The sequence below is a fragment of the Lentzea sp. NPDC102401 genome (assembly GCF_044765805.1).
Lineage (GTDB): Bacteria > Actinomycetota > Actinomycetes > Mycobacteriales > Pseudonocardiaceae > Lentzea > Lentzea sokolovensis.
In genome coordinates this window covers 434,838-492,303 of record NZ_JBIWKS010000006.1, presented here as the reverse complement: position 1 = coordinate 492,303, position 57,466 = coordinate 434,838, and the positions used below count along the sequence as shown (strand labels likewise).

Here is a 57,466-nt window from a genome sequence, read left to right as displayed (position 1 = left end):
CTGGCGAACCTGGGTCTGCTCAAGGGCTGGATCGAGGGGGCCGGGCGGTGAACGGTGCCGACTGCGGCGACGGCTTCGTCGAGGTGATCGCGCGCGAGGTGGACGCCGACCCCGGGAATCTGGCGCTGCGTGAGGACTTCGTCACGCTGCTGCTGGAGCAGGACCTGGGACGCGCGGCCACCGAACTGAAGAAGTTCGAGGCCATCGGCGGTGATCCGGCACGGGTCCGGCTGCTGCGCGCCCGGCTGATGGCAGCGCGGCTGCGAGCGTCGAACCCGCCGCCTGCGGCACCGACCGGGGGAGGCGGGCGGACGCCGGTCCCGTCCCCGTCCGATGAGGACCGTCGGGACGGCAGCGACGGTCAGACGTCGTTGTGGGACAACGAACGCCCGGCGGTGACGCTGGCCGACGTCGCGGGGCTCGCCGAGGTCAAACGGCACCTGGACACCACGTTCCTGGCGCCGCTGCGCAATCCCGAGCTGGCGGCGGCGTTCGGGCAGAAGCCGGGCGGGTCGCTGTTGATGTACGGCCCACCCGGATGCGGCAAGACGTTCATCGCCAGGGCGATCGCGGGTGATCTCGGGGCGTCCTTCATCCACGTGACCCTCGCGGACCTGCTCAGCAAGTGGATCGGGGAGAGCGAGAAGGCGATCCAGAGCGTGTTCCGCAACGCCCGCGCGGCGGCGCCGTGCGTGATCTTCTTCGACGAGTTCGACGCCCTCGGCGGCCGGCGCACCTCCGGCGGCGGCGGGTCGCAGTCGATGCGGATGCTCGTCACCCAGTTGCTGGAGGAGCTCGACGGCGTGGCGAGCGCCAACGACGGGGTCTACTTCCTGGCCGCGACGAACCGGCCGTGGGACATCGACCCCGCGCTGCGCCGACCGGGCCGGATCGACAGGACGGTGCTGGTGCTGCCACCGGACGCGGCCGCCAGGGCGTCGATCGTCCGGGGCGCGCTGGAGGGCAAGCCGGCCGGCGATGTCGACGTCGCCGCCGTCTCGGCGGCGACCGAAGGGTTCTCCGGTGCCGACCTCAGCCACCTGACGACCACCGTCCTGCAGCAGGCGATGGTCGAGTCGATGAGCAGGGGTGAGCTGGTGCCGGTCACCACCGGCGCGATGCTGGCCGCGGTCGGCGGCATCACTCCGTCCACGACGTCGTGGTTCGACCAGGTGGCGCCGGTGCTCGAGTACGGCGTCGACGACGGCACCTTCGACCAACTCCGGGCGTACCGGGTCAGGCGAGGCATGCGATGAGGGACTTCGGCCGCACGGCCTCCGGCGGCGACGACGCCGTCGAACGAAACCTGGACCTGGCCTGGGAGCTCTTCGCGGTACAGCCGGCGCATCCCAGGATCGCCGAGCTGGCCTCACAGGTCCTCGCGTCCCAGCCGGAGAGGAGCAGCGCGGCGCTGTTGCTCGGCAATCGCCGTGAGGTGTGCGGCGATGCCGGCGAGGCGCGGCGCCTCTACCTCCAGGTGGCCGGTCGCCGCGACGGCCAGTTCGTCAACGCGGCTCGTGCCCTCCGGCACCTGGCGCTGGCCGAGCACGATCATGCCGAGGCCCTGCGGTGGGCGCGCACGGTGGTGAGCGAGGACCACGAGGAGTGGGACGACTGGATGGAGCTCGGCTTCGCCCAGGCACTCTGCGGGGACCACGAGGACGGGTGGCGCCAGCTCGACGACGCGGTGGCACTGTGCTCCCGGACGGCGCCGGACGGACTCCCCGGCGCGCTGGGGAAACGCGCGGCGTACCTGCTGGGGACCTTCGCACCACCCGGCCGCTTCGCCGTCACGGCCGAGGAGGCCGTCCGGGCCGACGCGGCGAACTCCTGGGTCGCTCTGATGCTCGGCTGGGCCTACCTCGTGCAGTACCGGTTCGCCGATGCCGAACAACTCGGTCTGCGGCTGCTGCGCGAGAACCCGACCGAAGACATGCTGCACAACCTGGTGGGGACCGCCCGCACGTTGCGGCAGATCGTGGAGAACGCCCACGCCCAGAACATATCGCTGGAGGACATCCGCAACGCCGGGGTGATCGAGATGGGGTGGCGGCAGCTCCGCGACCAGATGCTCGGCACCGACCTGGCGTCCGCGCTGGCGGCGCTGGACGACGTGATGCCCGCCGGCCTGCGCGCCACCCTGCGACCGGGTACCTCGATCTCCGACGAGTCTCTGAGGGACGCGCTCGGCTCCATGGCCGCGGAGGACCTGGTGGCCTGGCACGACGGCCAGCAGCCCGGTTCCGGTGGCGTCTGGGGGCTCGCCGAGCCGTTCCGCCTGATGTCGGCAGCCGAGATCATCGCCCTGAGCACCGAGATCGAGGCCGACCCGCGAGCGCACCCGGACTGGCCCGAGAACGAGGTCTGGGAACAGGTGATGACCGACGACGCCGGGGCGTACCTGGTCGTCGTCGCGTTCGGGGAACTGGTCAAGCGCCGCCCGGGACACCCCGACGAGCCCGTGGCCGCGTCCGTGGCCGACTGGATCTGGGACCGGGTAGCAGGCTTCGGCGGTCAGGACCCGCGACCGGCACCCCGGAAGAACGAAGTGCTTCCCGCCGACCTGCCCGCTGTCCCCGGCACGTCGCTGACCGGCACCATCGCCACGATGTACGCCGCTCTGGGCACGTCCGAGAGATCTGCGCCCTGCGAGGAACTGCGTGGGCTCTTCCCCGGCGCGACCGTCCGGCAGAGTGCGCTGGGCCCCGCGGTCCCAGGTCCCGACGGCGTCGACATCGCGCTCCTCGACGGCCTGGTGAAGAAGGTCACCGTCGACGTCGCGCTGTGCCCGAGCGCCGACCGCGTGATCTCCGGGCTCGACCTCGGCGGGCAACGCGAACCAGTCGACGCCTACCTGCGCGCGCACGGCGCCCTCGTGCACAACAGCTGGGAGAATCGCGCCTCCGGTGAGGTCACCGTCAACTACGATCTCGCCCAGCATCGACTCGGCCTGCAGTGGCAGACCGGGAAACTCGCCCGGATCTTCGTGGCCGCCGTCCAGCCGGTAAACGACTGAACAGGGGATGTCGCTTTCTGTAGCGGGGCGCTCACCAGCAGAGATGTGACCATGAACACTTGCCTGTGATGTTGTCGTGTTCATTTCGTAATGTGGCGCGCTGTGTGAGCATGCCCCGTCCCCAACGCAAGGTGTTCCCGAATGTCGGGCCGACATAGAACGCAGCAGACAGCCAGCCGGAAACTGCCCATCGCGGTCGCCGTCACCCTCACCGTGGGCCTGGGCGTGACCTTCTGGGTCGTCCGGGGTTCCGACCAGCCGGTCGATCCAACTGGAGCCGCCGCCCTTCTGGCTGCCCCGCAGACGTCCGTCAGCCAGGACCTGCGGCCTGCCACGACCTCTACCGCGCCGTCGTCCTCGGAACCCCCGGTGACCACCACGCCGCCCCCGGTGACCACGACGACCCCCGAGGCCCCGCCTCCGCCGCCCCCGCCCTGTCCGACCACCCTGGACGGCGTCAAGCCGCACGTGGCGCAGGTGGGCCACCACATCGCGGGCAAGTTCGGTGTCACGGACATCGGCGGCGCCGCCGGCCGCGGCGGCTCCGGCGAGCATCCCCAGGGTCTGGCGCTGGACTTCATGGTCGACACCGCCACCGGCAACGCCCTGGCCGACTACGTGCTGGCCAACCGCAAGGCGTTCGGCGTGACCTACGTGATCTGGCGCCAGCGCTACAACGACGGCAGCGGCTTCTCGCCGATGGAGGACCGTGGCAGCCCCACGGCCAACCACATGGACCACGTGCACGTGTCGTTCCAGGCGGCCGCGACCGTCAACGTCACCTGCTGATCTCTTCGGACGGGATGCGCCGCTCCAGCGGCAACGGCCGGTCGACTCTCGCACCTGACAGACGCCTTCGGCACCGGCGTTCCGCCCGATGAGCGGTGGTCGGGTCAACGGCGTTGCCTGGTCGTTGCGGCTGGACGTGCGCACGCGGCTCGGTCAGGTCTCGAGTCCGGGCCTTGCGGGGTCGGTGCGCAGCCGCGACACCGGTCAGCAGCCGAATGCTCCGAACGCTGCGGGCACGGGGCCGATCAGCCGGATGCGGCACTGGCGCGATCGAGTCGGGCTCGTGCGAAAAGCGGACAGGATCTTCGGCGGACGTGTTCCGTGGGAGCGTTTCCATGGTGCACTGCAGTCCGGCGCCGGTCAGGTCCGGCTGCCGGGAAGGGTGCACGGAATGAGTCTCCGGCGGCGGATCGCTCGTGTCCTCGTGGCCTTGATGACGGTGTGCGGCGTGGTCACCGGTGCCTCACCGGCAACCGCGGCCACCCCGCCGTCCCTGACCTTCACGAACCAGCACAGCCAAGCGCTGTACGGCGCCGCTTACGTTGCCGCGCTGGACAATCTGCTGCGCGTCAACACGGTGGGCTACGACGCGCACTACAACAAGAGCGGTCTGATGGACCCGGCCACCGGCATGGTTCGCGCCGGTGGTGGATACGCCCAGCCGTGGACGCGCGACGCGTCGATCAACAGCTGGAACGCGGCCAGCCTGCTGTCGCCGGCCCTGGCGAGGAACACGCTCTGGGCCGTTGTCGACAAGGACTCCGCCGGCGCCCTGCGGGTGCAGCAGGACGACCAGCAGTGGGACCAGGTCATCTGGCTCACCGCCGCGTGGCACCACTACCTCGTCACCGGAGACCAGGAGTTCCTCGGCAACGCCTACCGTGCCGCCAGGAACACCCTGACCATCCGCGAACGCGCCGGTACGGCCGGCTTCAACCCCACCTACGGGCTGTTCACCGGCGCGTCGTTCTTCAACGACGGCATCGCCGGCTATCCCGCGCCACCTGCCGACGCGACCGAGTCGGTCAGCACCGGCAGCATGCCGTGGCCGGGCGTCGCGAGCGGGATGTACCTGAGCACCAACGAGGTCTACTACGCCGCCTACGTCAACGCGGCGAACATGGCGGAGCGGCTGGGGCAACCGCAGGAGGCCGCCGGTCACCGCGCGAAGGCCGCCGCGCTCAAGGCCGCGATCAACCGGCACTTCTGGAACCCGGCGACGGGCCTGTACAACTACCAGCTGCTCGCGGACGGGACACCCGGCGCCCACCAGGAGGGCACCGGGCTCGCGTTCGCGATCCTCTTCGGCGTCGCGAACCAGGCTCAGGCGCGGTCGATCCTCGCGAAGGCCCGCGTGATGACCTGGGGCATGCCCGACACCTACCCGCACTGGGACCGCTACTCCGAGGCGCGGCCCGGCCGGCACAACGCGATCGTCTGGCCGCTCGTGCAGGGCCTGTGGGCCAAGGCCCAGGCGCTGCAGGGCGATCAGAGCGGTGTCGCCGCGGAGACCGCGAGGCTGGCGAAGCTCGCGAACGACAACAGCGGGTTCTGGGAGATCTACAACGGCACCACCGGCGTCGTCGACGGCGGCTACCAGCGGCTGGGCGACACGGTGAAGTTCCACTGGGGCTCCGAACCCGACCAGACCTGGTCCGCCACGGCGTTCCTCGACATGGTCCACAGTGGACTGTTCGGCCTGAGGTACACCAGCGCGGGTCTGGCCTTCGCGCCGACCCTGCCCGCGGGCTGGGGTGATGTCACCCTTCGCGACCTGCGCTACCGCGACGCCGACCTGACGATCACGCTGCGCGGCGCGGGCACGACGATCCGCTCGGTCACGGTCGACGGCCGGCCGTCACGCGCAGAAATCCCTGCCACGCTCAAGGGTGCGCACACCGTCGAGATCACCCTGACCGGAGCTGCCGGCGGTGACCGGGACGGCGACGGCGTGCCCGACGCGGGGGACCGCTGCGCCGACACCGCGGGCACCGTCTCCGGCTGCCCGGCACCTGCTCACCTGGAGGCCGAGGACGCGCACAACACCGGTGGCGTCAAGACGAACGTCAACCACACGGGCTATTCCGGCAGGGCGTTCATCGACGGCCTCTGGGCGCAGGGCGCCGCGTCGTCGTTCACGCTGCACCGCACGTCGGCTGCACAGGGCTCCGGCGCGATCACCGTGCGGTACGCGAACGCCAACAGCGACGCCCGCACGATGACGCTGTCGGTGGACGGACGCGCCGTGCGTCAGGTGGGCTTCCCGAAGGTCTCCGGCAGCTGGGACGCCTGGGGCACGGTCACCTTCGACGACGTCCCGCTGAACGGCCGCGACCCGGTGGTGACGCTGTCCTACGGCCAGAACGACACCGGTTCGATCAACCTCGACTGGCTCGGCTACCGCGGACCGTGATCTGCCGGTGCGGTGAGCAAGGCCAGGACCGCGACGTCGGCGTCCGCGGCCTGCTGTGCCGCCGACAGCACCATGTCGAGCGGATGGCCGTCCTGCTGGGCGAACAGCTGCCGGGTCATCGCGGCCGAGGCGGTCAGCCATCGATGACGTTGTTCGGACTCCTGATGGAGCCGGACGTCGTTGCTGCTCGCGCGCTCGACAGCCTCACAGCAGACATGATCGTGACCTCTCTCGTGCGTCATACCCCGAGCGTTCGCGGTGACCGTCGGGGCGGACGCAGACATCGGTCCCGGCCCGGCAGGGACGTCACGCCCTGTGCGACAGCCGGTCCCGGAAGAGCAGGCGTTGGCCGGCTCACCGGGAGGGGAGCGGTGCGGTGGACTCGCGGACGACCAGCCTGCACGGCTGGCGGATCACACCGGAGCGGGTCTGCCCGTCCAGCGCGGCAAACAGGTGGGTGGCCGCCGTCGTGCCCAGCTGCTCCAGGTTGAGGTCCACAGTGGTCAGTGGGAGCCTGCAGTCCGCGGCGAAGATCTCCCAGTTGTCGTAGCCGACGACGGCGACGTCGTCGGGGATGGTCCGGCCCAGGTCGGTGAGCGTGTCGGCCACGCCGGTCGCGATCTGGTCGTTCCCGCAGAAGATCGCGTCGACCTCCGGGCTGCCGGCCAGGAGCATCCGGGCGGCCTGTCTGCCCCAGCGCTGGGACCACTCGCCGTACAGCGGTGCGCCGCCCGCGAGGGTGAGGCCGTGTTCGGTCAGCACGTCGGTCAGGCCGGTGACCCGATCGCGCGCGGCCCGGTAGGACTCGGGTCCCGTGATGTGGGCGATGTGCTTGCGCCGCAACGACACCAGGTGCGCGGCGGCCAGTCGTGCGCCGCCCTCGTCATCGGCCAGCACGGAGAAGTCGCCGGGGTCGGTGGATTCGCAGTAGACGTAGACGACCGGTACCGGGATGTCACGGGTGAGCGAGGGGCGGATGTCGTTGCTGTCGCCCAGGATGATGAACCCGTCGACCTGACGGGCGAGCAGGGTGCGGATGTAGTGCTGGCGGCGGATGGCGTCGCCGCGGGCGTCGCAGAGCAGCACCGACATCTGCTCGTTCGCCAGCGCGTTCTCCGCACCGAGCAGGATCGGGATGGAGAACCGTCCGGCGAGCTCGTCGGTGAGCAGCCCGATGGTGCGGGTGCGCCCGGAGATCAGCCCCCTGGCGAGCGCGTTGGGCTGGAACGAGAGTTCGGCCGCCGAGCGCAGCACGCGTTCGCGGGTGGCCGGGGCGACCTCGGCGCGCGCGTTGAGCGCCTTGGAGGCGGTGGAGATCGAGACGCCCGCCAGCTTGGCCACGTCGCCGAGGGTCACCACGTCGGATCGTCTCTTGGTCACCGAAAGCCTTTCGAACGATTTCGACTGCTGATTCGACTGTAGTCACACCTCACAGCCTGTGTAGAGAGCGCGGCGGGTGACATTCCCGTAACACGAATGGCAGATTGCCGAAAACGATTTCGGTCGCCATCGTGGCTGCAGCACGACGGTTGGGAACGTTCCCAGTTCGAGGCGGCAGGAGGACCCGGATGACTGTGACGTCGCGGAATGCCGATCTCGTCGGTGGTCGCCCGGTCGTGCCGTCCCGCGGGGCTCTGCGCCCGCTGGGGCTCGGCGAGGTGCGGATCACCGGAGGTTTCTGGGCCGCGCGCCAGCAGGTCAACGGCGACGCCACCCTGCGCCACGCCCGGTCGTGGATGGACCGGCTCGGGTGGATCGGCCACTTCACCACCGGTGGTCTCGGATCACCCGACCGGCGGGGGCGGGAGTTCTCCGACTCCGAGGTCTACAAGCTGGTCGAGGCCATGGCCTGGGAGGTCGCCCGCACCGGCGATCGCGACATGGTCTCCGGCATCGAGGAGCTGACCGCCGCCATCGCTTCGGCGCAGTCGCCGGACGGCTACCTCCACACGGCGTTCGGCCGCGAAGGCCAGCGGCCCCGCTACAGCGACCTGGCGTCGGGGCACGAGCTGTACTGCACCGGCCACCTGCTCCAGGCGGCCGTGGCCGCGGCGAGGACCGGCGTCGCGGCTCCGTTGCTCGACGTCGCCCGTCGCGCCGCCGACCACGTGTGCCGGACGTTCGGGCCGGACGGGGTGTGGGGGCTGTGCGGGCACCCGGAGATCGAGGTCGCGCTGGTGGAACTGGCGCGGCTGACCGGTGAGCAGCGCTACCTCGACCAGGCCGCGCTCTTCCTCGAACGGCGCGGTCACCGGACCCTGCCACCACACCACTTCGGCTGGGCCTACGCCAACGACGACGTCCCCGTGCTGACCGCGACCGTCCTTCGTGGACACTCGGTGCGGTCGCTGTACCTGGCGTGCGGTGCCGTCGACGTCGCGGTCGAGAACGGCGACGACGAACTGCTGGCCGCCGTCGCCGAGCAGTTCGACCGCACCCTCGCCCGGCGCACCTACCTGACCGGCGGGATGGGGTCGCGGCACGAGGACGAGGCGTTCGGCGACGACTTCGTCCTGCCCGCCGACCGCGCCTACTCCGAGACCTGCGCCGGGGTGGCCGCGGTCATGCTCGCCTGGCGACTCCTGCTGGCGACCGGCGAGGGACGCTACGGCGACTTCGTCGAGCGCGTCCTCTACAACGTCGTCGCCACGGCCATCGGCGACGACGGCCGCTCTTTCTTCTACGCCAACACGTTGCACCAGCGCGTCCCCACCGCGACGCTGCCCGGCGACGAGGAGCAGCTCGGGTTCGGCGGTGGCCCCAGGGCCCCGTGGTTCGAGGTGTCCTGCTGCCTGCCCAACATCGCCCGCCTCCTGGCGAGCCTGTCGACCTACCTGGTCACCGCCGACGACGACGGCCTGCGCGTGCACCAGTACGCCGACGCCGAGATCGACACGGCCCTCGCGGACGGCCGCCGGGTGGCGCTGACGATGCGCACGGACTACCCCGACAACGGCGCCGTGACCGTGCGGATCACCCGGACCGACGGCGGGTCGTGGCCGTTGACCCTGCGGGTGCCGCAATGGGCAGACGGCGCGGTGCTCGTGACAGTGGACGGACGACGCACCGTCCCGGTCGGCGACCTGGTGGTGCGCCGCGACTTCACGGTGGGGGAGGAGATCCGCCTCGAACTGCCGATGCGGCCCCGCTTCACCCGTCCCGACCCGCGCATCGACGCGGTGCGGGGCTGCGTCGCCGTCGAACGGGGGCCGATCGTGTTCTGCGCGGAGTCGGTCGGCGGCGAGAGCGGTGACCTCGACGCCCTGCAGGTCGAGGTCACCGCCCAGCCCGCCGACGCAGGCGGGGAGGTCGCGGTGCGCGCGCGGTTCGGCGTCCCCGCCGAGTCACCGTGGCCGTACGGGGCGGGCGAACCGGCGTTGAGCACCGACACGGCGTTGCTGCACCTCGTGCCTTACCACCGCTGGGCCCGCAGAGGTCCGTCGACCATGCGCGTGTGGCTGCCGGCCACCTGACCCATCCGCCAACGCAAGAGGAGACACCCGGTGAACCTGAGAGGTCTTCGACTGGCCGCCGTCGTGACGGCAGGCCTGCTTGCCGTGACGGCCTGCGGCAACGGCACCGCGACGGACTCCACCGCCGCGAGCGCCGACGACGGGGCGACCCTGACCCTGTGGACCCGCGCCGCGACCGAGTCGGTGTCGAAGGCCATGGCCGACGCCTACAACGCGACGCACCGCAACAAGGTCGAGGTGACCGCGTACCCGAACGAGGAGTACCCGGCGAAGCTCGCCTCCGCCGCGGGCGCGAAAGCCCTGCCGGACCTGTTCGCCGCCGACGTGGTGTTCGCCGCCCAGTACGCCTCCCAGGGCCTGTGGGCCGACGTGACGGAACGGTTCGCGGCCTTCCCCGCCAAGGACAGCGTGGCGCCCTCGCACGTGAAGGCGGCCACCTGGGACGGACGCAACTTCGCGGTGCCGCACACCATCGACATGTCGGTGATGCTCTACGACAAGGACCTGTACGCGAAGGCGGGCCTCGACCCGGAGAAGCCGCCTGCCACGCTGCGGGAGTTCGCCGACCACGCGCGCAAGATCGACCAACTCGGCGGCGAGGTCAGCGGCACGTACTTCGGTGGCAACTGCGGCGGCTGCGTCGAGTTCACCCTGTGGCCGTCGGTGTGGGCGGCCGGCGGCGAGGTCCTCGACGCGGACGGCAGGCACGCGAAGGTCGACTCGACCGAGATGGCCGAGGTGTTCGCGCTCTACCGCTCGCTGTACGAGGACGGGGTGGCGGCACCGGCCTCGAAGGACGAGGCGGGTCCGACCTGGCTGGGCGCGCTGCAGGGCGGGAAGGTCGGCATCGCCCCCGGTCCGTCCGTCTGGCTCGGGGCGATGGAGGCCAAGGGCGTGAAGGTCGGCGTCGCACCGATCACGGGGCTCACCGGTGGTGAGTCGACGTTCGTCGGAGGCGACACGATCGGTATCGGCGCCACGAGCGGGAAAGCCGCGCAGGCGTGGGACTTCCTGGCCTGGACGATGTCGGACGAGGCGCAGGTCGAGGTCGTCGCGAAGAACAAGGGCGTACCCACCCGCACGGACCTGGCGTCCAACAGGTACTCCTCGCTCGACCCGCGGCTCGTGACGATCAACAGCCTGGTGGCGAAGGGCAGGACGCCGTACGCGCAGAACTTCAACGCCTCGTTCAACGACGCGCAGAGCCCGTGGCTCAAAACCGTCCGGGGTGCGCTGTTCGGCGACGCGGACAAGGCGCTCAGCGAAGGCAACTCCGCCATCACCAAGTCGCTTCAGCAGGGCTGAGACCCATGGCCGTGACGACGACGTCACCTCCGCGGGAGCGGGTGGAGCCAGAGCACCGGTCCGCACCTCGCACGACCCGCCGCCCGAACAGCGGCAGGCGGTGGCGCGCGCTGGCCGGCGCCGCGTACGCCGCGCCGACAGCGGTGATGGTGGGCCTGTTCTTCCTGGTCCCACTCGGGCTCGTCGGCTGGATGTCGTTGCACCGCTGGCCGTTGCTGGGCAGGCCGACGCTCAACGCCCCGGACAACTACGCGGGCGTCGCCGACAACGAACTGGTCGTGTCGGCGGCCTGGTTCACCCTCAAGTACACCGCGATCATGACCGTGCTGCTGTTCGTGGTCGCGTTCGGACTGGCCCTGCTGGTCCAGCACCGCCGGCCCGGCGTCGGGTTCCTGCGGGCGGCGTTCTTCCTGCCGATGGCCGTCGGCTTCGCCAGCGCGTCGCTGCTGTTCCTCGGCCTGCTCAGCGACGAGATCGGCCCGGTCAACGACCTGCTGTCCTGGCTCGGCGTCGTCGACGGCTACGTCTCGTGGACCAGCGGCAGCGCCGGGTCCGCGCTCGGCTCGGCGGTCGTGCTGGTGCTGTGGCGGTTCGCGGGGTTCAACATGCTGATCCTGCTGACCGGTCTGCAGGCCATCCCGGTGGACGTCTACGAGGCCGCGCGCATCGACGGGGCGTCGCGCTGGCAGACGTTCCGGCGGATCACCCTGCCGTTGATGCGGCCGACGATCGCCCTGGTCCTCACGCTGATGTCGACCGGGTCGCTGCTCGCGTTCGACCAGTTCTGGATCCTCACCCGTGGCGGCCCGGACAACAGCACCACGTCGCTGGTGATGGTGATCTACCGGGAGGCGTTCATCCGCCTCGACCTCGGTTCGGCCGCGGGCATCTCGGTGGTGCTGCTGGCCGTGCTCCTCGTGTTCAACGCAGTCCAGTTCGGCGTGCTGCGCCGTCGCTCCGAGTGAGAGGCCCCGAAGCCATGCCCGGAACCAGCACCGGCTCGCGGTGGGGCTACTACGTCACCGGCGCGGCACTCGCGATCCTGTTCCTGTTCCCGCTGCTGTGGAGCGGGTGGGCGTCGGTGCGCACGGACACCGGGTTCGGGCTGGAGAACTACGACCGGCTCTTCACCTCCGGCAACGGCATCCGGCCGTACCACGTGCTCAACAGCCTCGCGGTCAGCGCGTTGACCGTCGGCGGCACGTTGTTCGTCGCGACGCTGGGCGGCTACGCGTTCGGCCGGTTCCGGTTTCCCGGCCGTGACGCGTTGTTCCTGCTCACGCTGGCGATCCTGATGGTCCCGTACGCGACGATCCTGATCGCGCTGTACGTACTGCTGGGCTGGCTCGGGCTGGAGGACTCGCTGGTCGGGCTGAGCCTGGTGCTGATCATGTTCCAGCTGCCGTTCTCTATCTTCATGATGCGCAACTCCTTCGAGGCCGTCCCACTGGAACTGGAGGAGGCCGCGCGGGTCGACGGCTGCACCACCTTCGGCACGCTGGTGCGGATCATGCTGCCCGCCGTGCGGCCGGGACTGATCACGGTGGGGCTCTTCGCGTTCCTGACGTCGTGGAGCGAGTTCTTCGCACCGCTGATCCTGCTCAACTCCACCGACAAGTTCACCACCACGCTCGCCGTGGTCAACCTGCGCACCGCGAGTCACGGTTCCATCGACTACGCCGCCCTGGAAGCCGGCGTCGTCTTCATGGCCGTGCCTTGTCTCGTGCTGTTCGCCTTCATGCAGCGCAGCTACGTGCGCGGGTTCACCTCCGGTGCACTGAAAGGCTGAATCCCTGCTATTGCAAGGAGTATCGACGGTGATACGACTGTGCAGACAACTTCTCCTCGCCTGCCTCGCCGGGGCCCTCGTGGCGAGTGGCGCGGGCGTGGCTCAAGCCGGTCCCGCCCCGATCACGGCGGCGGACACCTGGAACCCGCCTGCGAACCTGGTCACCCCGCTCAACCAGGTGTGGTCGCACCAGGAAAGCACCTACGGCAACCTGTACGGCTTCCGCAACTACGGCTGGGACCAGGTCTTCGCCAACGGCGGCTACCTGAACTTCTGCGTGCGGTGGGACTCGCCCGCCAGTGTCTCCGCCGCCCAGCGCGACCAGATCCACGCCCAGCTCGCCCGTCAGTACAAGAAGTGGATGGACGTCATGGCGGGCCACGACAACTGGCCCTACGCCACCGTGCCGATCAAGGTCGTCGGCTGGGCGGTGCGCGACCGCGCGCAGCTGCAGTGGACGGACAACTCGGTCGACATCTACGTCAACAACATCCGGGAGAACGCGCCGCAGTGCGCCGAGCCGTGCGGCCGGTTCTTCGTCCGCGACGGCGTCTACCGCAACTGCCCCGGCGGAGTGGCCCGCCACTACGACCAGTCGCTCTGGCTCACCTCCGGGTTCGGCGGGGGAGCGGGAGGTGACTGGGGCCAGCGGATGGGCAGCGAGTACTTCCTGAACAACCTCAACGCCGACAGCGTGACGATCTTCCTGCACGAGGTCGGCCACACGTTCGGGCTGGACGACTTCTACGACTGGACGCCCTCCGGTGTCAGCAACTTCATCATGAAGGCGGGCAGTTCCGCCACCATCACCGAGTTCGACAGGTGGATGCTGCGCGACTGGTGGCGCCACCTGAAGAACCGCTACGGCCTCTGATCTCCCCGCGTGACCGTCCCGTGATCCCTGCCGCGTCACGGGACGGTGGCCTCGCCCTGCCCGTTCTCGTGTCATCCCCCTGAAAGGTGACGCGCATGTCCCTGCCCACCCCCAGCCGTCGTTCCGTCCTGCGGGCCGGGGTGCTCGTCGCCGCAACGGCCGCGGGCACGTTCCCCGTCGTTCCCGCCGTGGCTTCCGGCGCCGCCGCCCGCCAGGACGCCGGCGTGTCGGCGGAGCCCTTCCCGCTCGGCGCGGTGACCCTGCTCGCGGGCCCGTTCCAGACCAGCACCGCCCGCACCCACGCCTACCTGAAGTTCCTCGACCCCGACCGGCTGTTGCACACCTTCCGGCTCAACGTCGGACTGTCCTCTTCGGCCGTCCCCTGTGGAGGGTGGGAGTCGCCCACCACCGAACTGCGCGGGCATTCCACCGGCCATGTGCTCACGGCGCTGGCGCAGGCGTACGCGAGCACCGGCGACACGGCGTTCTCCAGCAAGGCGAACTACCTCGTCGCCCAGCTCGGGACCTGCCAGGACCGGGCCCAGACCGCGGGTTTCACCGCCGGCTACCTGTCCGCGTTCCCCGAGAGCTTCATCGCCCGCGTGGAGGCCCGCGAACCGGTGTGGGCGCCCTACTACACGTTGCACAAGATCATGGCCGGCCTGCTGGACGTCCACCTGCTCGTCGGCAACGCCCAGGCCCTCACCGTGCTCACCCGCATGGCGGGCTGGGTGCGGACCCGCAACAGCGCCCTGACCTACGCGCAGCGGCAGGCGATGCTGAAGACGGAGTTCGGCGGCATGAACGAGGTCCTGACCAACCTGTACCAGGTCACCGGTGACCCGAACCACCTCACGAGCGCCCAGTACTTCGACCACGCCGAGATCTTCGACCCCCTCGCGGCGAACACCGACGCGCTCAACGGGTACCACGCCAACACCCAGATCCCCAAGGCGATCGGTGCCATCCGCGAGTACCACGCCACCGGCACCACCCGATACCGCGACATCGCCGCGAACTTCTGGACCATCGTCACGAGCGGACACACCTACGCCATCGGCGGCAACTCCAACGGCGAGTACTTCAAAGCCTCCGGCAGGATCGCGTCGGAGCTGTCGGACAGCACCTGCGAGTGCTGCAACTCCTACAACATGCTCAAGCTGACCCGGCAGCTCTTCCGCACCGACCCCGGCCGCGCGGACCTCTTCGACTTCCACGAGAAGGCGCTGTACAACCACCTGCTCGGCGGCCAGAACCCGAACTCCGAGCACGGGCACCACAGCTACTACGTGCCGCTGCGACCGGGCGGCATCCGCACCTACAGCAACGACTACAACGACTTCACCTGCTGCCACGGCACCGGGATGGAGACCAACACCAAGCACGCCGACAGCATCTACCTCCAGGCCGGCAACACGCTTTACGTCAACCTCTTCATCCCGTCGGTGCTGACCTGGCCGGGCCGCGGCATCACCGTCCGGCAGGACACCACGTTCCCCGACACCGCGTCCACGAAGCTGACCATCACCGGCTCGGGCGCGATCGACCTGCGCGTCCGCATCCCCTCGTGGGCAACGGGAGCCCAACTCCGCGTCAACGGCGTGGCTCAGGCCGCCACCACACCCGGCACCTACGCGCGGATCAACCGGACGTGGGCGAGCGGGGACGTCGTCGACCTGACCCTGCCGATGACGCTCACCAGGGAGAGCGCCCCCGACAACCCGTCCGTGCAGGTGGTCAGGCACGGTCCGATCGTGCTCGCGGGCGCGTACGGCACCACCAACCTCACGACCATGCCCACCCTCCAGGCGTCGACGCTCCGGGCGACCCAGACCCCGTTGCAGTACACGGCCACCGCGAGCACCGGCCCGGTCACGCTCTCGCCGTTCCACCGGCTGCACGGCCAGCGGTACACCGTCTACTGGAACGTCGGCGACGCACCGCAACTGCCGCCGTTCGTGGCGCACTATCCGTTCGACGCGGGATCGGGCACCACCGCCGCGGACGCCACGGGCAACGGACGCACCGCAACCCTGGCAGGCGGCGCCGGGTGGACCACGGGACGTTCCGGGGGCGCGGTCGACCTCACCGGTTCCGGTGCGCACGTGGTGCTCCCGTCAGGGCTGCTGGCGTCCGCGACCGCCTTCAGCGTGACGGCGTGGGTGAGGCTCGACGCGGTCACCACGTGGGCGCGGGTGTTCGACTTCGGCGCGGGTACCGGCGCGTACCTGTTCCTCACCCCGCGCAGTTCCGCCGGTGGCGCCAGATTCGCCATCACCGCCACCGGCGCCGCGGGGGAGCAGCAGATCAACGCGGCCTCCCCGCTGCCGGCCGGGGTGTGGACGCACGTGGCGGTGACGCAGCAAGGAGATCTGGGCGTCCTGCACGTGAACGGCACCGAGGTCGCGCGCAACTCCGCGATGACGGTGCGCCCGGCAACGCTCGGTGGCACGGGCCAGAACTGGATCGGGCGCTCGCAGTACGCGGGCGACCCCTACCTCGACGGCGCGGTGGACGGCTTCCGCGTGTACAGCCGCGCCCTGTCCGCGGCCGAGGTCGCGGACCTGCACGCGACCGGCCAGTAGCTCGTCCCGCACCCCTGAAGGAGAAGTCATGCCGTTCCGGCACAGGGCGGTGAGGCTGGGCGCCGCGATCGCACTCGTGACCAGTGCGCTCGTCACGCCTGCCGCACACGCGTCGAACCCGATCGTCACCTCCTACTACACCGCGGACCCGGCGCCACTCGTCGTCGGCAACACCATGTACGTCTACGCGGGCAGGGACGAAGCCGCCGCGGGAGGCAACAACTTCCTCATGCGCGAGTGGCGGGTGCTGTCCTCGACCGACGCCGCCTCGAGGACCGATCACGGCGCCAAGGCGAACATCGGCACGTTCAAGTGGGCCGGCGCGGACGCGTGGGCCAGCGAGGTGGAACCCCGCAACGGCAAGTACTACTGGTACACCTCGGTCAACGGCAACGGCGCCGGGTGGATGGACATCGGCGTGGCCGTCGGAGACAGTCCACTCGGGCCGTTCACCGACGCCAAGGGCAGCCCGCTCGTCAGCGACAGCACCCCGAACTCGTCGGGCCTCAACATCGATCCCACGGTGTTCACCGACGACGACGGCCAGGCCTACCTGTACTGGGGCGGCTACTGGGGTGTCCGCGCGGCGAAGCTCAAGCCGAACATGATCGAACTGGACGGCCCGGTCGTCACGCCCACGGGACTGACGGACTACTGGGAAGCGCCGTGGATGTTCAAGCGCAACGGCCTCTACTACATGATCTACGCCGCCAACGACACCAACGGCTGCGTGACGTCGTCGAGCTACGCGTGCCAGCGATACGCCACCGCGACCAGCCCTCTCGGCCCGTGGACGCACCGCGGCGTCGTGCTCGGCCAGGTCTCCTCGACCACCAACCACGCGGGCGTCGTCCAGTTCAACGGGCAGTGGTACATGGTCTACCACAACGCCAACGCGCCCGGCGGCGGCAACTTCCGCCGGTCCGTCGCGGTGGACCTGCTGAACTTCAACGCCGACGGCACCATGCAGCGGGTCACCCAGACCACCGCCGGGCCACCGCCCAACCCCGGCGCGGGAACCGGGCCAGGGACCAACATCGCGCCGTCGGCGACCCGGTCCACCTCGTTCGTCTCGGCGTGGGAGAACTTGGCGGCGATCAACAACGGCGGCGTGCCCGCGAACTCGGCGGACCGGGGCAACCTCGCGTACGGCAACTGGCCGGAGCGGGGCACGCAGTGGGTCGAGTACACGTGGCCTTCCAGCCGGTCGATCGACAAGGTCTCCACCTACTGGTTCGACGACGACCAGGGCATCGACCTGCCCGCCTCCTGCCAGGTCCAGTACTGGAACGGCAGCGCCTACGTGCCGGTGCCCGGCCAGTCGGCCTGCGGGGTCGCGGGCAACACCTTCAACACCACCACGTTCACCGCCGTCAGCACCACCCGGCTGAGGCTGAGCATCACCTCCGCGCCGGACCACTCCACCGGAGTCCTGGAATGGCAAGCGTTCCAGGCCTGACCGCTCACTCTCGGAGGTGTACGACATGATCCTCATCAGACGCGCCAAGCGGTCGAGGTGGACGGTGCTGCCTGCCGCGATCCTCGTCCTGGCGGGCGTCACGGTCGCCACGAAGACCGCACACGCGGCCCAGACCATCGGCTATCCCACGTTCTCCGGGCCCGCCATCCCCGCCGCCCCGGTCGGCTACAGCACCGGTAGCACCATGAAAGCCATCTACGACGCGGAAAGCGCCGGAACCGACTTCTGGATGGACCGGCTGCTCGCCAGGCCCGGCAACGACCCGGCGGGCACGTGGCTGATGACCCGCGGCCGCGGCCTGTACATGAACACCCACAACCCCGGCGTCATCGGCTTCGGCGGCAATGCGGCCTACTGGGACAACATCAGCAGCCAGAACGCCTACGCCGTCACGATCTCGCCGGGGACGTTCGCCGAGCAGATCAGCGGCCGCGTCCAGACGCCCAGCCACTGGAAGGGCGTGTTCACCAGCGGATCGCTGCGGGTCGACATGGCGAAGTTCATCACCCACAACAACGTCGCCGTCACGAACCTGACGATCACCAACAACGGCAGCGCGTCCTCCACGCTGCAACTGCGGGCGACCTCACCCTACGCGACCACCGCCTCCGGTTCAGAGCTGACCGGCAGCAGGCTCGTGAAGAACAACCTGACCACCATCCGCCCACGCCTGTCCGGTGACGGGTTCGCCGTCGCGGGCGGCGGCCTCGACCGTTCGATCACCGTCGCCGCGGGGCAGACCGCGACGACCAAGGTCGTGATGGGCTTTCTCACCGACGAGATCCCCGAGTCGGCGACGGAGTACAACGCCTACCGCGGCTACACCCCCGCGACCGCGTTCGCGACCCACGTGCGGGCCTACAACCGTTGGTGGGCCGACAACATCCCCTACATCGACGTGCCGGACCCCGCCATCAAGAAGAACATCTACTACCGCTGGTGGCTGATGCGGTACAACTACCTCGACGTCGACATCCCCGGCCAGGACTACCAGTTCCCGGTGTCGATCGAGGGCGTCACCGGCTACAACAACGCGATCGCGTTGACGCAACCGATGCACATCGACGACCTGAAGTACCTGCGTGACCCGGTCTACTCCTACGGTCCGTGGCTGTCGGCGGGCCAGACGTCCAGGGGCGGCCGGTTCATGGACAACCCGGGCGATCCGGAGAACTGGTCCAACTCCTACACCCAGTACATCTCCGAGGCCGCGTGGCGCAGCTACCAGGTCCACGGCGGCCAGCCCGTGATCGCCGGCACCCTGGCCAGGTACGCCGAAGGCGATGCCAAGGGCCAACTGTCCTACTACGACTCCAACAACAACGGCGTCATCGAGTACGACTGGGGCGCCCTGACCGGCAACGACGCGGACGCGGTCTCCTTCGACTGGCGCGCGGGCAAACTCGACCGCGCCGAGACCGCGTACGTCTGGAGCGGCGCGATGGCCGCGCAACAGGCCTACGCGACCGTCGGCAACACGGCCAAGGCCACCGAGATGCAGGCGCTGGCCGACCGCATCCGCAACGGCGTGATCACCACGCTGTGGAACCCCGGCCGGAGGCTGCTGGAGCACAAGCACGTCGCCACCAACACCCACGTGCCGTGGAAGGAGATCAACAACTACTACCCGTACTCGGTGGGCCTGATGCCGAACACCGAGCAGTACCGCGAGGCCCTGCGGCTGTTCGACGACCCGGCCGAGTACCCGGTCTACCCGTTCTACACCGCGAACCAGCGCGACAAGGCAGCGGCCGCGGCGGCGGGGTTCCCCGGCAGCAACAACTTCTCCACGATCAACTCCACGGTGCAGTTCCGGCTGTACTCCTCGGTGCTGCGCAACTACCCGAACCAGTGGATGTCCAACGAGGACTACAAGAAGCTCCTCTACTGGAACGCCTGGTCCCAGTACGTCGGCGGCAACACGCAGTGGCCCGACGCCAACGAGTTCTGGGCGGACTGGAACGCAGGTTCCCGCACCATCGACTACCGGTCGTGGATCCACCACAACATCCTCGGCAGCAGCAACTGGACCGTCATCGAGGACGTCGCCGGTCTGCGTCCGCGCAACGACGCCCAGGTCGAGCTGTCGCCGATCGCCATCGGCTGGTCGCAGTTCGCGGTGAACAACCTGCGCTGGCGCAACATGGACCTCAGCGTCGTGTGGGACGACCCCGCCGACGGCATCACCCGCTACACGGGTGTTCCGCAGGGGTATTCCGTGTACCTGAACGGAACGCGGGCCTTCACCGTCGACCGCCTCACCAAGGTGCTCTACAACCCGGCCACGGGCTCGGTCACGTTCCCGTCCGGGGCGGGTGTGGTCAACTACAGCACGGCGATCGCCGGCGCGCAGGCTCCGCAGAACGTCGTGCAGAGCAGCAGCCGCATGGTCGACGTGTTCGCCAAGGCGGGCGCCGACCTGACGTCGACGACCCCCAACCTGGCCCAGGGCGCGGGCGTGTCCGCGTCGTACACGGCCTCGGGCACCTCGGCCGGGGCGGCGGTGGACGGGTTCCCGATCAACGATCCCGTCTGGGGGAGTTCCGGCTCGCCCAACGGCACGGACTCCTACGAGCTCGATCTCCGGCAGTCCCGCACGGTCGACGAGGTGCGGCTGTACTTCCGCGACGACCGCGCGGGCAACCGCTACCGGGCCCCCGCCTCGTACAACGTCCAGTACTGGAACGGCGGTGCGTGGGTCGACGCCGCGGCCCAGTCGAGATCGCCCGGTATCCCAAAGGCCAACTACAACGTCGTCCGCTTCACCCCGGTCGGCGCGCAGCGGATACGGGTGCAGATGACCCACGCCCCGGGTTTCAAGACGGCACTGACCGAGGTGAAGGTCTACAACCGGGGCGGCGGAACCGATCCGGGGCCTGGGCCGGCGACGAACCTGGCGCTGACCGCGACACCTTCGGCGTCCTACACCTCGGCGTGGGAGAGCGTGAACGCCTTGAACGACGGGATCGATCCGCCCTCGTCCAACGACACGGTCAACCCGCGGTGGGGAACGTGGCCCAACACCGGGGAGCAGTGGGGTGAACTGACCTGGGCGACGGCGCAGACCGTGAAGTCCGCGCAGGTCTACTTCTTCGACGACAACGGGGGAGTGCGCCTGCCGGCGTCGTGGAAGCTCCAGTACTGGACCGGCACCGCCTACGCGGACGTGCCGGGAGCGAGCGGCTACCCGGCCGCGATCGACCAGTACAACCAGGTCACCTTCACCGCGGTGAGCACCACCCGGTTGCGGGCGGTGCTCCAGAGCGGCGCGAACTCGGTCGGCGCGCTGGAGGTGAAGGCCTTCGGCTGACCGGCATCAGAGTCCGCTGGGCGGCGTCGCCCGCCCCGCGGACCACCCCACGTGATCGACCGAGGACGTGAGAACCGATGACCCGAACCACGGTGAAGACGTTCCCCTTGCTGCTCGTGGCGGCCCTCCTGCTCGCGGGCGCACCCCTGCCGTTCCTCGACGCCGGCGCGGCACTGGCCGACGCGGTGGCCTTCTCCAGCACCGTGGTCAACCAGGGCAACGGCAACTGCGCGACCGCACCCTCGGGCGTGGTGCAGCTGACCCAGCGATCGTGCGACTCCACCACCAACCAGAAGTTCACGTTCAGCCCCGTCGCGGGCACCACGGACACCTACACCGTCGGGACCTCGACCGCGGGCAGTTGCGCGGACATCTCGGGCGCCTCCGGAGCGGACAACGCCGCGGTGATCCAGTACGCCTGCCACTCGGACGCCAACCAGCGGTTCCGGTTGCAGGCCGTGACCATCAGCGGGGTCGCCAACACCTTCGCCCTGGTGGCGGTCGGTTCCAGCAAGTGCGTCGCGCCCAGCGGGGACGGCACGGCTACGGGCACCGGCCTGGTGCAACTGCCGTGCGGCTCCATGACGAGCCGGGTGTGGCGAATTCCCGGGTTCTCCTCCGGTCCGCCAACGGGCGACCCGCCGTCGAAGACCGTGCGGGTGCTGTGGCTCAGGCCGTCCGACGTGCCTTTCGACCAGCGTTACCCCGACGGCATCGGGAAGGTCGTGGTCGAGGCGCAGAAGTACTACCGCCAGGAACTGGGCAGGACGTTCACCCTCAACCCCCAGATCGTCGAGGTGGTCGTCGGCGACCACGTCAAGAGCTGGTACGAGAACACGCCCAACGGCCCCGACCGGTACTGGTGGTCGGTGTTCAACATGCAGAACGAGCTGACGCGCAAGAAGGGCCTGCGTTCCCCGGACAGCCGCTGGCTTCTCGTGGGGGAGATCAGCGCCGAGGGACCCGGCGCGGGCGGCGGAGGCGGCAACGGCTGGGTGATCCTCTGCCAGCACGACGCCGACGGCGCCGCCGGCATCGGAGGGCCGATGAACCGCTGGTACGGCGGCATGGTGCACGAACTCGGCCACGCCCTGGGCCTGCCCGATTCCACGTCGACCGACGGCACCCCGATGTCGGCCTCCTTCTACGACTACCCGAACACCCACTTCAGCCAGGCGCAGAAGACCGCGATCCTCAACGGTCCGTACGGAGGTTTCCTGTTCTGACGGCGAGCTTCGTCGTGGTCAACCTCTGCGGGTGATGCGGTTAGGGTGGTCCCGACTGCTCGGAGGTTGCCGTGGATGGCGATGTGTTGCGACCGGGTGATGTGCTGGCGGCGGCCGAGAGCGCACCGCCGGTGGAGTCGGTCGAGGTCGTCGCGCGAGACCTGGCGAAGCGGTTCGAGGCCGTCGACGTGTCGTTCCTGTTGATCGACGTCGGCGATGAGCGGCTGGTGCGGCTGGCCTCGACCACCCGCGATCTTCCTGGGCGCGGCGCGGAGAGCGTTGATCTGCGGGACAGCGTCTACGAGGAAGTGTTGCGCACCCAACAGCCGTGGCAGGGGCCGGACGGCGGCGGTGTGCGGGTGGTGCTGCCGGTGACCAACCGCGGCGACTGCGTCGGGGTGCTGGAGGTGACGGTGCCCTCGATCGACGAGGAGGTGCTGTCGCAGCTGGGGGAGGCCGCGCACGCATTGGCCTACGTCATCGTCACCGACCGCCGCTTCACCGATCTCTACCACTCCGGCAGGCGCACGACGCCGATGAGCCTGGCAGCGGAGATCCAGCACCAGCTGCTGCCCACGGCGTCCTGCTGCGAGGCCGCCCAGTTCACCGTGGCCGGTGCTCTGGTGCCCGCCCACGACATCGGCGGCGACACCTACGACTACGCCCTGGACCGCGACGTCCTGCACCTGTCGATGACCGATGCCGTCGGTCACGACGTGGGCTCGGCGATGACGGCGACTCTGCTGGTCGGCGCGCTGCGCAGGGCCCGCCGGGCAGGCGACGACCTGGTGAGGCAGGCACAGCAGGCCAACCACGCCCTGCTGGACCACCGCCTGGGAGCACTGGCGACCGGGCTGCTGGTGCGCGTGGACCTGCGCGACGGAACGGTCGAACTGGTCAACGCCGGTCACCCGGCACCACTGCTGCTGCGCGACGGCGTGGTGGACGAGCTCGAACTGAAGGTCGACCTGCTCTTCGGTGTCCAACCGCATCCCTACCGGGTGCAACGGCTGAACCTGCGACCCGGAGACCGGCTGATGCTGCTCACCGACGGCATGTTCGAACGCGACGCCGAAGCCGTCGACCTTCCCGCGCTGCTCCGCAACACGGAAGCGCTGCACCCCAGGGAAGTGGTACGAGCGGCGACCAGAGCTGTGAGGCGCGCTTACCGCGATCGTCTCCAGGACGACGCCACCGTGCTCTGCCTGGACTGGCACGGAATCGGCCGCACCGAACGCCAGGCGGACAACGGCGCCGACACGGACGCCGCCTCGCCCTCGCGCCCTCTGCGTCCGGCCGAACAGGCGAACGTCAGCAAGCCCTGACGACGACCGAGTGCGCCCGCCGGAATTCAGAGTCCGGAATCGCTGACGGCGGGGCCGTGTTTCGAGATCTGCCGTTGCGCACAAACCCGTCCGAGATGTGATGTGTTCGGAGATTGATGTCGGTCCGAACAGGGCATCCGGGGCCGCGCTACTTCTGAGAAGAAAGTCGACATCATGCAAATTCAGCACGTTTCGCGTCATGACATCGGCGGCCACGACGAGCTCTTCAGCCACGTCGACGTGGTTCGTGCCGTCTCAAGGCCTGGTACGCCGCCCGCCGCAAATCAGTGGTCCCACGCCGAACTGTTCCGCGAACCGGCCGACTCTCTGCAGAACATCAGCACGAGCGCCTGAACTCGTGGCGCCGGCAGTACGCGGTGCCTGCGTCGCTGCGGTTGTGCGTCTCCGCGTACGGGCATAGCGTAGTTCGCGGTTGCCCGACGGGAGTGGCGATGAACAGCCGGTACAACGAAGCTGTAGACGCACTGACCACCCAGATCGTGGATCACGACGGCGTTGCGATCGTCGTGCTGACCGGCGAAGTCGACATGGTGACGGAGGTCGATCCGCTCGCCGGGGCCATCGCGGCCGTGAAGCGGACCAGTGCCGGTCTCGTCATCGACCTGAACGCCGTCACCTTCTTCGGATCCTCCGGCATCAACCTGCTGGTGGCCGCGCGGCAGCACGCCCGGCTCATGGGCGTCCCGTTCGCTGTCGTCGCAGATCGGCCGGCCGTGCTGAAGCCGTTGGAGATAACGGGGATGGACGTGTGCCTCGCCCTGTTCCCCAGCGTGCCGGACGCCCTGGCGGGCATCCGCGCCCAGCCTTCCGTGCCGCCTCAGTCGCGGCGTTAGCGGGCACCGCCGCCGGTCACCTGGGCGCCGTTGTCGCTCAGGGGGTCGACGGGCAGGGCACCACGGCCCACACGCACTTCCCGACGGCGCGCCGGGCCACGCCCCACTTCTTGGACAGCTGGTTCACCATCACCAGCCCGCGGCCTCGTGCCGAATCAGGTGAGGACGGCCGCAGCTGGGGCGGTACTGCAGAAGCGTCCTCGCTGGCGATGCTGACCTCGCAGGGCTTGGTCGACCTGCGCAGCTTCACCCGTGCCGGGAACCGGCCGTGGTCGTACACGTTGGACACCAGCTCCGTGACCACCAGCAGCACGTCGAGGAGATCGTCCTCATGCAGGTTCGAGAGCACCGACCGAGCCCATCGCCGGACTTTGCCGGTGTCGGGAACAGTGTCGAGAAGTTCCAACGTGTACCACCCGTCAGCAGGTACTCCGTCCATCGTGTTGGGGCTCTGTTCTGCCGACGTCATACCCGTTGAAGTACCTCACCTGAATCGATCGAAACCCATGTCAACGCAATATGACCAGCCAAAGCAACTCTGGTCGAGACCGGTCCAGAAAAACGATTCGTACCTGCCGATGTATCGCGCCCACGCTGTGTGACTGATTCGCCATGACCGGCCGCTCAACCGGCCGAGCCAGGACCGGGCCATTGAGGATCGCCGGCGACCACGGCATTGGTGATCGCCGGGTCGCGGCCCGCCCACCAACCGGCCGCGACGATCAGGGGCAGGCATCCCGCCGCGAGGATCAGACCGATCTGGACGGCGGTCTCGCGCTCGGCGGGCAGGCCCAGCGTCCAGCCGAGGAAAGGTCCGAGGAACGCCAGACCGGTCACCACCGCGACGGCGTCGACCACCGCCGCGCGTGACCGGCGCACCGCCCCCTGCGCCATCGTGAGACCGATGCCGGCGCCGGCCAGACACAGCGGGAGCGCCAGCTTGGGCGCGGTCGTCGTCCCGGAACCGGAGGTGAAGAACACCACCGCGCCGGTGATCGGGACGGCCGCCAGAAGGAGGAAGACCAGCGGCAGCACCACGACCAGCAGGTGTACGAGCCGGGCGGGGGTCCGGCCGGCCGCGACCGACATCCCGATCAGCAGGGCGAGCAGGGTGATCAGTCCGGCGTCGATCACGTCGTCGCCGATCACCTGGCCGAACCCGGTGAGCGGTGCGGGACGGATGTCCAGCCCGGTCGCCGCGACCACGACCGGCAGGCGTTGCCACGTGCCATCGGCGTCGCGAACCGCGAGCCCTTCGACGCCGTTGGCCACGATCACCTGGTGTCCACTGGGGACGGAGCGGACCAGGACGTCCACACTGGCCACCTTGGACACGCGGCTCACTCCGCCGGGAAACGGGTGCTGGCGCTCGACGAACGGCCAGCGCGCGGCCGGCACCTCCCAGACCGTGTGCCAGGTCCGACCGGCGTCGGTCGTCTCGTCGACGCCGAGCATCCGGCCGCCGTGGGGCGTCTGTGCAACGGTGCCGAGGTCACCGCCACCGTGCGCCCGATAGCAGTGCGCGGGGTCGTCGGGCACGCAGGCTTCGAGCTGCTGGCGCTCCGGCAACTGTCCGAGCGGCGTGTCCGGCAGCAGTGTCCACTCGCCGGTACCGGAGCCGGAGGCGTAGAACCGTTCGTTCACCTCGATGATCACCTGCCCGCCCGTGAGCTGCACGGAGTCCACCGACGGAGTCGTGTCGACGGGTGCGGAGGTCGCGGCGATCGCCAGCACCGCGAACGGCATCGCGAGCACCACCCGCAACCGGTGAGCCGGGCCGTCCGGCAGCGGTGGGGCGGCCGCCGCCCGCCGCCAGGCCCACCAGGCGAGGCCCAGCGCGGGCAGCGCGATCAGGTCGCTCGGGTCGGCCAGAACGACCGAGGGTCCGTTGACGATGGACCAAGCCGCCGACGCGACCTCGGCTCCCGTGCGGCTCAGCTTGACCCACGCGAATCCGGCTCCCGTCAGCAGCGTCGCCGCCGCGGCGCCGAACGGGCCGGCGCGGAACAGGCCGAACAACACCCCCAGCACCGCCGGCGCCACCACCAGTCCGGCGACGTCACTGAGTTTGCCGGTGACGACCCCCGGCCACGCCTGTTTGAACACGTGGTCGTTGAGCAGCAGGACCGCGGTTGCCGCGACGGTCAGCGGATGCGCCACCCAGCGCAGGAAGACCCCAGCTCGCATGAGGCCAGCCTGCGTTGCCGTGATCACGGCGACGACTCGGCCCGGCGCCAGATCGGCCTAGGCGAACTCTCGGAGCCGTCAGCCGTGAGCACACCATTCCCGGTCCGCGCCGGCCGGATGACTCGGTCGTCGAGCAACTCCTCGCCACCGCGACATGACGGGGCACGTCGGCCACGCTCAGGGCCACTCCTCGCCGTTCGTCACAGGTCCAGCCACATGATCCGCAGGCCGACCAGCCCCTGGGTCGGATGGCGGAACGCCCTGGGCGCGGTGCCGAGTGTGACGAAGCCGAGGCTCTCGTAGAGGTGGATCGCCGCCGTGTTCGTGTCGACGACGGCGTTGAACTGGATGGCGGCGAACCCGCTGCGCCGCGCCCAGTCGATCATGTCGGTGGTGAGGGCACGGCCCACACCCTTGCCCCGGGCCTCCTCGGCGACCATCAGGGTGCCGGAAGCGACGTGGTTGCCGGGGCCGCCCCGGTTGGCGTACATGTTCGCGGTGCCGAGCACCTGATCGTCGCCAGCCACGACCACTCTCGCCGGTGCGGGCAGCAGCCACGTCCGCCGGGCGTCGGACTCGCTCATGCCGGGGTCGTAGGGGATGGTCTCCTGCTGGGTGATGACGTTCCGGATGATCGGCCAGATCTGCGGCCAGTCGTCCTCGCGGGCCTCACGAACGGTGGGAAGCATGCGGTCCTTCGCCTTCCAGGGCTTGGGTGATCTGGCGGGTGGTCTGCGCGGCGGCGCGGGGTTCGGCCGCGGCGTGGTGGACGTGGGCGTTCAGTCCGGTGGCCGGCGCCCAGCCACGGCCGCGCGTCCAGGCGTTGTCGCCGACCCCGAGCGTGGCTCGCGTCCCGGCTGACAGCACCGTGAAGGCGATGATCAGGCCGAGGGCCGGATCGCCCACCCCGAACTCGCCGAAGTCGATGACGGCACTGAGGCGTCCCTCGGTCGTCAGCAGGTCGCCGGTGTGGAAGTCGCCGTGGCGCCACACCGGATCCTGTTGCGGGGCAGCGAGAGCCGCGTCCCGCAGTTCGGTCGTCCACGCTTGGTCGAACGGGACCTCCGAGATGGCCGACCGCGTCGCCGCGTCCCGTGTGGACGGTGGTGCGGCGATGCCGGTCGGTTCGGCGTCGAACCGGTGCGGCGTCTGGAGGAACCCGGCCGGCGCCTCGGGCGAACCGGACAGTGCCTCGACGGTCGCCACCTCCCCGTTCAGCCGGCCCATCGCGGGAACCGCGTGTCGGCCAACCACCTCGCCGGCGTCGCGTCGATGTTCGGTGTCGCTCCGGCGGACAAGCGCTGCTCCCTGCGGGATGGACGATCAACGGCCGTGGCAGCCTGGCATCGTCCCTCAGGTTCCATCAACCGGTTATCGAGGTGTCGTCACCAGTTCGTGGAGGCTGCCGTCGGGTCGGCGAGGTGCTCCCCGCGGTCTCGGCCTCTACGGTGGCGTGAGCGGTAGGACAGGGAGTTTGCGCATGGTGAGGCTGGACCGGCTGGTCAACGTGCTGGGTGGGTACGGGGTCCGGTTGTGTTGTTGCCCGGTGCCGCGATCGGCGGAGCTGCGTGGAGTCGTGTTGCGGGACGCGGCGGACGACCGCGCCGAGGTCGGCGACGTGTACCTCGCCGTCGGTGCCGGGTCCGTGGCCGAGGCCGTGCGTGCGGCGGTGTCCGCGCGTTCCGTCGTGGTGCTCGTCCGAGGTGGTGAGGAGCTCCTGGCGGACGCCGTCGCGGTGGGGGAGTCCGAGGGTGTCGCGGTGATGCTGGCGGATCCGGCCCTGTCGTGGAGCCAGCTGGCGGGAGTCGTGTACGGCCTGGTGCTCGAGGGCAGGGAGACCGAGTCGGGACGCGGTCCCACCGACCTGTTCGCGCTGGCTGACAGCCTGGCAGCGGCCACCGGCGGCGCGGTGACGATCGAGGACCGGCTGTCGCGCGTGCTGGCCTACTCCGGCCCGCAGCAGGAGGTCGACGCGGCACGCCTGGAGACCATCATGGGCCGGCAGGTGCCCCCGTGGGTTCGCGAGTTGTTCGACGCGGCGGGTGTGCGGACGCACCTGCTCGGGTCCGATGAACCGCTCTTCGTCTCCGGCGAGCCCGCGCGCGGCCTGACCGGGCGGATGGTGGTCGCGGTCAGGGTGGGCAGGGAGTTGCTGGGAGCGATCTGGGTGGCCTGCCCCGCGCCGCTGGAGGGTGCTCGGCGCACCGCGTTGACCGACGGCGCCCGCACCGTGGCGCTGCACCTGCTGCGGTCGCGGGCCAGTGCCGATCTGGAGCGCCAGGTGGAGTCGGAGTGGGTGATCCGGCTGCTGGAGGGCACTGCGGACGCCGCGACGGTGATCAGTCAGCTCGGGTTGCCGCCGGGACCTGCCAGGGTGGTCGCGGTGCGCGCGCACGTCGGGGACGAGCGGCACGCGGCCGTGTTGTTGGCGTTCGAACAGGCGACCACCGGTTTCGGTTGGTCGCGTCCGGGACGAAGTACGTTGGCGGGCAACAGTGTTTACACGATCCTGCCGGGGGAGCGGGTCGCCGCGGCGCGGGAGTGGCTGGCGTCTTTGAGGGCGGCGCTACCCGAGAACGTCACCACGTCGGCGGGAATCAGCGCGGTCGCCGAGCCCGCGGACCTGCCCGCGGCCCGGCAGGAGGCGGACGAGTGCCTGGCACTGCACGAGATGCGGGCCGCGGACACGGCTCCGCCCGCTTACGACGAGTCGTGGGACGAGATCCTGCTGCAGCGTCTGCGCACCGCGGCACGGGTCGGCCGGGCGTCGGCCCGCGGTCCGGTGGCCGACCTGCGCAAGCACGACAGCGAACACGGCACCGATTACGTCGCGACGTTGCGCGCCTGGCTCGAGGCGCAGGGCGATCTGGCGGTGGCCGGTGAGCGGCTTGCCGTGCACGGCAACACCGTGCGCAACCGGCTGCGCAAGATGAGCGAGGTGACGAACCTCGGGTTGGACGACGCCGCCAAGCGGGTCGCGATGCTGATCGATCTCGCGGCGACGGTGTCGGAAACCGACAATCGCTGAGCTGCGATTGTAGGAAGCGGACAACCGGTTCGGCCTCTGTCCCCAGCATCCTGGAATCGAGACAGGCGATGACAGGAGGTCGGGATGGACGAGCGCCTTGACGGTGGTCCGCGCTCAGCGGTGGTGGTCGGCGCGGGCGTCGTGGGGCTGTCCGCGGCATGGTTCCTGCAGGAGCGCGGCGTCGAGGTGACGGTCGTCGACCGGACCGGAGTCGCGGCCGGCGCGTCCTGGGGCAACGCCGGGTGGATCGCACCCGGACTGGCGATCCCGCTGAACGAACCGGCGGTGCTGCGCTACGGGCTGCGGTCCCTGTTCGACCCGGCCGCGCCGCTGCACATCCCGCTGACCGCGGACCCGAAGCTCTGGTCGTTCCTGATGCGCTTCGCCGCCCACTGCCGGTGGCCGTCGTGGACCAGGGCGGTGAAGGCGAACCTTCCCCTCAACGAGGAGAGCGTCGAAGCCTACGACGTGCTGACCGCGAACGGCGTCGAAGCGCCTGCGATCGACGCCCCGATCACCGCCGTCTTCGCCTCTCCCGATAAGGCGCGAGGTCTGGTGCGAGAGCTGGAAAGGCTTGCGGCGGCCGGACAACCGGTCGACCACACCGCACTGTCCACAGCGGACTTGCGTGAGCAGGTCCCCCTGGCGTCCGCCGTCCTCGCCACCGGTGTGCGCATCGACGGGCAGCGTTTCGTCGACCCCGGCGGCTTCGTGCGGGCTCTGGGCCGTGCCGTGGTCGCCCGTGGCGCCACGATCCGTTCTCTGGTGGTGGCCGGCATCCGGTCGGAGACCTCCGGTGTCACCGTGCGGGCGAAGGACGGCGACGCCATCACCGCGGACGTGGCGGTGCTGGCCACCGGTGCCTGGCTGCCGGAACTCGCCGCACGAGCCGGTGTTCGCACGCCGGTCCAGGCGGGTCGCGGGTACTCGTTCACCGTGCCGACGCGGAAGCCCGTCCACGGCCCGGTCTACCTGCCGGAGGTGCGCGTGGCGTGCACGCCCTACCAGGGTGGTCTCCGGGTCGCGGGCACCATGGAGTTCCGCGAGCCGGTCGCGCCGCTGGACGAGGCACGGGTGGACGCGATCATCGCCTCCGTCCGGCCGCTGCTCGACGGGGTGCGGTGGGAGGACCGCACCGACGTCTGGGTGGGTTCCCGCCCGGTCACGCCGGACGGTCGCGCTCTCATCGGCGCGACCAGGATTCCGGGCGTCTACGTCGCGGGCGGGCACGGCATGTGGGGCCTGGCGCAGGGGCCGATCACCGGGCGGTTGCTGGCGGAGCAGATCACCACCGGCAAGCAGCCTGATGCGCTGCGCGAGTTCGACCCGCTCAGGTGACCGCCACGTGGAAACCGAACACACCGACCCGCCGCTGACCGCCGGCGAGCGAGCCGAACTGGCGTGGCTGCGCAAGGAGAACGACTTCCTCCGCGTCCAGCGCGACATCCTCCTGCGCGTGGCCTCCGGCTACGCCCACGACTTCGAAGCGGCGCTGCGCCGCAACGACGGCCAACGCCACCACTGACCCCCTTCCTGTCCGTGCGGGTCGCGGGTCGACGAACCCGGCCCGCGCGGACGCCCCCGCCGTCAGGGCGGTACCTCCCCCCAGACCGCCCTGACGGCACTTACACCTGCCACGGAGGCATGACATGACGAGTACGACCCCGCGCGTGTGGTTGACCCCGCAGGCGCACCACAGGCTCCGCAACGAACTGATGACCCTGCTGTCGCCGGTGCGCAGCCGCCTGGGTGAGGAGTCCAGCGAGTCGGACTTCCTCTCGCAACGGGATCGGGAGGCGCGCATCCGTCAGATCAAGGACCTCCTCACCAACGCGATCGTGGGCGAAGACCCACCAGACGACGGCATCGCCGAACCCGGCATGGTGCTCACCGTCAGCTTTGACGACACCGGTGAGACCGACACGTTCCTGCTCGGGGCACGCGGCGCGGAGCACGGCACGATCGAGGTGTTCTCGCCGGACTCCCCACTGGGAGCGGCGGTGAACGGTGCCCGCCAGGGAGAGCAGCGCGCCTACCGGACCCCCAGCGGAGCCACGGTCCGCGTCACCCTGCTGAACGCGGTGCCCTACGGGCAGGCGCGCGAGGAGGAGGTCCGGTGACACCGGCGCGCTGCGAGCCGGGTCAGGAGGTGTGCCGTGCTCAGTGACCGTGAACGCGAGACGCTGTGCGAGATCGAACACAACCTCAGTGACGAGGACCCGAAACTCGCCGAGGTCTTCGAGGGCGCTCGGCTGCAGGCCCCGCATGAACGCCACCGCCGCTCGTACCTGGCTCTGCTGGTGATCACCGCGCTGCTGAGCGTCCTCGCGATCGCGCTCGGGCACCTGACAGGTGCACTGGCCTGTGCGCTGGTCGCCGGGTGGACCTGGGGCGTGTGGCAGCGGAGGACCCAACCCGGTCGAGACACGCGGACACGCTGAGCCACCGCGCGTCCTGGTCGGACAATCCGCAACGGCAGGAGGAGGCAACAGGTGACGAAGTCGTTCAGCGACGTTCAGAACCCGCCGCAAGGCACCTTTCGACTGCGACTCGCCCCGGACGAGGTCCGGGAACTGCGCAGGTACCTGTCGGTCATCGTGACCAGGGTGCGTGCGGCGATGACGGTCGATCCCGATGATCCGGACCTTCACCCGATCAAGAAACTCACGATCGATCTGGCCGGCGCTCCCGCCGTCCCCGGTGCGCAACTGGTCCTGCTCGTCACGCTGTTGCGCCGCACCCTCGGCGACGGTGTGATCGTCGAACTGTCGGGGGTGAAGCCGACGATCCTCGGGTCGCTGGTCGCGTTCGGCATTCCTCCCGACGTGGCCGTGATCGACTCGCGGGGTCGCCCGTGGACCAACTGAAGACGCCTAGAGCGCTCCGGTCTCGTGAACCGGCGAGCAGGACCGCTGCCCGCCCATGCCCAGGATCAGCGCGACCGCGTCCTCCTGGCACGCCCCCGGTGTCAGAACCTCCTGCAACAGCAGGCCGCGGATCGCGGCGACGGCGACGGTGGCCCTGGTCAGCGCTTCCCCGGCGGCGAGCCCTTCGCGCTCTGCCAGTGAGGCCAGCATCCTGGTGAGATCGTCCAGCGACGAGATGAACTCGCGGTAGTCGTCCGGGCTGTACGCGGCCAGCCCCACGACGTGGAAGAACCCGCGGACGCGCGACAGCTGCTCCGGGCGGGTGTAGGCCCGCCAGATCGCCAGGACGAGGTCGTCGAAGGTGCCCTGCGCGGCGTCGCGGAACAGCGCCTCGTTGTCGCGGGTGCGCTGTGCCGCGAGCACGGCCGCCAGGACACCCGTGAGCGACCCGAAGTGGTACCGCAGGAGCGCGTGGCTGGTCTCGGTACGGGCCGCGATCTCGCGGAGTGAGGTCTCCGGTGGTGGAAGGCCGTCGTCGAAGACGTCGAGGAGCCGCGCCAGGAGGCGCTCGCGGGCATCGCCGCTGCGTGCCGTGCTTGACAGGACCACCCCCGTAGTTTATCCATTGGACAAGTAATTTATCCATTGGAAAAACGCCGGAGGGCTCGTGGGACGTTTCCAGGTGGTGGGCGCGACGGTCGTGGACGGGTCGGGCCGCGATCCGGGCGACGTCGCCGTCACGGTCGAGGACGGGCGCATCACCGAGCTCGGTGCCCCCGGCGCGCACGGTGAGCGACTCGACGCCGGTGGGCTGACGATGACGCCCGGTCTGATCGACGCGCACGTCCACCTGGGGCTGTCGAGTCCGATCCGGTCGCAGTTCTCGTTCCAGATCAGTGCCGCCGAGATCGCGGCCGACATCTTCGCCACGGCCGGTGCGGCGCTCGACGCCGGTTTCACGACCGTCCGGGACACCGGCGGGATCGACGGCGGTGTCGTCACCGCCATCGCGAAGGGCAAGGTCAGAGGGCCACGCGTGGTGTCGTGCGGGCCTGTTCAGTGCCAGACCGGCGGCCACGGCTACTACGGGGCCGAGTGGGAGCCCACCGAGCTGTGGAGCAGCCATCACGTTCCTGGTCTGTGCGCCCTGTCCATGATGGCGGGCAACGCGGACGAGCTGCGGCGCAACGTGCGCGAGGCGTTCCGGCGCGGGGCGTCGTTCCTGAAGCTCTGCGTGACCGGCGGGGTGGTGGGCGGCAACGACCGGCTGACCGACACCCAGTTCACCGTCGAGGAGATCGCCGTCGCAGTGCAGGAAGCCGCGGCGCGAGGCACTTACGTGACGGTGCACGCCCACAACAACGAAGGCATCCGGAACGCGGTCGAGGCCGGGGCGCGCTGTGTCGAGCACGGCACGGACCTCGACGAGCCGACGGCCGCTCTGATGGCCGCTCACGGGGTTGCTCTCGTACCCACGTTCGCCGTCGTCGAGCGGCTGCTGCACGATCCCGCCGCAGCCGGCCTGGACGAATCGGCACGCGATCGGGTGGCAGGGGTGCGGGAGCGGATGGCCAGGGCACTCGCCGCAGCCAAGGAGGCCGGGGTGCGGATCGGGCTGGGTTCCGACCTCATCGGCCCGGCCCAGGACCACCGCGGTGAGGAACTCGGACTGCGCGCACAGCTCGAGACACCGATGGACGCTCTCGTGGCGGCCACGAAGACCAACGCCGAGATCATCGGTCTGGCCGAGGTGGGCGTCCTCGCTCCCGGCAGGCAGGCGGATCTCGTGCTCTGGAACGGAAACCCGCTCGAAGACCCGAACATCTTCGCCGACCCCGCCAACGCCGTACTCGTCGTCCAAACCGGACGTGTTGTGAAGGATCTCCGATGAGCACCATGTGGAACGGCTGCCTCGCCGACACCGACTACTTCGAACTGCGTTCCAGCGGTGGGCACGACTACGGCGTCTGGGTCACCACGCCGCCGCGCTACGACCCCGCCACAGCGCAGGCGCCGGTCGTGTACGTGCTCGACGGCAACTTCGCGGTGGGTCTGACGGCCCCGCTGATCGTCACCCAGCACGACCCCATGCAGCGGATCAAGCCGTACATCCAGGTCAGCGTCGGCTATGCGGGCGAGGAAGCGGAGCACTGGGCGCGATTGCGCAACAGGGACCTCGTGCCACCCGGCGAGCCCGTCGCCAAGGAGTTCCTCGACGCCGTGGAGATGGGAGTCCGGGCGGGCACGATGACCCGCGAACAAGCCGACGCCTACGTCGACGAACTGCGCGACACCCAGGGCGACGCGTTCCTGAGCTTCATCACCGACGAACTGCACCCCCGGATCGAACGCGACTACGGCACGGCCACGAGCGGTCACGGCCTCTTCGGCTACTCCTACGGCGGACTCTTCAGCCTCTACGCCTGGCTCACCGGCACCTCGCTCTTCGAGAGCGTCGGGGCGGGCAGCCCAGGTGTCGCCGGCGAGGACAGCCGGATCTTCACGCAGATCCAGGAGTTGGGCGACCAGCCGGCCAGGCTCCACCTGACCTTCAACGACCGGGAGATCCTCGGGAACGTGCCCATCTACCAGAACCTCACGAAGAACGCGGCTACCGTTCTGCACCTCCTCACCGCCCGCGGCGCGGCCGTCACCAGCGAGGTGCTGCGCGACACGCACGTGACCGGTCTGCAGGCCTCGTTCCTCAGCTACCTCAGGACCTGCCGAGCCGTGTGACCGTTGGTGCGGCCGGCCGTGAGCCGGCGAGCGGAGATTCAAAGATCACGGCCTCGGGGCCTGATGCCCGATTCGTGGCGCTCGCTCGGCTTGACTCGCTGCCGAACTCGTCGGCTGACCTCAGGGTTCAATCTCAGTTGCACTGCGGCCCACGGCCTGATCGACTGCGCATGACCAGTCGGCCGGACAAGGAGAGGCACATGCGCGTGGCGTTCGTGTTCACCCAGAAGGTATTCGTTGCCTATCTAGAGGACATGACGCTTGTCGCGCACCTTGAACTTGGGAATTCTGGCTCACGTCGACGCTGGTAAGACCAGCCTCACCGAGCGGTTGCTGCACACCGCCGGTGTCATCGACGCACTCGGCAGCGTGGACGCGGGGAACACGCAGACCGACTCGCTCGCGCTCGAACGGCAGCGCGGCATCACGATCAAGTCCGCCGTCGCGTCGTTCGTCGTCGGTGACGTCGTGGTCAACCTGATCGACACACCGGGCCACCCGGACTTCATCGCCGAGGTGGAACGGGTGCTCGACGTGCTCGACGGTGCCGTGCTGGTGGTGTCCGCGGTGGAGGGCGTGCAGGCGCAGACCCGCGTGCTCATGCGCACGTTGCGGCGCCTGGAGATCCCGACCGTCGTGTTCGTGAACAAGATGGACCGTCGTGGCGCTGACGGGGAGCGCGTGGCGCGCGACGTGGTCGAGAAGCTGGCGACCGAGGCGCCGATCTACTTCGGGTCCGCGATCACCGGCGAAGGCCTGGACGAACTGGTCGCCGGCGTCACGTCGTCGTTGCCGGTGACCGCTACGGCCGGCGGTCCGCTGTCCGGCACGGTGTTCAAGATCGAACGTGGCAGGGCGGGGGAGAAGATCGCGTTCGTGCGGCTGTTCTCCGGGACTGTGCGGGTGCGTGATCGGGTGAAGATCGGTGACCGCGAAGAGAAAGTCACCTCGATCGCGGTGTTCGAGGGCGGCTCGGCGCCACGTCGCGCCACCGCTCGGGCAGGGCAGATCGCGAAGCTCTGGGGCCTCGACGTCCGCATCGGCGACACGATCGGCGTCGCTCACCACGACCGAGTACGCCACTTCGCACCACCGACGCTGGAAACCGTTGTGGACTCGCACAACCGGGTGGCTCTGCACTCCGCGTTGCGGCAACTCGCCGAGCAGGATCCGCTGATCGACCTGCGGCTCGACGGCGACGACATCGTGGTCTCGTTGTACGGCGAGGTGCAGAAGGAGGTCATCGAGGCGACGCTCGCTCTGGAGTACGGCGTTGCCGTCACGTTCCGCGAAACGAGAACGATCCGCGTGGAACGTCCCCGAGGCGTGGGTGAGGCTGTGCGGTTCCTCGGTGAGAACCCGTACGCGGCCACCATCGGCTTCCGGGTGGAACCGGGGCCGGAGGAGTTCCGGCTGGAGGTGGAGCTGGGCTCGTTGCCGCTCGCTTTCTTCAGGGCCGCGGAGGACGCCGTGCGCGACACGTTGCGCGCTGACCGGATTCATGACTGCACGGTCACGATGACGCACTCCGGATACTTCTCGCCGGTGAGTGTGGCGGGCGACTTCCGCGGCCTCGCACCGATCGTGCTGCGGGAAGCGTTGCGCCGAGCGGGAACCGCGACGTGCGAACCGATGCACCGCTTCCGGCTGGAGATCCCGGCGGACGCACTCGCCACGACGCTCGCCGCGCTGGGCAAGGTCGGCGCCGTTCCGCTGACGACGACCGCGACCGTCCTCGAAGGACACATTCCGGCGGCACGGGTGCGTGAGCTGCAACGACGACTGCCCTCGCTGACCAGAGGGGAAGGTGTGCTGGAAGCTGAGTTCGATCACTACGCCTGATGCTGTGGGCCGTGGCAGGCGAAGTGCACCCGCTCGACCGCGTCGAACCGCAGGTCTTCCGTCTCCGCCTGGCCGACCTCGACCAGGCGGCCCCCACGGCGACTGACGGCCCGCGGCGTCCTCGTTCACTTCTGAAGAAGCAGGTCGCTCCTAGGCACGCGTCAGCGTCTCCGCCAGGAACGGCAGGGCGAGCGCGAGGACCTCGTCGGGTGTCTGGACGTGCGGGTAGTGGCCGGCGCCCTCGATGACCGCCAGTTCACCACGTCCTCGAGGCAGGTCGGCGATGACCTTCTCGCCCTCGGCGCGCGGGTCGGCCCAGTCGGGGTCGGCGCTGCCCATGACGACCAGGACCGGACAGGTGACGTTGGCCAGCTGCGCACCGGCGTCGGCGGGACTGGTCTTGCACATGGCCTGAAGGACCTTCATCCGGCCGGGCTCGCGCAGCTTGGCCTCGATGCGGGCGAGTTCGGCGTCCCAGTCCGCGGGCTTGCCCGGCACCGCCAGGTCGAGGTAGCGCTTCCAGCTCTCCAGGCTTCCGCCGAACATGACCTTCGCGAGCTGGGTGTAACCCGCACGGAAATGCTTGACGCGCAACAGTCCTGCGAGATCGAGGGACTGCGCGCGGGTGAACGGCGCGAGCTCGACGACGCCGGTGATCACGTCGGGTGCGGTGGCGGCGGCGATGGTCGCGGCACCGCCACTGATCGACTGGCCGATGATCACGGCCGGGCCACCGAGGTGGCGGGCGACGGCGACCAGGTCACCAGCGATGTCCGTGCGGCTGTAGCCGTTCCAGCCCAGGCTCGAGTCACCGCAACCGCGGATGTCGACGTTCGCGACCCGGTACCCCCTCGCGGCCAGAGCGGGGGCGAGGAACCGGTAGGAGTGGCGGCTGTCGCCGATGCCATGAGCCAGCACGACGAGCGGACCCTGCCCGGTCACGTCGTAGGCGATGGTGTTTCCGGCGATGTTCAGGTACTCGGTCATGCCGTCCTCCGAAACAAAAGCTAATGACGTTAGCCATAAGCTAATGGCATTAGCCTAACCCTGTCAAGGGTGCGGGGTCTCGATTGGTGGCATGGCTCGATCAGGGCGTGGTACCGCTGCTGCGCTCGCTCATGGGCCTGCTGGCCGAACGGGCCGGCGTGCGCACCCCTCGCTCTACCGGCACGTCGAGTCCCTGGACGCCCTCCGCCGCGGCAGCGCCCTGCAGGCCGAACGCGAACTCGGCGCGGTGGCGGCCAGAGCGGCCGTCGGCAGAGCGGGTCCGGACTCGGCCTGCGCGACGCCGACGCCATCGACGCGGCCCGTGCGCTGCGATCCACGGTTTCGCGAGCCTGGAGGGCGCAGGTGGCTTCGGGCTGCCCCGTGACGTCGACCGCAGCTACGGTGTGCTGATCGAAGTCTTGATCGCAGGCCTGAGGCAGAGGGGCACGCCGCCTGCCGGGAGCCTGGGCACCGTTCTGCTGCTGATCGAAGGATTTGACCTGTGCTTGCCCGCCGCGCCTTCATCCCCGAGGAACTGCTTCCTCCTGGCTCACGAAGGACATGGCCACTTGACGTGCCGTGCGTTGCTCAGCTCGCAGCGGAGGGGATGTCGTTCGAGCGGCCGGTGACGTTCCTGGTCGGAGAGAACGGCTCGGGCAAGTCCACGTTGGTGGAGGCCTTCGCCGAGTCCTGGGGGCTGGACGCGCAGGGCGGGCGGGCTGGGCGGAAGTACGTGAACGACCGGCCGAAGTCGGCACTGGGCGAGATGGTGCGGTTCGAGACGACCGCGCTCGGGACGAGGCACCGCTCTGGACCGCGGACGAAGCGCAAGGGGTACTTCCTTCGTGCGGAGACGGCGTTCGGGTTCATGAACGCGGTCAGCGGCTTGCGGGGTTATTGGGACGAGGACACGAACGAGATGAGCCACGGAGAGGGCTTCCTGACCGTGTTCGCGGCGATGTTCCGCGAACCGGGGTTCTACCTGATGGACGAGCCCGAGGCGGCGCTGTCGTTCCAGTCGTGCCTGCGCTTGATGCATCTCATGTACGAGCTGGGGAAGTCAGGTGCGCAGATCGTCTGCGCGACCCATTCGCCGATCCTGGCGTCAACGCCGGACGCCGCCGTCATCGAAGTGGGAGAGCACGGCTTCCGGAGGTCCGAATGGAAGGACCTGGCGGTGGTCGACCACTGGCGCCGATTCATGGCCACGCCTGACGCCTACCTGCGCTACGTCACCGAGGAGTAGCAGGCGCTCACTGAGGACCTGCACGCCCCAGTGCCGCACTCGTGCCAGGTTCGCCGCCGGTGTCAGCGGAGACCGGACCTGGGGGTCGGTTCCAGTCGCACCGTGGACTCGGCTCCGTTCAGCAGTGCCGACACCACGTCGACGACCGTCGCGCATCGGGGGTGGCTGTGGACGGCGTCCAAGACCCGTTCTCGGTTCGCGGCGTCCTCGAAGCGCCGGATCCAGACGAAGCTGTCCTCCTCGCCGGCCACGGTGAAGGAGCCGGCCACGGTCATGCCCATCTCGCGGTGCAGGGGGATGACGGTCTCGTCCATGTACTGCGCCAGTTCGGGGCCGAGGCCGGCGCGGGCGTGTTCTGTCCGGATCTCGTAGAACATCGAGTTCTCCTCGTCGGCCGTCAGGTAGTTGGTGCGGAGCGTTGGGCGGCGAGTGCGTAGACGTTCGGGGATCCTTCCCACGGGCAGGTGCGCCGCACGGCCCAGTGGGTGATCAGCCAGCGTCCGTCGTGCTTGTGCAGCTTCAGCTGCCAGTACCCGCGCATGGTGCAGTGGTCGATGACTCCGGGGTCCGCGGGGACGTGGTGGTAGGCGACCACGTGTGCGCGGCACTCGGCTTCGTCGCCTGACAGGCGCACGTCCAGGTTGGAGGTGGCGTGGTGGGTGCAGTCGAAGCCGGTGAGGGTGCCGCTCGCCAGCTTGACCAGGTCGGTGGCTGCCGTGGTGGCCGGTGGTGTGCCGAAGTGGTGGGTTGACAGGTCCAGCAGCACTTCGTCGGCGAGCAGCCGGCGCAGCGCGGCCCAGTCCCTGTCGTCCTGGGAGTGGGCGAGGCCGGCGACGACATCGGCGATGGCCGCGCGGTCGGCCAGTTCTTCGAGGACACCCCGGCCCTGCGAGAAGGGTTGGTGGACCTGGAGATCGGCAGCATCCGTGCCGGCGACTCGGAGATCCACTCGGAAGCGCTCGTCACCGAGACGCTGATCGCGGCGGTGCGTCCCGGCCACCCACTCGCGAAGGTGAAGACCGTGACGCCGCAACGGTTCGCCGCCGCCGACCACATCGTCGTGTCGCGGCGCGGCCGGGCTCGCGGCCCGATCGACGAACAACTGGCAGAACTGGGACTGAGCCGACGCGTGGTGGCCGTGGTGCCCACGTTCGCGAGCGCGCTGTTCCTCGCCTCGGAGACCGATGTCGTCTGCATCGCCCCGGCCAGGCTGGCCCAGCGGATGCTGGACACGTTGGGGCTGCGCGCGTTTCCGATCCCTCTCACGCTGCCGTCGGTGACCGTCGGCATGGCGTGGCATCCACGCAACCACCACGACCGCACGCACCAACTGCTGCGCGAACGCGCCCGTCACATCATGGCCACCGCCGCGGAGGGCGTCAGTCGGTGACGGTGTCCTGCGCGGCGAGGCCCCTGCGGTGGTGCAGGCGGCGCACGACTTCGATGGAGCCGGTCACCACGCACGCGAGACCGACGCCGACGGCGATCGCCAGCAGTGTGTTCTCCTGGAACAGAACGCCGCCGAGGTAGCCGGTGAGCGCGGTGTAGGCGCTCCAGGACGCGGTGGCGAACGCGACGAACAGCACGTACCTGCCGAGCGGGAAGCCGACGAGCCCGGTGGACAACGTGGCCAGGTAACGCCCGACCGGGATGAAGCGCGTGGTCACCAGGATGAAGCCGCCGCGGGCATCGAGCTCACGGGCGAACCAGTCGTGCGCCGCGCGGCGTTTGGTACCAGGCGGGAGACGCTGGAGCAGGCGCGTGCCGAACAGCCGTCCTGCCACGTACGGGACCAGGTCGCCGAGGAAGGCGCCGAGTGTCGTGGCGGCGATGACGAGCACGATGTCCGTCTGCCCGGTCGCGGCGTAGACGCCCGCGACGATCACGACGGGTTCACTCGGGATCAGGGGCAGGAGGAGTCCAGGAAGGACACCGCGATCAGCACGGCGTAAAGCCACGGCGAGGAGATGAGCGACTCGGCGAGCCGCATCCAGTCGATCGCGAAGGATCCTTTCCCGCGCGGCGGCCGGGATGTATGCGCGCATTGACGTTCGAACGCGAAATTCGTGCTTTTCTGTCGCCGCCCGGTAATGGCGATCGCCCTGGGCTTCCTCTGTGAAACTAGGCGGGGATCAATGTGGCGACAAGTGCGTTCTCGGCAACGATGTGTTCGCCCTGGCGCAATCGGGGTGGTCAGTGAGCGCACACGACGGCCTGGACAAGGCCGTCGTGTGCGGCGTGCCCTGGAACTCTCAGCCGCTGACCGAGGCCGAGAAGTTGTCGACCGCCAGGCCGGTGCCGCCGTTCCACGGCTCGAACCCGGCCTGGATGCTGGTCAGGTACCAGGAGTTCGTGATGGCACCGCGGTTGCGCACGTCGTTGATGAAGTCGAGCACGCTGAACGACCACGAGTTGATCGGTGACGGCGCGACGTAGGAGATGACGTTGTTGCCGCCGTTGTTGCCGCGCCACACCTGCCAGCTGCGCCCGCCGACGTTCGTCGTGCCGACCGCGCTGCCGATGGGCTGGATCGAGCCCTGGCGGTTGAACCAGATCATGATCTCCATCTGGTTCACGCCGTTGGTCTTCGGCGTGGGATCGAGCCAGATGTCGTAGGAGGCGTTGTAGGTACCGCCGGTGTAGCGGTAGTTGATGGACGACGTGGCGCTGCGGATTCGGCTGACCTGCATCGGCAGGGTGGAGCCGGGGGAGCAGTTGGTGTAGTGACAGCCGAGGAACGCCGACGGGTACGACACCGGCGCGCCGTTGGTCGGGGACGAGCCCTGCTGGCTGGTGATCTGAAAACCGGACGACGTGACGTTGATGCACTGTTGAGCCGAGGTGCCCCAACGATTGTTCTGCACCACGTAACGGCCCTGGATGGTGGTTGATCCGTACTGGTCGCAGATCGTCACATCGGCGTGAGCTGGGGCCGCGGTCGCGACGAAAGTGCTCGCCACCAGCAAGCCGGCGGCAGCCACTGCACGGATGGTCTTTCGCATGACAACTCCAATGACAGGGTTATGGGAGCGCTCCCATAGTACCGAGATGTCAATGAGCGCGCAGATTGTCGAATGGGCGCTGTCGAATAGCGCGTCGAATCGACGGTAATGCTGGGCAGAGCAGGAAGACGCATTTGTGCGGTGCGCGCGAAGAACTGGAGAGAGATCAGTCTCGCCGGTCGCGCGTGATGAGCTTGCGCTGGGTCCGGCGGCCCTGCGCCACCATGAACGGAATCGCGCGCAGCCCGAAGCGCGGGAACGTGTCGGCCAGCCGAGCGAGTGCTCCGCGCCAGCGAGGGATGGCGGTGACCGGTTTCGGTTTGTCGAGCACCTCGGCGACGGCGGCGGCGACGTCGGCGGGTTGCAGCAGTGTGCCGGAGAACGACAGCGCGGCGGCCGGATCGTCGAGCTTGTCGTAGAGCATCGGTGTCCAGATGCCGTCCGGGCAGACGCACGAGATGTCGATGTCCTGGACGCCCGCCGCCCGGAGATCGCCGAGGGTGCTGAGGCTGAAGCCGATGGCCGCGTGCTTGGACGCGGCGTACACCGCTTCGCCCACGACGGCCGTGATGCCCGCCAGCGACACGATGTTCACGACGTGACCGCCGCCGTGGCCGCGCATGGCCTGGATCGCGGCGACCGTTCCGTTGATGGTCCCGAGGGCGTTGACCTCGACCATCAGCCTGCGGGTGGCGGCGTCCTGCTCCCACGCGGGCCCGGTGACCAACACCCCCGCGTTGTTGACCCAGACGTCGAGGCGGCCCGCACGGGCGACGATGTCGTCGCGCGCCGCTTGCACGGCCGCGTCGTCCCGCACGTCGAGCACCCGCGCGATCGCGCCGATCTCGGTGGCCGTCGCCGCCGCGGTGGTTTCGTCGACGTCGGTGACCAGCACCGTGTAGCCGCGTTCGACCAGCATCCGTGCGACCAGCTTGCCCACGCCGCGCCCGGCTCCGGTCACGACCGCGCCTGCTTTTGCCGTCATGGCAGGAGTATCGCGTCCTTCGCGCCGTCGATCGACCCCGGCGACGTCACGTGGAGTGCCACGTCACGGCGGAGTCGGTGTTCGCGCGAGTGGTGCGGAAGCCGTTGGCCGGATGCTTCGTGTCGGGATGGCCGAACGAGACTCCGACGACGACGCGCCGGGAGTCCGGCAGTCCGAAGTGGTCGCGCAGGAAGCCGGAGTACCCGGCGAGCGCGGCCTGTGGCGCCGCGGCGAGACCGAGGCTCTGCGCGGCGAGCAGGAAGGAGTTGAGATAGAGGCCGCAGTCGATCGCGCCGTAGACGCCGAGGGCGGCCTCGGTGGTGATGATCGCGACGTGCGGCGCGTCGAACAGTTCGAAGTTGCGCAGCATTTGCCGGCCCGTGCCCTGGTGATCGCCGCGTTCGATGCCGAGGCTGGTGTAGAGCTGCTTGCCGCACTCCCGCCGGCGTTCCTGGTAGACGCCCGTGTACTGGGTGGGGAAGGGGAAATCAGGCTGGCCCGGATTGGTCTGCAGGTGTTCGAGCAGCCGCGTGCGCATCCGGTCCGTCGCGGCGCCTTCGGTGACGATCACGTGCCACGGCTGGGTGTTGCACCAGGACGGGGTGCGCTGGGCGAGGGCGAGCACCTGCTCGATGGTGTCCCTCGGGACCGGCTCGGGCAGGAACTGGCGGCAGGTCCACCTGTCGGCGAGCAACCGGTGCAGGGCCTCGTGCAGGTCTGGGGGCGTGACGGCGGCCGCGCTCACGGGAACCTCCGAAGGTGGTCTCTTTTCGAGACCGACGCTAGCACGAGCGGTCTCGAAAAGAGACCACCTTCGGTAGGGTCGGGGCATGCGGTACGAACAGCTCGCCGACCTGCCCTGCTCGATCACCCGCCCGCTGGTGGTGCTGGGGGACAGGTGGACGTTGCTGATCCTGAAGGAGGCGTTCGCGGGTGTGCGGCGGTTCAACGCGTTCCGGAGCAACCTGGGCATTCCGCGCAGCCGCCTGCAGGACCGGCTCGGGCGGCTGGTGGAACACGGGATCCTGGTGCGGCGGCAGGCTGCCGACGGGGACCACGCCGAGTACCGGCTCAGCCGCAAGGGGCACGACCTCTACCCGATCCTGATGGCGATCAAGGACTGGGGCGACGCCCACATGGCGCCTGACGGGCCGCCGGTGCACTACCGGCATCGCGACTGCGCCGGCGAGGCACGGGTCACCCTGGCGTGCGACTGCTGCGGAGAATCAATGACGGCCCATGACGTCGTGCCCGAGGCCGGTCCTGGTCTTCTGGCCCATGTCGACGTGGACGCTCAGGGCTAGTTCCACGGGCGATGGCGTTCACCACGGCGGCCGACGGGTGGCGGCGGCCCTGTTCCAGCCGCCGCACGCCACGAGCCCGCCGCCCGCCGGGCGGTAGACCGACGGACGCGGGCTCGGTGGTCTCGCGCAACCGGCGCACCTCTGCACCCAGATCATGCGTCGCCATGACGCGAGTGTCTCTTGTGGAGCCAACAGTCAGCCGGTGGAGCAGGCCGTGCCGTTGAGGGTGAACGAGGACGGCGCCGCCGCGTTTCCGGTGTGCACGGCCTGAAAGCCGATGTCGACCGACCTGCCGGGCGGGATCGTGGCGTTGTGGCCGGCGTTGCGCGCGGTGACCTGGCCCGCCGACGGCGAGTAGGTGGCGTTCCAGCCGGAGGTGATGGTCTGCCCGCCGGCCAGGGAGAAGCCGAGGGACCAGCCGTTGACCGCCGCGGTACCGGTGTTGGTGATGGCGAGACTCGCGGTGAGGCCGTTGTTCCAGGCGTTGACGGTGGCCTTGACGGCGCACGTGCCCGGCGTCGGCGGGTTCGGGTCACCGCCACCGATGACTCCGAAGTACTCGAGTGCGACAGCGGCCATGCCCGACGACGGCAGGCTGTGCCCGGCGCCCTGGATGCTGTAGGCCTCGACCTTGTCCGAGTAGCGGCTGCGGTTCCAGCCGGCGCGCGGGGTGTCGGTCGACGTCGGCGTCTGGCTCAGGCCGAACACGTCGGTCCACTGCTCGACCTCCTCCTGCAGCAGCGAGTACGGCACGAGCGTGTCCGCGGTGCCGTGCCACAGCTGCATCTTCGGCCGCGGGCCGGTGTAGCCGGGGTAGGCCTGCCGGACGAGGTTGCCCCACTCCTGCGGGGTGCGGTTCAGGCCGCCGCCCCCGGTGCACCGGCTGCTGCCCGGCGGGTAGTCGGCGGCGTTGGCGAAGCAGTGGAACGGCACGCCCATGAACGCCGCGCCCGCCTTGAACACGTCCGGGTAGAGGGCGAGCATCTCGTTCGTCATCATGCCGCCGGAGGACGATCCGGTGGCGAAGACCCGGTCCGGGTCGCCGCCGTAGCGCTGCTCGACGTGGGTCACCATCGACACGATCGACACCGGGTCGCTGCCGCCACCGCGGCGTTTGGCCGCGTCCGACCACGTGTCGAAGCACTTGCCGAAACCGGCTTCCTGCTGCGCGCTCGGGTAGATGACGATGAAACCGTGCCGGTCGGCGAGCGAGGCGAACTCGCTTCCCGAGTAGAAGCCGGGACCGGAGCCGCCGCAGCCGTGCATGGCGACCACGATCGCGGGCTTGGCCGGCCGGGTGTCCGGCGCGTAGACGTGCATGCGCATCCGGCCGGGGTTGTCGCCGAAGCCGGTTACCTCCACCAGCGAAGCGGCGGACGCCGGTGTCGCGGGCACGACGCCGGCGAGAGCGAGCACGGCGATGACGATGGCGATGAGAGGTGTTCTGCGCGTGATCACAACTGACCTCCGGTCAGGGCTTCCGAGTCCCCCGGACCGCGAAGCTATTCACTTTCGTGACGGTCGTCAAACTTTCGACGAACGAATTTGGTGAGGCGTTCGACGAACGACCTCTCCCGGGTTCACTGCGGGGTGCCGGTGATGGTCAAGGTCAGATCCGAGTCGGTGACCGTCACGACGACGTGCTGTCCACCCTGCAGTTCGCCCGCGAGCAATGCCCTGGACAGTCGCCGGTCGAGTTCCTTGGCGATGGTGCGGCGCAACGGCCGTGCGCCGTGCTCGGGCACGTAGCCGCGGGCGGCGAGCCAGTCGGCGGCCTGCTCGTCCACGTCCAGCGTGATGTCCTGTTCGCGCAGCCGGTCGCGGGTGGGTTCGAGCAGCAGCGAGGTGATCTGCCGCAGCTGGCCGGCGTCGAGTCCGCGGAACAGGATGATCTCGTCGAGGCGGTTGAGGAACTCCGGGCGGAAACTGCGGCGGACGGCCGCCATCAGCGGTTCCCTCAGTTGCTCGACCGACAGACCCGAGGTGGTCGCGGCGAGGAGCTGGTCGGCGCCGATGTTGCTGGTCATGATGATGACGGTGTTGGTGAAGTCGGCGGTGCGTCCGGCGGCGTCGGTGAGCCTGCCCGCGTCGAGCACCTGCAGCAGGGTGTTGAAGATGTCGGTGTGCGCCTTCTCGATCTCGTCGAGCAGGAGGACCGAGTACGGGGTGCGCCGGACCGCGCCGGTGAGCTGACCGGCCTCCTCGTGGCCGGCGTACCCCGGTGGCACACCGATCAGCCGCGTGACCGCGTGCGCCTGCGAGAACTCGCTCATGTCGAACCGGATCAGCCGGTCCTCCGAGCCGAACAGCGCTTCGGCCAACGCCCGCGCGATCTCGGTCTTGCCCACGCCGGTCGGGCCGAGGAACAGGAAGGAACCGACGGGCCGGTGCGGGTGCTTGAGGCCCGCGCGGCCCTGGCGGACCGCGTCGGCGACCGCCTCCACCGCCTCGTCCTGCCCGACGATCCGCTGGTGCAGGTGGTCCTCCAGGTGCAGCAACCGGTGCCGTTCCGCCTCGGTGAGCTGGGCGACCGGGATGCCCGTGCTGCGGGACACGATCTCGGCGACGTCGTTCGCCACGACCTGGGGCGCGTCGGCCAGCGCGGCGCGGGCGGCCTCCAGTTCGGCGACGGCCCGGTCGAGCTCGCCGGTGAGGAACACCGCGTCCTCGCCCTGTGCGGCGTCCTTCTCCCGCTCCAGCCGCCGCACCCGCTGTTCGAGCAGCACCGGATCCGGTGGCATCGGGGACTTCTCGCGCAACCGGACCCGCGCACCCGCGCGGTCCACCAGGTCCACGGCCTTGTCCGGCAGGAACCGGTCGGAAACGTACCGGGCCGACAACTCCACGGCGGACACGATCGCCTCGTCCGAGATCCGCACGCCGTGGTGCATCTCGTACCGGCCGCGCAGCCCGCGCAGGATGGCGATCGCCTCGTCGACCGACGGTTCGGCGACCTGGATCGGCTGGAACCGCCGCTCCAGCGCGGCGTCCTTCGCGATGTGGCGCCGGTAGTCCTCGGCCGTGGTGGCCCCGATGACCTGCACCCGTCCGGTCGTGAGCACGGGTTTGAGCATGGTCGCGGCGTCCATCGGCGCGCCTTCCGCACTGCCCGCACCCACCAGGACGTGAAGCTCGTCGATGAACAGGATCACCATCCTGTCCGTCGCCGTCACCTCGGCGATGACCCCTTCGAGCCGTTCCTCGAACTCGCCCCGGTACTTGGCTCCGGCGACCATGCCCGCCAGGTCCAGCGAGATCAGCCGCCTGCCGCTCAGCGTGGCGGGTACGTCGCCGCTCGTGATCCGCGCCGCGATGCCCTCGACGACGGCGGTCTTGCCCACACCGGGGTCGCCGATCAGGACGGGATTGTTCTTGGTACGCCGCGACAACACCTCGAGCAGCTCGTCGATCACGTCCTCCCGGCCGATCACCGGGTCGAGCAGGCCGTCCCGCGCCGCGGCGGTGAGATCACGCCCGAAGCGGTCGGTGCGCCGCGTCGCGGACTGCGGCTCCACCAGCCCGCCGAACAGCTTCCCGACCAGGTCCTCGAAGGAACGGGACCCGAAGCCGAACACCCAGTCGTCTGCCATCGGCCGCCATCTTCGCTCGATCGGAGGGCTTATGTCTCCAATCTTCCGCCTCGTGGCCCGAGAACACAGGTCAGGCTCTCGCCCCGCCGGTAGGCGCATCGCCCAGGTGTCGTTCCACGGCGTCCGCGGTGCCGAAGGACAGCTTTGGCCGGGACCGGCGGAACACGCGGTTCAACTGTCCTAAGTGGACTTGAATCGTCGGTTCGGGCGCTCCCGTGTTGCCGGCGCGCCGCCAGAGCCCAGGCGGCTGAGCGGAGCGGGAGAGTGGTGAGACGGGGTGAACAACGCGACCATCGGATTTCGACGCGTTAATGCGCACCTGCGAAAAGGCGACAGGACCTCTCCGGCAATCTAAGTGCTCGGGCCGAAGCGGTCAAGGGCGGAGTGTCCCGATCGACAATCGTTCGACAAGGTCAATCTGGGGAAAGCACGAACTCCTGTCATTCGACGCATTCGATTATCGATTCGCTTGACTGCTGGGCGCGAGCGCTGTTAGGACTGATCACGCCTCATTCAGGCCGCATTGCCGATCGGCCGGACATCCGAGTTGTCTCAACCCCGCACGAGATCAACTTTGTGGAGATGCCATGTCAGCACGTCGAGACCAGTCCGAGAACGCGGATTCGCAGCCCTTGCGCCGGCGGACGTTGCTCGCGGCGGGCGCCGCGCTACCGGTGCTGGCGGTGGCGGCACCTGCCGCGGCGGCCACCTCGGTGGTCGTCGAACCGTCGAACGTGCAGCAGACGATCCTGGGCTTCGGCGGTATGAACCACACCGTGTGGATCAGCGATCTGACCGCTGCCCAGCGCGAAACGGCGTTCGGCAACGGCGCGGGACAGCTGGGGTTCACCGTGCTGCGCATTCCCGTCCACGAGGACAGGGCCAACTGGAGTCGGGAGGTCGCCACGGCCAGGCGTGCGGTCGAGCTCGGGGCCAAGGTCATCGCTTCCCCGTGGAACCCGCCTGCCTCGATGACTGAAAGCTTCTCCGGAGGCAAGCGGCTGCGTTACGCCTCCTACGGCGCCTATGCGCAGCACCTGAACGACTTCTCCGCGTTCATGGCGAACAACGGAGTGAACCTGTACGGGATCTCGGTCCAGAACGAGCCGGACTACGCGCAGGAATGGACGGCGTGGACCTCCGGTGAAATCGTCAGGTTCCTGCGCGAGAACGCGGGCGCGATCAACACCAGGGTCATCGCTCCGGAGTCGTTCCAATACCGCAAGAACCTCTCCGACCCCATCCTCAACGACGCCGCCGCGCTGGCGAACGTGGACATCATCGGCGCGCACCTCTACGGCACCCAGTCCGCGGACTTTCCGTATCCGCTCTTCCAGCAAAAGGGCAACGGCAAAGAGTTGTGGATGACCGAGGTGTACCACCCCAACAGCAGCGACTCCGCCGATCTGTGGCCGCAGGCGCTCGACGTGGGCGAGCACATCCACCGTGCGTTGGTGAACGGCCGGTTCCAGACCTATGTGTGGTGGTACATCCGCCGCTCCTACGGTCCGATGCGCGAGGACGGGCAGATCAGCAAGCGCGGCGCCAACATGGCGCACTTCTCGAAGTGGGTTCGGCCCGGCTACTCGCGCATCACCGCCACCGCGAACCCGCAGTCGAACGTCTACATCTCGGCGTTCAAGAGCGGATCCAGGATCGTGATCGTCGCCGTCAACAAGAACACGTCGCCGGTCGACCACGTGTTCACCGTGCGGGACGTTGGTTCCGCGACCATCTCGACCTGGCTGACCAGCCAGACCGCGACCCTCGCGCACTACAACGACTTCACCATGTCGAACGGCTCCTTCAACGCCCAGTTGCCTGCCCGCAGCATCAGGACGTTCGTCCTGAACTGAGGGCATCGCCCTCGTCTGGTAGCCCGTGAGATCAGGGCGCGTCCGTGCGTGCGGGACGATGCGCATCGCCGTCCATTATTCCCTGCAGTCCAACGATTTCGAGCGTCTGCAGGACGAACTGCCAGGGCCCGACGCCGAGCTGTCGCAGCCCTGGCGCGTGGTCGTGCGCGACCGTCACCACGGCCCCGGCGAACAGCAGCCACCAGAACGCCCGTGCAGGCCAACGAACCCGGCCGAGCCGGGCCTGGTGAAACGGAACGTGCCGCTGCTCGTCCTGCAGAATCCGATCCGCGACGTCGGCGGTGAGCGGGTCTCGACTGCCGTCCCGCAACGCCCGGTAGTACCGCAGCGCCACGGTTTCCGCGATGAGCAGCACCATCAGTTCCAGTCGCAGTCCCAGCGCACGACGCAACCGCACGAACACCGCGTCCGTCCAATGTGAACTGATCGTCGGCTGGCCGGCAGCCCGCAGCAGGTGCTCCAGCATCCGGGCGTGGTTCTGTTCCTCGGCGACGAACAACCGCACCGCCGCGCCGTACGCACCGTCGCCCGCCTTGGCGATCAGGTTGGCGCCGTCGCCGGACTCGCCGACCTGGAACCGTTGCACGCTCTTGACGACGTCGGGGTGCAGCCGGGCGCCCGAGGTCCAGTCGGGATCACCCACTCGCTTCCGGTGCGCGGCTTCGGCCTCGAAGTTCTCGACCCATGTGGTGAACATGAAGGGAAGACGGCCGGGTCACCGCCCGCGTTGGCCGGTTCGTGGGGAGGTTCTGTGAAGGTTCGGTGTGCGGCTATGCCTCGAACTTCGTCCATCGCCCCTCGGAGACCACCTCGACGGAGCCGTCGACGACCTTGATGGCCGTCTGGTCGTCGATCGCGTAGGCGGGGACGCCGATCTCGGCGGCCCACCGCTCCGCGTCGGCCATGGTGTTGGTGGGGAAGACGTCCAGGTGCGGGAAGATCGAGAAGTCGACGACCCCCAGGGTGCGGTCGTCCGGAGCCGCGGGCCACTCGACGAAGTCCGTCCCGACGCGGGGTGTCATGACCATGCTTCCGGCGTTCACGCCCACCCAGACCTCGTCGGGCAGGGAAGGCAGCAGATCGGCCAGTCCGGACTCCCGCATCCAATGGCACAGGTACGTCGCGTCGCCGCCGTTGACGAGGAGCACGTCGGCCTCGCGGACCCAGGGAACCCACCGTTGCGCGTCGATGGTGGGCAGGGCGGCGAGTTCGAGGACGCCGAGCGACCCCCAGCCCAGGCCGGAAGAATGCCGTGACCTGGGGCCGGCGGCGTCCACGAATCCCCGCACCGATGCCGGACTGCTCATCGGATTTCCCCACTGGGCTGTCGGGATGCAGAGGGCGTGGCACTCGGAGATCGGCTTGCCTGCGAGCTGCACGAGGGCCGAGTGGATGCTCGGGTTCGTGACGCCGCCTGACGTGAGCAAGAGCTTCACAGTTGTCTCCAAAACGCGCGCGGAAGGTGGATGTGGTTACAGACCACCGACCGGGCGGCAACTCATCGCGGATCGCGCCCGCCGGAGTCGCAGCCGCGCGCGTAACGGCGCAGGCCCTGAGCGCGACCACTATGACGAGGGCGTTCCCGCTGGGCGGCAGGTCAACCGATGTCCTGTTGGTGCGGCGACCGACTTCCACCGTCGTGACCCGCGTCTGCCCCGCAGCGCCGAGGTGATCATGCACGTCCGCAGGGGGCCGTCATGAGCGTCGTCGACACCGCGATCAAGTTGTCCGCTCAGGCAGTCGATGTCGCGTCGAGCGGCCATGGTCTCGTGGGACCAGTGGTCGAGTTGTTCCTTCGCAACCTCGTCGAGGTGCAGGACGAACAATCAACCCTGCTGCGGAAGATCGATCAGAACGTGCAGAACCTCGTGGACGGCCCGTGGCGCACAGCGCGACTGCACCTGGGCGAATGTCTCCTGCCGGCGCGCACCCCGGAGCAGGTCACCGAGTCGCAACGCCTTGCGGCCAACTACCTCCGTGAAGCGGTCGGCATCTCCAACGGGCTCGGTGCCGCCTACGCCGCGTTCGACCTGTCCGTCCTTCTCGCCGCCCAGGGCGACCTCGACGCGAGCCGCTTCTACGCCCGGCAGTCGATGGCCTCAGCCGGCAAAGCAGTCATCGAAGTCAGCACTGCCCGCAAACCGATGTGGAAGCGAAGCCTGGAAAAGGAGATGATCGGCGTGCTCCTGTTGACTCTCTTCGAGAAGCGGCCACTGGAGTATCGCGAATGGCTGGTCCTGGCAGCGTCACTGGGCGACTTGTGCGGGCTCGACTTCATGCGTCAGGAGATGGCCAGGTTTCCGCAGATCGCACGCGTTGACCTGTACCACGACTGGGATGGCATCGCCGAGTTCGGACAGCTCGAGAAGCCGAGTTGGCTCCAGCATCCGTGGCGGCCTGCGAGCTGACTTCGGTGGCGACGCTGCTCAGCGGTGTCCTCTCGGCGATCGACGACTACGCGCGCACGTATCCGTTCCGCGGCAGCGAAACCGGTGCCGTACCACGACGACATCAACTGCCGGCAAGACCGGTACGTGTTCGCCGTGGGCGGTTGGTGACGACTACGTTGGTCACGGGCGCGCCTTCGTGCGCGAGTTCAGCAGACCGCGGGCGGCGAGGTTCTCCATCAGCGCGGTGATGCCGAACGCCCAGTCTTCCGCGTCCTCGGCCGTGTTCACGACGTTCGTCAGCGCGCCCAATCGGGGCGAGGAGATGCGAACGACGTCCCCGACCTTGTGGGTGAACCCTTCGCCGGGCTGGTCCCGGTCCTCGGTCGGAGCGAACATCGTGCCGGTGAACAGCGCGAAGCCGTCGGGATAGCGGTGGTGGGCGCCGAAGGCGTGGGACACGAGGTCCTCGAGTTCCCGGCTGATCTCGGAGACCGGATTCACGCCGTGCAGCACGAAACCGTCGGGGCCGGTGATGTCCAAGGCGATCTCGGTGGCTTTGGCGTCCGCGAGGGTGAACCCGTCGTCGAACAGCCGGAGGAACGGACCGATGGCGCAGGAAGCGTTGTTGTCCTTGGCTTCGGTGAGCAGGAGAGCACTGCGGCCCTCGAAGTCGCGCAGGTTGACGTCGTTGCCGAGCGTCGCGCCGACCGGGTTTCCGCGCGAGTTCACCACCAGGACGAGCTCGGGCTCGGGGTTGTTCCAGGCTGAGCGGGCGAGAACGCCGATGTCGGCTCCCAGCCCCACCGCCGAGAGCACCGGGGCCTTGGTGAAGATCTCGGGGTCAGGCCCGATACCGACCTCGAGGTACTGCGACCACAGGCCCTCGGCCTGAAGAACCCTCTTCACCTCCGCGGCCTCCGCGGACCCCGGCTTCAGGTTCGAGATGTGGCCCTGGACGATCGCGCCCACCTTCTCGCGAACTTCCTCGGCCCGCTTGGGATCCCCGTCGGCGCGCTCCTCGATGACCCGCTCGAGCATGCTGCGGACGAAGGTCACGCCGGCGGCCTTGAGCACCTGCAGGTCGACCGCTGCCAGAAACCGGGGAACGGCGTCGGCCGGGTTCGTCGTAGCGGCCAGAACCTCCGCGAGCGGCCACGAGGTGCCGCCCTGGTGGTTCTTGACGATCTCCAGCGCGTCCGGCCGCTCGAGCAGTGACGACACGGTCGACGTCAGCGGCGACAGGTCGACGACCTCTTCGCCGCGGATCGTCACGACCGAAGGCCCGTCCGCGGACGGGTCGAAGACCCTCGCGACAAGGGTGGCGTCCGCTGCGTCGTGAGGGAGAACGTCGGCGGCGTTGAGCGAGATCCCCATGGAAATCCTTCCTGCCGGCACCACAGATCAGTTCGAGGTCTCGATGAGCTTCCCCTGTCTCGGCTTCGAGTGACAGCTCTGCCTCGCGGCGATATTCGATCGCTGCCACCCGGCCGTCTGCGGGAGCATGAGGAAGCCGGGTTGCTCGGAGGGGGCGGATGGTCGTGCCAGGATCGGAGAGGCCTGTCCGCAAGAACGCGGTGCCGCTCGCCCTGCGCCTGTACGGAAAGGAAGTGCGGCGCCACGGACTCATCTCCGCGGGGGCGCTCGTGTTGCCCGCGCTGGGCGTCACGTGTCAGCTCTATCTCGCGCCGTTGGCGGTGGGCGGGCTGGTGGGGAAGTTCGCGGGTGGTGGCGGCACAAGCCTCGGCACCGCCCTGCCGTACGTGCTGGCCTTCGGCGGTTTCATGCTGCTCTCGGAACTGTTGTGGCGCATCGGCCTGCACTGCCTCAACCGCGTGGACGGCCGCGGGATCGAGAACCTGTCCGCCCTCGCGATGGACGAGTTGCTGGGCAAGGACGCGGCGTTCTTCCACGACAACTTCGCCGGTTCGCTCACCAAAAGGGTGCTGAGCTTCGCGTTCCGCTTCGAGGACTTCGTGGACACGCTGGCGTTCAAGATCTTCGCCAACCTCATCCCGCTGGGTTTCGCGTGCGTAGTGCTGTGGAGCTACCACCCGCTGCTCGTGGCGGTGCTGGTCGGCCTGATCCTGGTCACGGGATGTGTCGTCGCGCCGCTCATCCGCCACCGCCAGCGGCTGGTCGACGAGCGCGAGGCCGCCATCGCCCAGGTGTCCGGCCACGTCTCGGACACGCTCACGAACATGGAGACGGTGCGGGCGTTCGCCGCCGAGCCGCGCGAGGGAGCGGAACACCGGACCCGTGCCGCCAAGCAGCGAACGCTGGCAATGCGGTCGTGGGACTACAACAACCTGCGCATCGACACCGTGATCGCGCCGCTGTCCGTGCTCACCAACGTGCTCGGCCTCGTGGTCGCGATCGGGGTCAGCGACGGGCTCGGCGTGGAGGCGATCGTGGTGACGTTCGCCTACTTCGGGAACGCGACGCGGATCATGTTCGAGTTCAACCAGATCTACCGGCAGGTGGAGAGCGCGCTCACCGAGGCAGCCCAGTTCACCGAACTGCTGCTCGACCCGCCGACCGTGCTCGACCCCTCGCACCCGGAACCGTTGCGCGTGAAGGACTCCCGGGTCCAGTTCGAGAACGTCGTGTTCACGCACGGCGGTGGCGAGCCGCTGTTCGACGGACTCGACCTGGACATCCCGGCGGGCACGCGGATAGGGCTCGTCGGCCGCTCCGGCGGCGGCAAGACCACGCTCACCCGGCTGCTCCTGCGGCTGATGGACGTCGACCAGGGCCGCGTCCTCATCGGCGGCCAGGACATCGCCCGCCTGAGTCAGGCCGACCTGCGCGGCCTGATCGGGTACGTGCCCCAGGACCCGGCCATGTTCCACCGGACGCTGCGCGAGAACATCGCGTTCGCACGGCCAGGCGCGACCGACGCCGAGATCCACCGCGCCGCGCATGCCGCGCACGTGACGGAGTTCGTGGACGCGCTGCCCGACGGGTTCGACACCATGGTCGGCGAACGCGGCATCAAACTGTCCGGTGGACAGCGCCAGCGGGTCGCGCTGGCCCGCGCCATCCTGCGTGACGCGCCGATCCTGCTGCTGGACGAGGCGACCAGCGCGCTGGACTCGGAGAGCGAGGTGCTGGTCCAAGAGGCGCTGTGGCGGCTCATGGAGGGCCGCACCGCGATCGTCGTGGCACACCGGCTGAGCACGGTCGTGCGGATGGACCGGCTGATCGTGCTCGACCGGGGCCGGATCGTCGAACAGGGCACCCACGCGGAACTGCTCGACGTCGACGGGACGTACGCGAAGCTGTGGCGCCACCAGTCCGGCGGCTTCCTCGACGAGGCGGTGCCCGCCGAATCCCTGGCTGGTGAACTGAACCGCGGCTGAGGCAGGGAACGCCCGCGTCGTCAGGTGCGCCGGCGCTCTTGACCTACCGGCGTCCCGCGACCGCCGCCAGAACATGCCGACAACGCCGTTACGACTCCTGGGATCCGCGCACTCCTCGCGGTCGGCGGCCGATCACTCGACGCGCCTCGGCACCTCGGACGGGTCGATCCAGGCCGGGGTAACGCGGCCGTGAACGTCGTCGCGCAGGTCACCGCTGTAGCGGCGGCGCTGGTTCACGTGACGGCGTGGGTGCGGGAGGCGTTCCTGATCTGCTGGGTGTTCGGGCGGTACGCCGAGGACGTGCCGGCGGTCCGGCTGCCGATGTTCGGCACGGGGTTTCACGACCTGTGGCCGTGGCTGTTCCTGGGACGGTCCGGCCGGGGGTCTCAGGTAGTGGCGCAACTGCTGGGTCGGCTTCTCGACCAGCCGCCACGACAGCAGGCCGGCCAGGTAGGCCGTCGGCACCGACACGGCCATCAGCAGCCACGGGTCGCGCACCCCTGCCAGCACGTAGAGCTGCTGCACCGGCATGCCCCAGATGTACATGCCGTAGCTGCCGTAGACCCACTCGTCGTGTCCGGCGAGCCGCCGCGGCCAGTGGTGCGCCCAGGTGACCGCGCCGTAGCCCGCGGCCAGCGGCAGCACGAAGCGCGCGGCGGGCTCCACCGGTGGGGTGAAGTTGGCGATCAGGTACAACGCGCACAGGCCGTACGCCACCAACGGCCGGAACTGGATCCGGTCCCGGTAGGCGAAGAAGATCATGCCCAGCACGAACGGCACCATGTACGTGACCAGCGGCGCCAGCGGCAGGCTGAGCAGGCCGCCGAAGACCCCGTTGTACCCGACGCGCGCCTGCCCGAACCCGTCCAGCACGACGAACACCGCCAGCACCGGGAAGAGCGCGAGCCGGCCTTTGCCCAGCGCGCCGGCGAGCCCGGCGGCCAGCACGATCAGGTAGCCGGTCGTCTCCATCGGCAACGTCCAGATGGAACCGTTGACCGACCAGGGGAACGGGTTGGTGGCGAACACGCCCGGAAGCGTGTGCTGCAACGTGTACAGGCCCGCGTTGTTGACGACGTAGCCCCACGTCTCGTGGCTGCGCCAGTACTCGGCCGGGCTCAGCACCGTCACGAGCGGACCTATCACGAACGCGCTGATCATCACGACCACGAGCAGAGGAGGCCAGATCCGCAGCGCCCGCTTGAGCAGGTAGCGCCACCACGAGGCATCGCGATGCCAGCTGTCGGCGATCTGGTAGCCGCTCATGGCGAAGAAGGCCATCAGCGCGAAGTAGCCCGGCGAGAGGTTCCACCTCTCGGGGAACATGCCGATCTCGGCCGGGCGAACCAGCGGGAAGCTGTGCTCGATGACGACCAGGGCCGCCCCGATCAGACGCAGCCAGGCGAAACCCGTCTCGATCTTCGCATAGCGCTTCCCCTCGCCGAGCGAGCTGTCCGCCCGCGTCAACACCTCGCCCATGGAACTTGCCCGACCGGTGCCATAGGCCTAGAAGACTATCGCGACCGGCGAACGGTTCAGTGCGGGCTCGGCCTTTCGTTCGAACCGACTGTTGTGTCAAGGCCCTGGGCCTGCGCCCAGGGCCTCGCGCCGCTCAGCCGCCGTTGAG

At 69.2% G+C, this 57,466-nt stretch carries 53 protein-coding genes (2 of these 53 only partly in view); 32 read left to right on the top strand and 21 right to left on the bottom strand.

The features are described from left to right. From ACIRG5_RS24070 to ACIRG5_RS24050, 5 genes are all read left to right on the top strand, one after another. A protein-coding gene (locus tag ACIRG5_RS24070) for a hypothetical protein (protein ID WP_402908146.1) crosses the window boundary here: on the top strand, positions 1–51 show its final stretch. The gene continues 393 nt to the left of window position 1, outside the view; only the last 51 of its 444 coding nucleotides appear in the window; its start codon lies off the left edge, out of view; it ends in the stop codon at positions 49–51. Further along, positions 48–1,256 carry an ATP-binding protein gene (locus ACIRG5_RS24065; protein ID WP_402908144.1) on the top strand — a complete coding sequence of 403 codons (1,209 nt, stop codon included), beginning with the start codon at positions 48–50 and terminating at the stop codon, positions 1,254–1,256. Before ACIRG5_RS24070 ends, ACIRG5_RS24065 begins: the two co-directional genes overlap by 4 nt. Then, entirely contained in the window at positions 1,253–3,016 is a 1,764-nt protein-coding gene (locus ACIRG5_RS24060; protein WP_402908142.1) for a tetratricopeptide repeat protein, read from the top strand. The genes ACIRG5_RS24065 and ACIRG5_RS24060 overlap by 4 nt, the downstream gene beginning before the upstream one ends. A gap of 141 nt (positions 3,017–3,157) precedes the next feature. Beyond that, complete coding sequence (locus ACIRG5_RS24055) at positions 3,158–3,805, top strand: hypothetical protein (protein ID WP_402908140.1); 648 nt, start codon at positions 3,158–3,160, stop codon at positions 3,803–3,805. Between the two features lie 88 nt (positions 3,806–3,893). Next, positions 3,894–6,218, top strand: coding sequence for an MGH1-like glycoside hydrolase domain-containing protein (locus tag ACIRG5_RS24050; RefSeq protein WP_402908138.1), 2,325 nt, complete (start codon positions 3,894–3,896; stop codon positions 6,216–6,218). Here the strand turns inward: ACIRG5_RS24050 and ACIRG5_RS24045 are convergent. Both ACIRG5_RS24045 and ACIRG5_RS24040 read right to left on the bottom strand, forming a co-directional pair. Then, positions 6,203–6,460 carry a hypothetical protein gene (locus ACIRG5_RS24045; protein WP_402908136.1) on the bottom strand — a complete coding sequence of 86 codons (258 nt, stop codon included), beginning with the start codon at positions 6,458–6,460 and terminating at the stop codon, positions 6,203–6,205. The two genes, ACIRG5_RS24050 and ACIRG5_RS24045, sit on opposite strands and share 16 nt — an antisense overlap. A gap of 112 nt (positions 6,461–6,572) precedes the next feature. Next, a complete protein-coding gene (locus ACIRG5_RS24040) occupies positions 6,573–7,598 on the bottom strand; it encodes a LacI family DNA-binding transcriptional regulator (protein WP_402908134.1) in 1,026 nt (341 codons plus the stop codon). A gap of 188 nt (positions 7,599–7,786) precedes the next feature. Between ACIRG5_RS24040 and ACIRG5_RS24035 the strand changes: the two genes are divergently transcribed. From ACIRG5_RS24035 to ACIRG5_RS23985, 11 genes are all read left to right on the top strand, one after another. Then, the gene (locus ACIRG5_RS24035) at positions 7,787–9,691 is read left to right on the top strand and encodes a glycoside hydrolase family 127 protein (RefSeq protein WP_402908132.1); all 1,905 of its coding nucleotides are present in this window, start codon (positions 7,787–7,789) and stop codon (positions 9,689–9,691) included. 30 nt (positions 9,692–9,721) lie between these two features. After that, positions 9,722–10,996 (top strand): ABC transporter substrate-binding protein, encoded by a 1,275-nt coding sequence (locus ACIRG5_RS24030; RefSeq protein ID WP_402908130.1) that lies wholly within the window; start codon positions 9,722–9,724, stop codon positions 10,994–10,996. A 5-nt stretch (positions 10,997–11,001) separates the two neighbouring features. Then, the gene (locus ACIRG5_RS24025; protein ID WP_402908128.1) at positions 11,002–11,961 is read left to right on the top strand and encodes a carbohydrate ABC transporter permease; all 960 of its coding nucleotides are present in this window, start codon (positions 11,002–11,004) and stop codon (positions 11,959–11,961) included. Between the two features lie 14 nt (positions 11,962–11,975). After that, entirely contained in the window at positions 11,976–12,785 is an 810-nt protein-coding gene (locus ACIRG5_RS24020; RefSeq protein WP_402908126.1) for a carbohydrate ABC transporter permease, read from the top strand. A 28-nt stretch (positions 12,786–12,813) separates the two neighbouring features. Further along, positions 12,814–13,659: a hypothetical protein gene (locus ACIRG5_RS24015; protein ID WP_402908124.1), complete on the top strand. Its 846-nt coding sequence runs from the start codon at positions 12,814–12,816 to the stop codon at positions 13,657–13,659. Between the two features lie 95 nt (positions 13,660–13,754). Then, positions 13,755–16,244: a beta-L-arabinofuranosidase domain-containing protein gene (locus ACIRG5_RS24010; protein WP_402908122.1), complete on the top strand. Its 2,490-nt coding sequence runs from the start codon at positions 13,755–13,757 to the stop codon at positions 16,242–16,244. Between the two features lie 28 nt (positions 16,245–16,272). Then, positions 16,273–17,703: a glycoside hydrolase family 43 protein gene (locus tag ACIRG5_RS24005; RefSeq protein WP_402908120.1), complete on the top strand. Its 1,431-nt coding sequence runs from the start codon at positions 16,273–16,275 to the stop codon at positions 17,701–17,703. Between the two features lie 25 nt (positions 17,704–17,728). Further along, positions 17,729–21,034: an MGH1-like glycoside hydrolase domain-containing protein gene (locus ACIRG5_RS24000; protein WP_402908118.1), complete on the top strand. Its 3,306-nt coding sequence runs from the start codon at positions 17,729–17,731 to the stop codon at positions 21,032–21,034. Between the two features lie 77 nt (positions 21,035–21,111). Then, positions 21,112–22,260, top strand: a complete 1,149-nt coding sequence (locus ACIRG5_RS23995; protein ID WP_402908116.1) for an RICIN domain-containing protein — start codon at positions 21,112–21,114, stop codon at positions 22,258–22,260. Positions 22,261–22,331: 71 nt separating this feature from the next. After that, positions 22,332–23,585: a PP2C family protein-serine/threonine phosphatase gene (locus tag ACIRG5_RS23990; protein ID WP_402908114.1), complete on the top strand. Its 1,254-nt coding sequence runs from the start codon at positions 22,332–22,334 to the stop codon at positions 23,583–23,585. Positions 23,586–24,037: 452 nt separating this feature from the next. Continuing rightward, positions 24,038–24,439 (top strand): STAS domain-containing protein, encoded by a 402-nt coding sequence (locus tag ACIRG5_RS23985; RefSeq protein ID WP_402908112.1) that lies wholly within the window; start codon positions 24,038–24,040, stop codon positions 24,437–24,439. Positions 24,440–24,476: 37 nt separating this feature from the next. Here ACIRG5_RS23985 and ACIRG5_RS23980 read toward each other — a convergent pair whose 3' ends face one another. The 4 genes from ACIRG5_RS23980 to ACIRG5_RS23965 all read right to left on the bottom strand — a co-directional run bounded on the left by ACIRG5_RS23980 (position 24,477) and on the right by ACIRG5_RS23965 (position 27,853). Continuing rightward, entirely contained in the window at positions 24,477–24,845 is a 369-nt protein-coding gene (locus tag ACIRG5_RS23980) for an ATP-binding protein (protein ID WP_402908110.1), read from the bottom strand. Positions 24,846–25,063: 218 nt separating this feature from the next. After that, positions 25,064–26,626, bottom strand: coding sequence for a hypothetical protein (locus ACIRG5_RS23975; protein ID WP_402908108.1), 1,563 nt, complete (start codon positions 26,624–26,626; stop codon positions 25,064–25,066). A 200-nt stretch (positions 26,627–26,826) separates the two neighbouring features. Further along, positions 26,827–27,315 carry a GNAT family N-acetyltransferase gene (locus tag ACIRG5_RS23970; RefSeq protein ID WP_402908106.1) on the bottom strand — a complete coding sequence of 163 codons (489 nt, stop codon included), beginning with the start codon at positions 27,313–27,315 and terminating at the stop codon, positions 26,827–26,829. Next, complete coding sequence (locus ACIRG5_RS23965) at positions 27,296–27,853, bottom strand: phosphotransferase (RefSeq protein WP_402908104.1); 558 nt, start codon at positions 27,851–27,853, stop codon at positions 27,296–27,298. The genes ACIRG5_RS23970 and ACIRG5_RS23965 overlap by 20 nt, the downstream gene beginning before the upstream one ends. Positions 27,854–28,106: 253 nt before the next feature. Here ACIRG5_RS23965 and ACIRG5_RS23960 point away from each other — a divergent pair, with 253 nt between their 5' ends. From ACIRG5_RS23960 to ACIRG5_RS23935, 6 genes are all read left to right on the top strand, one after another. Then, positions 28,107–29,654, top strand: a complete 1,548-nt coding sequence (locus tag ACIRG5_RS23960) for a PucR family transcriptional regulator (RefSeq protein WP_402908102.1) — start codon at positions 28,107–28,109, stop codon at positions 29,652–29,654. An 84-nt stretch (positions 29,655–29,738) separates the two neighbouring features. Continuing rightward, entirely contained in the window at positions 29,739–30,992 is a 1,254-nt protein-coding gene (locus ACIRG5_RS23955; RefSeq protein WP_402908100.1) for an NAD(P)/FAD-dependent oxidoreductase, read from the top strand. A gap of 7 nt (positions 30,993–30,999) precedes the next feature. Next, entirely contained in the window at positions 31,000–31,179 is a 180-nt protein-coding gene (locus ACIRG5_RS23950; protein WP_402908098.1) for a hypothetical protein, read from the top strand. Between the two features lie 124 nt (positions 31,180–31,303). Beyond that, a complete protein-coding gene (locus tag ACIRG5_RS23945; RefSeq protein WP_402908096.1) occupies positions 31,304–31,774 on the top strand; it encodes a GreA/GreB family elongation factor in 471 nt (156 codons plus the stop codon). A gap of 36 nt (positions 31,775–31,810) precedes the next feature. After that, on the top strand, positions 31,811–32,095 hold the full coding sequence (locus tag ACIRG5_RS23940) for a DUF3040 domain-containing protein (RefSeq protein WP_402908094.1): 285 nt from the start codon (positions 31,811–31,813) through the stop codon (positions 32,093–32,095). A 51-nt stretch (positions 32,096–32,146) separates the two neighbouring features. Further along, positions 32,147–32,521: a hypothetical protein gene (locus tag ACIRG5_RS23935; RefSeq protein ID WP_402908092.1), complete on the top strand. Its 375-nt coding sequence runs from the start codon at positions 32,147–32,149 to the stop codon at positions 32,519–32,521. 6 nt (positions 32,522–32,527) lie between these two features. On the opposite strand, the gene ACIRG5_RS23930 is transcribed toward ACIRG5_RS23935, so the two are convergent. Continuing rightward, positions 32,528–33,130, bottom strand: a complete 603-nt coding sequence (locus ACIRG5_RS23930) for a TetR/AcrR family transcriptional regulator (protein WP_402908090.1) — start codon at positions 33,128–33,130, stop codon at positions 32,528–32,530. A 58-nt stretch (positions 33,131–33,188) separates the two neighbouring features. Between ACIRG5_RS23930 and ACIRG5_RS23925 the strand changes: the two genes are divergently transcribed. From ACIRG5_RS23925 to ACIRG5_RS23915, 3 genes are all read left to right on the top strand, one after another. Beyond that, positions 33,189–34,412, top strand: coding sequence for an amidohydrolase family protein (locus ACIRG5_RS23925; protein WP_402908088.1), 1,224 nt, complete (start codon positions 33,189–33,191; stop codon positions 34,410–34,412). Then, complete coding sequence (locus ACIRG5_RS23920; RefSeq protein ID WP_402908086.1) at positions 34,409–35,257, top strand: alpha/beta hydrolase; 849 nt, start codon at positions 34,409–34,411, stop codon at positions 35,255–35,257. The genes ACIRG5_RS23925 and ACIRG5_RS23920 overlap by 4 nt, the downstream gene beginning before the upstream one ends. Positions 35,258–35,518: 261 nt before the next feature. After that, positions 35,519–37,099: a GTP-binding protein gene (locus ACIRG5_RS23915; protein WP_402908084.1), complete on the top strand. Its 1,581-nt coding sequence runs from the start codon at positions 35,519–35,521 to the stop codon at positions 37,097–37,099. Between the two features lie 150 nt (positions 37,100–37,249). On the opposite strand, the gene ACIRG5_RS23910 is transcribed toward ACIRG5_RS23915, so the two are convergent. After that, a complete protein-coding gene (locus ACIRG5_RS23910) occupies positions 37,250–38,086 on the bottom strand; it encodes an alpha/beta fold hydrolase (RefSeq protein WP_402908082.1) in 837 nt (278 codons plus the stop codon). A 131-nt stretch (positions 38,087–38,217) separates the two neighbouring features. Between ACIRG5_RS23910 and ACIRG5_RS23905 the strand changes: the two genes are divergently transcribed. Together ACIRG5_RS23905 and ACIRG5_RS23900 are read left to right on the top strand one after the other, a co-directional pair. After that, complete coding sequence (locus ACIRG5_RS23905) at positions 38,218–38,715, top strand: TetR-like C-terminal domain-containing protein (RefSeq protein ID WP_402908186.1); 498 nt, start codon at positions 38,218–38,220, stop codon at positions 38,713–38,715. Next, positions 38,694–39,332 carry an AAA family ATPase gene (locus ACIRG5_RS23900; protein WP_402908080.1) on the top strand — a complete coding sequence of 213 codons (639 nt, stop codon included), beginning with the start codon at positions 38,694–38,696 and terminating at the stop codon, positions 39,330–39,332. The genes ACIRG5_RS23905 and ACIRG5_RS23900 overlap by 22 nt, the downstream gene beginning before the upstream one ends. Before the next feature lie 62 nt (positions 39,333–39,394). Here the strand turns inward: ACIRG5_RS23900 and ACIRG5_RS23895 are convergent, their stop codons facing one another. Further along, positions 39,395–39,709 (bottom strand): NIPSNAP family protein, encoded by a 315-nt coding sequence (locus tag ACIRG5_RS23895; RefSeq protein ID WP_402908078.1) that lies wholly within the window; start codon positions 39,707–39,709, stop codon positions 39,395–39,397. 20 nt (positions 39,710–39,729) lie between these two features. After that, entirely contained in the window at positions 39,730–40,281 is a 552-nt protein-coding gene (locus ACIRG5_RS23890; RefSeq protein WP_402908076.1) for a nuclear transport factor 2 family protein, read from the bottom strand. Between ACIRG5_RS23890 and ACIRG5_RS23885 the strand changes: the two genes are divergently transcribed. Beyond that, positions 40,234–40,722, top strand: coding sequence for a LysR substrate-binding domain-containing protein (locus ACIRG5_RS23885; protein ID WP_402908074.1), 489 nt, complete (start codon positions 40,234–40,236; stop codon positions 40,720–40,722). The genes ACIRG5_RS23890 and ACIRG5_RS23885 overlap by 48 nt on opposite strands. Here ACIRG5_RS23885 and ACIRG5_RS23880 read toward each other — a convergent pair. From ACIRG5_RS23880 to ACIRG5_RS23865, 4 genes are all read right to left on the bottom strand, one after another. Continuing rightward, positions 40,712–41,377 carry a DedA family protein gene (locus ACIRG5_RS23880; RefSeq protein WP_402908072.1) on the bottom strand — a complete coding sequence of 222 codons (666 nt, stop codon included), beginning with the start codon at positions 41,375–41,377 and terminating at the stop codon, positions 40,712–40,714. The genes ACIRG5_RS23885 and ACIRG5_RS23880 overlap by 11 nt on opposite strands. A gap of 207 nt (positions 41,378–41,584) precedes the next feature. Continuing rightward, positions 41,585–42,334 carry a glycoside hydrolase gene (locus tag ACIRG5_RS23875; protein ID WP_402908070.1) on the bottom strand — a complete coding sequence of 250 codons (750 nt, stop codon included), beginning with the start codon at positions 42,332–42,334 and terminating at the stop codon, positions 41,585–41,587. Between the two features lie 166 nt (positions 42,335–42,500). Next, the gene (locus tag ACIRG5_RS23870) at positions 42,501–43,319 is read right to left on the bottom strand and encodes an SDR family oxidoreductase (RefSeq protein WP_402908068.1); all 819 of its coding nucleotides are present in this window, start codon (positions 43,317–43,319) and stop codon (positions 42,501–42,503) included. Positions 43,320–43,365: 46 nt separating this feature from the next. Beyond that, positions 43,366–44,064 (bottom strand): nitroreductase, encoded by a 699-nt coding sequence (locus ACIRG5_RS23865; RefSeq protein WP_402908066.1) that lies wholly within the window; start codon positions 44,062–44,064, stop codon positions 43,366–43,368. Between the two features lie 85 nt (positions 44,065–44,149). Between ACIRG5_RS23865 and ACIRG5_RS23860 the strand changes: the two genes are divergently transcribed. Beyond that, on the top strand, positions 44,150–44,623 hold the full coding sequence (locus tag ACIRG5_RS23860) for a winged helix-turn-helix transcriptional regulator (protein WP_402908064.1): 474 nt from the start codon (positions 44,150–44,152) through the stop codon (positions 44,621–44,623). Positions 44,624–44,818: 195 nt separating this feature from the next. On the opposite strand, the gene ACIRG5_RS23855 is transcribed toward ACIRG5_RS23860, so the two are convergent. Next, positions 44,819–46,081, bottom strand: coding sequence for a PHB depolymerase family esterase (locus ACIRG5_RS23855; protein ID WP_402908062.1), 1,263 nt, complete (start codon positions 46,079–46,081; stop codon positions 44,819–44,821). 122 nt (positions 46,082–46,203) lie between these two features. Next, entirely contained in the window at positions 46,204–48,213 is a 2,010-nt protein-coding gene (locus tag ACIRG5_RS23850) for an ATP-dependent Clp protease ATP-binding subunit (RefSeq protein ID WP_402908060.1), read from the bottom strand. 587 nt (positions 48,214–48,800) lie between these two features. On the opposite strand from ACIRG5_RS23850, the gene ACIRG5_RS23845 reads away from it, so the two are divergent. Next, entirely contained in the window at positions 48,801–50,069 is a 1,269-nt protein-coding gene (locus ACIRG5_RS23845) for a glucuronoxylanase (RefSeq protein WP_402908058.1), read from the top strand. A gap of 31 nt (positions 50,070–50,100) precedes the next feature. Here ACIRG5_RS23845 and ACIRG5_RS23840 read toward each other — a convergent pair whose 3' ends face one another. Further along, entirely contained in the window at positions 50,101–50,787 is a 687-nt protein-coding gene (locus tag ACIRG5_RS23840) for a ferritin-like domain-containing protein (protein ID WP_402908056.1), read from the bottom strand. Positions 50,788–50,860: 73 nt separating this feature from the next. Next, positions 50,861–51,526: a Type 1 glutamine amidotransferase-like domain-containing protein gene (locus ACIRG5_RS23835; RefSeq protein ID WP_402908054.1), complete on the bottom strand. Its 666-nt coding sequence runs from the start codon at positions 51,524–51,526 to the stop codon at positions 50,861–50,863. Between the two features lie 261 nt (positions 51,527–51,787). Here ACIRG5_RS23835 and ACIRG5_RS23830 point away from each other — a divergent pair, with 261 nt between their 5' ends. Next, complete coding sequence (locus ACIRG5_RS23830; RefSeq protein WP_402908052.1) at positions 51,788–52,498, top strand: hypothetical protein; 711 nt, start codon at positions 51,788–51,790, stop codon at positions 52,496–52,498. Between the two features lie 162 nt (positions 52,499–52,660). Here the strand turns inward: ACIRG5_RS23830 and ACIRG5_RS23825 are convergent, their stop codons facing one another. Then, positions 52,661–53,854 (bottom strand): fumarylacetoacetate hydrolase family protein, encoded by a 1,194-nt coding sequence (locus ACIRG5_RS23825; RefSeq protein ID WP_402908050.1) that lies wholly within the window; start codon positions 53,852–53,854, stop codon positions 52,661–52,663. Positions 53,855–54,012: 158 nt separating this feature from the next. On the opposite strand from ACIRG5_RS23825, the gene ACIRG5_RS23820 reads away from it, so the two are divergent. After that, a complete protein-coding gene (locus tag ACIRG5_RS23820) occupies positions 54,013–55,839 on the top strand; it encodes an ABC transporter ATP-binding protein (protein WP_402908048.1) in 1,827 nt (608 codons plus the stop codon). Between the two features lie 132 nt (positions 55,840–55,971). Here ACIRG5_RS23820 and ACIRG5_RS23815 read toward each other — a convergent pair whose 3' ends face one another. Together ACIRG5_RS23815 and ACIRG5_RS23810 are read right to left on the bottom strand one after the other, a co-directional pair. Beyond that, positions 55,972–57,318, bottom strand: a complete 1,347-nt coding sequence (locus ACIRG5_RS23815) for an acyltransferase family protein (protein ID WP_402908046.1) — start codon at positions 57,316–57,318, stop codon at positions 55,972–55,974. A 133-nt stretch (positions 57,319–57,451) separates the two neighbouring features. After that, on the bottom strand, positions 57,452–57,466 hold the 3' end of the coding sequence (locus ACIRG5_RS23810) for a hypothetical protein (protein WP_402908044.1). Its footprint extends 351 nt past the window's final position; only the last 15 of its 366 coding nucleotides appear in the window; its start codon lies beyond the right edge, outside the window; its stop codon occupies positions 57,452–57,454.

Bases quoted from the DNA above. Each gene is read 5' to 3' on its own strand.
- ACIRG5_RS23840 (WP_402908056.1), bottom strand. From the start codon at position 50,787: ATGTTCACCACATGGGTCGAGAACTTCGAGGCCGAAGCCGCGCACCGG.
- ACIRG5_RS24020 (WP_402908126.1), top strand. From the start codon at position 11,976: ATGCCCGGAACCAGCACCGGCTCGCGGTGGGGCTACTACGTCACCGGC.
- ACIRG5_RS23850 (WP_402908060.1), bottom strand. From the start codon at position 48,213: ATGGCAGACGACTGGGTGTTCGGCTTCGGGTCCCGTTCCTTCGAGGAC.
- ACIRG5_RS23960 (WP_402908102.1), top strand. From the start codon at position 28,107: ATGGTGAGGCTGGACCGGCTGGTCAACGTGCTGGGTGGGTACGGGGTC.
- ACIRG5_RS23875 (WP_402908070.1), bottom strand. From the start codon at position 42,334: ATGCGAAAGACCATCCGTGCAGTGGCTGCCGCCGGCTTGCTGGTGGCG.
- ACIRG5_RS24055 (WP_402908140.1), top strand. From the start codon at position 3,158: ATGTCGGGCCGACATAGAACGCAGCAGACAGCCAGCCGGAAACTGCCC.
- ACIRG5_RS23860 (WP_402908064.1), top strand. From the start codon at position 44,150: ATGCGGTACGAACAGCTCGCCGACCTGCCCTGCTCGATCACCCGCCCG.
- ACIRG5_RS23995 (WP_402908116.1), top strand. From the start codon at position 21,112: ATGACCCGAACCACGGTGAAGACGTTCCCCTTGCTGCTCGTGGCGGCC.
- ACIRG5_RS24045 (WP_402908136.1), bottom strand. From the start codon at position 6,460: ATGACGCACGAGAGAGGTCACGATCATGTCTGCTGTGAGGCTGTCGAG.
- ACIRG5_RS23830 (WP_402908052.1), top strand. From the start codon at position 51,788: ATGAGCGTCGTCGACACCGCGATCAAGTTGTCCGCTCAGGCAGTCGAT.
- ACIRG5_RS23820 (WP_402908048.1), top strand. From the start codon at position 54,013: ATGGTCGTGCCAGGATCGGAGAGGCCTGTCCGCAAGAACGCGGTGCCG.
- ACIRG5_RS23880 (WP_402908072.1), bottom strand. From the start codon at position 41,377: ATGCGCGCATACATCCCGGCCGCCGCGCGGGAAAGGATCCTTCGCGAT.
- ACIRG5_RS23870 (WP_402908068.1), bottom strand. From the start codon at position 43,319: ATGACGGCAAAAGCAGGCGCGGTCGTGACCGGAGCCGGGCGCGGCGTG.
- ACIRG5_RS24005 (WP_402908120.1), top strand. From the start codon at position 16,273: ATGCCGTTCCGGCACAGGGCGGTGAGGCTGGGCGCCGCGATCGCACTC.
- ACIRG5_RS23900 (WP_402908080.1), top strand. From the start codon at position 38,694: ATGTCGTTCGAGCGGCCGGTGACGTTCCTGGTCGGAGAGAACGGCTCG.
- ACIRG5_RS23985 (WP_402908112.1), top strand. From the start codon at position 24,038: ATGAACAGCCGGTACAACGAAGCTGTAGACGCACTGACCACCCAGATC.
- ACIRG5_RS24060 (WP_402908142.1), top strand. From the start codon at position 1,253: ATGAGGGACTTCGGCCGCACGGCCTCCGGCGGCGACGACGCCGTCGAA.
- ACIRG5_RS23910 (WP_402908082.1), bottom strand. From the start codon at position 38,086: ATGACCGAGTACCTGAACATCGCCGGAAACACCATCGCCTACGACGTG.
- ACIRG5_RS23920 (WP_402908086.1), top strand. From the start codon at position 34,409: ATGAGCACCATGTGGAACGGCTGCCTCGCCGACACCGACTACTTCGAA.
- ACIRG5_RS23970 (WP_402908106.1), bottom strand. From the start codon at position 27,315: ATGCTTCCCACCGTTCGTGAGGCCCGCGAGGACGACTGGCCGCAGATC.
- ACIRG5_RS23815 (WP_402908046.1), bottom strand. From the start codon at position 57,318: ATGGGCGAGGTGTTGACGCGGGCGGACAGCTCGCTCGGCGAGGGGAAG.
- ACIRG5_RS23845 (WP_402908058.1), top strand. From the start codon at position 48,801: ATGTCAGCACGTCGAGACCAGTCCGAGAACGCGGATTCGCAGCCCTTG.
- ACIRG5_RS24050 (WP_402908138.1), top strand. From the start codon at position 3,894: ATGAGCGGTGGTCGGGTCAACGGCGTTGCCTGGTCGTTGCGGCTGGAC.
- ACIRG5_RS24025 (WP_402908128.1), top strand. From the start codon at position 11,002: ATGGCCGTGACGACGACGTCACCTCCGCGGGAGCGGGTGGAGCCAGAG.
- ACIRG5_RS24010 (WP_402908122.1), top strand. From the start codon at position 13,755: ATGTCCCTGCCCACCCCCAGCCGTCGTTCCGTCCTGCGGGCCGGGGTG.
- ACIRG5_RS23975 (WP_402908108.1), bottom strand. From the start codon at position 26,626: ATGCGAGCTGGGGTCTTCCTGCGCTGGGTGGCGCATCCGCTGACCGTC.
- ACIRG5_RS23905 (WP_402908186.1), top strand. From the start codon at position 38,218: ATGGGCCTGCTGGCCGAACGGGCCGGCGTGCGCACCCCTCGCTCTACC.
- ACIRG5_RS23955 (WP_402908100.1), top strand. From the start codon at position 29,739: ATGGACGAGCGCCTTGACGGTGGTCCGCGCTCAGCGGTGGTGGTCGGC.
- ACIRG5_RS23945 (WP_402908096.1), top strand. From the start codon at position 31,304: ATGACGAGTACGACCCCGCGCGTGTGGTTGACCCCGCAGGCGCACCAC.
- ACIRG5_RS24035 (WP_402908132.1), top strand. From the start codon at position 7,787: ATGACTGTGACGTCGCGGAATGCCGATCTCGTCGGTGGTCGCCCGGTC.
- ACIRG5_RS23895 (WP_402908078.1), bottom strand. From the start codon at position 39,709: ATGTTCTACGAGATCCGGACAGAACACGCCCGCGCCGGCCTCGGCCCC.
- ACIRG5_RS23825 (WP_402908050.1), bottom strand. From the start codon at position 53,854: ATGGGGATCTCGCTCAACGCCGCCGACGTTCTCCCTCACGACGCAGCG.
- ACIRG5_RS23965 (WP_402908104.1), bottom strand. From the start codon at position 27,853: ATGGGCCGGCTGAACGGGGAGGTGGCGACCGTCGAGGCACTGTCCGGT.
- ACIRG5_RS24000 (WP_402908118.1), top strand. From the start codon at position 17,729: ATGATCCTCATCAGACGCGCCAAGCGGTCGAGGTGGACGGTGCTGCCT.